Consider the following 57,671-nt stretch of genomic DNA (forward strand, 5'->3'; position numbering starts at 1 on the left):
GGAGAATGGTGATGAGTTTTTTCATATTACAATTTAACGATTATTGTTATGACACAGCAGGCATTTCCTGTTTCGGTTGTTACTGTTGAAAACAAGCCGGCTAACCGAAGCAATCTTTTAAGCATCTATCTTGAAAAAGAGGACCTGTTAAAAGCCATTTCCGCGGTTTACCAGTTAAGGAATTTCTATCTGGAATAGATCCGTATTTTGGAGCCAGGCCTCAAAGCGGGCGCTGTATCTTTTTTCAATCTCGAAGCGTTTGATTTTCAGGGTTGGCGTCAAGAGCCCGTTGTCAATGCTCCAGTCCTCCTGCATGGCAATTATCTTACCTATGCGTTCATGCGCATCGAGTGCCGGGTTCAGTTCTGCCAACATTATTTCAAGATCTGTCCCCAGCATTTTTTTATCCAGTTGCCGGCCGGTAGCAGAAAGTGTCACCAATGCAATCGGCTGGTGCAGTCCCGCCCCCACCACACAACAGTATTCAATATGACTGCAGGCGCCAATTTTCATTTCAATCGGTGAGGGTGCCACATATTTACCCTTACTCGTTTTGAAAAGATCCTTGGTGCGGCCGATGATCCTCAGGTCGCCGTCTTCATCAACAAGCCCCTCATCCCCTGTTTTCAAAAATCCATCCGGAGTAAACATTTCGGAAGTCAATTCAGGTTCTTTGTAATACCCCGGCATTATGGCGGGGTTTTTAACCTGTACTTCATTGTTTTCCCCCAGCCTCCATTCGCTCCCGGGCAAACCGGAACCAAGTGTGCCGAACTTCCTGCTGCCAGGCGATGTTAAATGAGAATAGGCAAGATTCTCTGTCATGCCGTATGCTTCCGAAATAGGAATCCCGATGCGCACATACCAGCGGAATAATTCCACCGGCATGGGAGAAGCCCCGGTCAGTATAATTCTGGCGGATTCCAGCCCCAGGCCCTGCCTGATTTTCTTTTTTATCAAAGAGGATAGCACAGGGATGCGAAGCAGGAAATCCAGTTTATGCTGTGGCAGTTTTTCCAAAATTCCGGACTGGAATTTTTTCCAGATTCTGGGTACACCAAAAAAGACCGTTGGCTTTGCCTCCCTTACATTTTTGGTAAAGGTCTCCAATGACTCTGCGAAGAAAATGGTGGCGCCATAATAAAGGCTGCCCATCTCCACCACCATCCGTTCTGCCACATGAGCCAGGGGGAGATAAGAAAAAAAACGTTCCTCATTACCCAGGCCTGCAAATTTCCCGGCATTCGGTGTCGCAAAAGCGAATCCTGCAAAGGTATGCATCACCCCTTTGGGTTTGCCGGTGGTTCCCGAGGTATACACAATGGTACAAAGCTCATCAATTGGCCGGCTGGAATTTTCACCCATCGGCTCCACGTCCTCAATAAGGTCATACCATTGATCATATTCAGGATGCCCGCAAAAGGGAAAAGAAATGCACTTCATACCTGCGGGAACGCCCGGTTCCATGGATGGCCAGTCATCCAGTTTTCCGACAAACAGCAGCCTTGCCTCACTATGTTCGAGGACCTGCAACATGGTATCATCCGTTGTATTGGGATACAACGGAACCGACACATGGCCCGACATCATGATGGCGAGGTCACAGATCATCCAGTGTGCACAATTTTTTGAAACAAGTGCAATCTTAGATTCGGCAGGCAGGTTCATAGCCTTTATTACAGTGGCCATCCTGCGGGCTTCCTGCCCCGCCTGTTTCCATGTCCAGGTTTTCCACTGGCCGTTGATTGGCTGCCTTAAATAAATTTTATCCGGGATGGTTGCTTCCCAGTGGTAAAACATGTCGAGGGGGGACTTCATCATATGGCAAATTCTCCCTTAAGATAATCCCTTTTCTATAACCTGATAAATTCAACCCTGCGGTTAATTGCCTTATTGGAAGGGTTGTCATTGGGGCCAAACGGCTGGGTTTCTCCCTTGCCATCAGTTTCAATCCTGGAAACATCAATCCCAAAACTTTTCGACAGTTCATTCCTGACCGACAAAGCCCTGCGTTTTGACAAATCGAGGTTGAATGCATCATCACCATCGCTATCGGTATGTCCGACAATCCTGATTTTTAGCCCCGGGTTCTCCGATAATACCTGGGCAATTTCCTTCAGGGTGCCATAAGACAGTGGTTTCAGTTTATCTGAAGCCACATCAAAATAAATACCGTAAGAAACCAGTTTGCCTTCTGTCAGTAATTTATTCCGAAGATCAGGCAAGCCTGCAGCCAACCTGAGGTTGGCAATCATGGGTGCGGATGCACTGCCTACCTCAAATCTCAGGATATTGTAGGTAAACCCGGCCGGCATGGCTCGCGGTGCATCTATTAATTTGGTTTCATTGATGTAAATCCTCAGCCTTTGTTTTTGCACCCAAACAGATATCCTGTACGGCCTGTTCTTATTCAGTTCAAAATCTGCATTTCCTTCCACCTTATATTCCCCGTCAGCATAGGAAGCAAAGTAGGTGGTGTTTTTGGTGAAATTTATTTTATTCCCTGCCACACCGGGAACAGCACCTCCTTCATTCGGATCGGACATAGTGCCAGAAACCAGGTAAAATCCCAATTCCATATCAGAGGATTCCGCATCCTCGTCTTTTCCGGCAGGTATCCAGTCAAATTCAACGGTAAAATTCTCCGGGAAACCACCCCTTGTTTCAGGAATATAATATCCATCCGTTTTTATCTGCAGCCATCTGCCGGGTGCTTTATTGGTAGTTATAATCTCCCCGCTGCCATTGGTATTCCAGCGGGCCGGGAAATCGCCAATGGCTTCAACGCTGAAGTCTTCAAAGAAGATCAATTTTTCACCCGGAATAAAGTCAAATTTTGAATAAACCTTAAATGAATCAACTCCCTGGGCAATCAAACCCGTTGTTGTAAACAGGAGTATGGATAAGGTGAAGGCAATGAATTTCTTTGTCATGACAGGGAATTTTAGCCCCATGAATCTACAAATAGAAAAAACCATCAAACAGGCCATTGGTCATTCATGTGCATGACTTTCATCATGTGTATTTCAAGGCCTATATTCCCATAAATTTTTCCAGGAAAAGGTTCACTACTTCGACAGTGATCAGGATAATGATAATCCACTCGAGGGTTGTACTGTTGCGGTATTGCAGGAGATCCTTGAACAAATCGAGGTTTTCCCTGACTATTGACAATCTTTCTTCAATATTCCGGAATCTTGCCTGCAGGTCAAATGTTTTCTTAAGCCCGAGATCAAGCTTATTCAGGTTTTCATTTTCCCAGGTTTCTTCGGGGGAATCAAAGATGTACAGGTTTTCCGCAATCCTGTTCTTAAGATTCAGGGTCCTGCCGATATAGCGTTTGAGGTTAACTCCGCGAAGATCAAGCGTACCTTTAATTTCCAGTACCTGGGTATGGTGGTAGGTCTCCGTCAGCAATTTGCTGGTCTGGGCTTCAAAATGATCCAGGGCCACCGACTGCGATACATGCAGCATAATCAGCCGGAGCATATCCGGATCCGATTCCGGTATGCCGATTTTATTAAACCCGAAATCGAACTTCGCTGAATCCGTTTCAACCACAAATTCATCACTCAGCCTCGGCGTCAGCAGGGTCCTGCAAAATGGAGTGATCAACTGCAGGAAAGCAGAGCTTTCCACTTCATTGTGGTTCAAAAAAGAAACAACTCCGTATCTGAAAATATAAATGAATTTATCCGCCTCGATCCTGTAGAACAATTCATCAGCGTCCGAATGATAGATTTCACCCGTGAATGCGGCTTTGAAATTTTTGACATCAATGCTGTCAGCAATCTGGAATGCCAATACCTTGTACATGCCGGTAAGTTAACAAAAAAAGGTTTCAGGCATACCTGAAACCCTATAAAGCATTTGCCACTGACGACTTATTATTTGACCTTCTTTACGTTTACCGCGCTGTAACCCTTTGGTCCGGCTACTACTTCGAAAGTCACTTTATCTCCTTCCACGATGCGTTCCGACATCTGGTTGATGTGTACGAATATGCTCTCCTGGCTTTGGAGATCACGGATAAATCCGAAGCCTTTGGTTTCGTTAAAAAATGATACCACCCCATTGCGGATGAGTTCCTCTTCGGTAAGTTCCGCCTGCTTGGGAACCCCTATTTGGATATCCTCCTGCTTGATTTCTATTCTTTTGTTGGGATCCGGCGGGGTAGATGAAATATTACCATATTCATCGATATACGCCATCATATCTTCCAGAGACTTGCCTTTTTTGGCATTGGCCTTGCGCTCGTCTTTCTTTTCCTGCTTTTCCTGGCGCTGCTGCGCTCTTTTCTTTTCCTTTTCCTTCTTACTGAAAGAATCCTGCGATCTGGCCATAGGCAATAATGATGTTGTTGATAGGTAAAGGTCGGATTATTTTACCAGATAACCTGTAAAACCAGCAACCCCTTACCCATGCTGCTCTGCAGCCAGGCTAATTTCCTCGTTTTCACCATTTTGACGGCGTTTCGCCATTTTTTCCCTGAACCTGTCCACCAGGTAATAGACCATGGGAACCAGGTACACCGTTAGTATCAGCGAAGACAGGAGTCCCCCGATTATCACCCAGGCCAGCCCGTTCTTCCATTCACTGGCCGTTCCTTTTGCCAGGGCAATGGGCAGCATGCCGATAACCATGGCCAGAGTGGTCATGAGGATGGGCCGCATCCTTTCCTTGCCCGCTATGATCAGGGCCTCGCGGAAATGTTTTCCCTCCACCTTCAGTTGATTGGTGAAGTCCACAATCAGGATGGCGTTCTTTACCACCAGTCCCATCAGCATAATGAGTCCCAGCAAAGCGAAAAGGCTGAGGTTATTCATCGACAGGTTCAATGCCAGGAAGGCGCCGATGGCCGCCACGGGGATGGAAAACAATACCACCAGCGGGTACACATAGCTGTCATACAGGGCCACCATGATGAGATAGATCAGCAGGAAGGAGATCAGCAACACCGAGCCCAGGGCCCCGAAACTGTCGTTCTGTCTTTTAATATCGCTGCCCCAGGCCATCTGGATGCCGTCGGGCAGCGGGTGTTTTTTGATATAGGCCACTACTTCATCAGCCAGGGTGCCACTGGGTCTTCCCAGGGCATCGGCAGTGATGGTCACCGCCGGCTGCCGGTCTTTCCTTTCCAGCATGGAGGGCGTATTATCCTGTACAATATCCGCAAACTGCGACAGCTCCAATGGAATGCCGGCAGGATTCACGATGGTGAGCCGGCTTAGGTCTTCGTAATTTTTCCGGTTGAAATCATCCAGCCGGATGCGCACCGGATATTCAATGCCATTCTCCGTTAGCGTGGCATCATCGTTACCCGTGATGGCCGTGCGAATATTGATGCCCGCATAGGCTGTACTGAGCCCCAGTCGCTGCAGCCTGTCCCTGTCGGGCACAATGCGGTATTCCGGACTTCCCGTTTCCACCGAAAGCTGCACATTGTCGGCTCCGGGCAGTTTTTCAATAACGGCCACCAGGTCCCGGCCGGATTTCATCACCAGGTCCGGACTGCTGCCGCTAAGGGTCAGTTCGATGGGGGCAGAACGGGGAACCAGTCCTAATGCTGCCATGGAATAATTGATGCCGGGATACTCCTGTTTCAATGTTTCACGTATCTGTTTCATGAAGGACTCGGTGGGCTGGTGATTGCGTTCGGCCGCTAGTTTCAGTTGTATGGTGAGCTCGGTCTTATTGGCTTCACCCACACCCAGACTGCCGATTCCGGTACCTGGACCGCCCACATTGCTGAAAATGGAGGCTACTTCAGGCTGTTGCAGGAGAAAGTTTTCCACCTGTTGGGATATTTGGTTATTCTGCACCACCGGGGTGGATTTATCGAATTCAAGACCAAGCCTGAACTTGCCCTGGTCCCCGGTAGAGATCAGTTCCTTGCCGATGATGCCCTGGCGCATAATGCCCACCGTGAAAACAAAGAGTAGCAGCACGATGCCGGTAAAGGCAAGTTTGTGTCGTAATACCCAGTCCAGTTGCCTGCCATACCATTCAATGAACCGGTTCAACTGGTGTTCAAACCAGAGCAGGAAGCGGTTGAACCAGTTGGTGGGTTGCAGGTTTTCAGCACGACCGATGCGCGATGCAAGCCAGGGCGTAAGGGTGAAACCCACCAACAGACTGGTAAGGGTGGAAGTGATCACCACCACAGAAAATTGTTTGAGCATATCGGCCACGAATAGCTGCAGGAAAAGGATGGGCAGGAAAACCACCACATCCACCAGGGTGATGGAAAGTGCGGAGAAACCTATCTCCATACGACCATCCATAGCTGCAGTTCGCGGATGCTTTTTCATATCGAGGTGCCGCTGGATGTTTTCCAACACCACCGTGGCATCATCCACCAGGATGCCGATAATCAGCGACATGGCCAGCAGGGTCATCAGGTTAAGGGTATAACCCAGTATCCACATCATGGCAAAAGCGGTCACCAGGGAAGTTGGAATGGCCACCAGCACAATGAGGGAATTACGGAAGCTCCTTAAAAACAGCAGCATCACGAGGGCCACGAGCACCACGGCCAGGGCAAGGTCGAATACGACGGAGTTTACAGCCGCAATGGTATTATCTGTGCTGTCATCTGCTATCACAAATTTCAGACCGTTAGCCAGTTCCAGTTTTTCAATTTCTTTTATTTTGGCCCTCACTGCGCGGGACACCTCTACTGCATTGGCATCGCCCTGTTTTTTCAGGAGCAGGCCAATGCCGTTTTTACCGTTGTAGCGACTTACTGATCCGGCGTCGCGGATGCCATCAATAACGGTGGCGATATCTTTTACATACACCGGACTACCACTAACAGGCATGGACACCTGCACGTTGCCTATATCCACAGCATTGGAAAATTTTCCTGCAAGCCGAACGGAATTATTCTCAGAACCGGATTCCATTCTTCCGGCCGGAATATCCAGTCCCGCACGGTTGATGGCTTCACTTACCTGGCCCAGGGAAAGGCGGTAGGACTTCAGTTTATCCTGGTTCACTTTCACCTGGACTTCCCTTTCTTCCCCGCCCAGAAGGGCGATTTCGGCTACCCCTTTCAGTTGCTGGATCTGTGGCAGGTAGTCGTCTTTCATACGCTGGTAGAAAACCGTGGCCGGCTGGTTGCTGGTAACACTGATCGACATAATGGGCAGGTCATTGGGCGATACTTTGGTCATCACCGGGCTGAGGATATCTTCCGGCAGGTCCTTGCGCACGTTGTCGATGTATCGTTGCGCATCCTGCATGGCATTATCGAGATCGGTTCCGTATTTCAGGTTGGCAATGATAACGGAAGCATTGGGCATGGATTTGGTGACCAGGTAGTCTACCCCTTCCAGGTTGGACAGGGCGTCTTCAATTTTCCGCGAAACGGAGGTCTCCACTTCCTGGGGGTCGGCCCCGGGATACATGGTACGGATCACCACTACCGGCTGGTTGAAGTCCGGCATCAGTTCATAACTGAGGTTTTTATAACCGATGATGCCCAGCAGGGTCAGCACGCTGAACAATACGATGATCAGGGAAGGCCGCCGTATGGATATATCTGTAAGGTTCATGGATCAATATTTTATTGTGTACGAACATTGGCCCCTTCGAAGAGGTTGATGAAACCACCTGTTACGAGCAGATCACCCTCCTTCAGTCCGGATGCCACCACGGCCCTGTTTTCTATGCGGCGGGAGACTGTGATGCTGGTAAGGGAGGCTTTGCCGTTACGGATCAGCCAGACCTGCGGTTGCAGGCCTGAACCCGCGATAGCGGAAGACGGAATGAGCAGAGCCTTTTCCTGTCCGGATTCCGCCAGCGACACTTTTCCGAACATGCCTGCCTTAATCGATTGTCCGGCACTGTTAGTAACCAGGAATTGCACCGGGAAGCTGTTGCCCTGGTTGCCCTTGCTGCCAATCAGCGAAATTTTTCCTGCCAGGGGCATATTCGGGTAGGCATCGGCGTGAATAGTGTAGCTGCGGTTAACAGGAAAGCGACTGAGGTCCTGTTCCGGCACCTGTACGGTGAAGCGTAGCTGCCTGATGTCGGTAAGTTGCAGCAGGGGTATTCCCGGCGCCGCGAAAGCGCCCAGCTCTGTCAGTTTCTGTGTGATGATGCCACTGAAAGGCGCATGTATGGTCGTTTTGGCGATCTGTTCCAGGAGGTTGCTGCGCTGGATACGGGCGGCTTTCAGGGCCAGCACTGCCTTCTCCAGTTGAACACCCTGGATGGCGTCGGCGTTGGTCAGTACGGTAAAGCGTTTCACATCTGTTTCCAATCCTTCTATCTGCACATCCACCGACTGCAGCTGCAATTTCAGGAGGGCGTCGTCAAGTTTAACAAGAGTCTGTCCGCGGTTGACCACCGAGCCTGCATCCACAAAAAGGGCCAGGATCTTGCCGGGTGTTTCGGAGCTGATGCGGGTTTCCCGGTCGGGCTCAAAATTGCCGCTGAAAATGGTTTCCCCCTGCAATGGCAGCAATCGGAGGGTATCGGCCTGCACCAGGATCGCCTGTTCCTTGTTATAAGTGTAAACTTTTTCTTCCGTTGTTTTTTTATTGCTTTTGAGCCGGATCACCACGATGGCCAGCAGGGCAATAACAGGAAGTATATAAAGCAGCTTTTTCATGACTGGGGCTTTAGGAGGTTACCGGTTAATTTTTTGTATTCCAGTTCGGCCTTGCGAAGGGCGACCAGGGCGTTGATATAATTTTTCTGTGCATCACGCAGGTCCGTGTCTGCCAGAAGGATATCGGTGAGGGTGGCAAGACCTTCCTTCTGTTGCAGCAGGGTTTTATCATAGATGGATTGCGCTAATTCTATTTGTTGTCGGATCACCGGCAGGTTGCGTGCCGCCAGTTGAAGCTGGTATTGGTTGTTGATGCGATCCACTTCATTTTTTTCCTCCAGCATACGGAGTTGCAGGCGGGCTTTTTCGGCCTCCAGGGATTTGCTTCTAATCCTGGATTTGACGGCATTGCCGCTATAAATGGGAACGGACAATTGCAGTCCGACATAACCCAGCGGATAGAAATTCAGAAAATCATTGGCACCGGTTTTACCGAAGCCGGAAGTGCCATAAAGTCCGTTTAATTGAATCGAGGGCAACCATGATTTTTCGATGGCGGACCTTTCTCGTTCCAGCAGGTGAAGCTGGCTTGATGTAATCTGCATTTCGGCCATGGGTTTCAAGTCGGGAACTATGTCCTGCTGTTCTTCGGTTACACTAAGCAGTTGGATACTGTCTGCCGGACTGGTTCCCATCAGGAACTGCAGCAGGTGTAGTGCCTGGCGGTACTGTACCAAAGCCGATTCGCGTTGCCACTCCTGTTGGGAGAGTTGAAGCCGGACCTTATCCACATCAGAGCCCCTGGCCAGCCGCTGTTCATGGAGCAGGCTCATGAGGGAAAGCAGTTGGCGTGAATTGGCCAGGTTGCTGTCGAGGAAGCTGATCTGGCTGTGGAGGATCTGGGCGTTGTAATACAGATTGGAGACTTCCAGAACGATGTCTTCGCGGGACCTGGTCAGTTGGGCAGCGGACAGGTCGCGTGCTGCCCGGGCTGTTAGTACAGCGGATTTTGCAACGGGATTGTATAGCTGATAACTGGCCTGGATATTGGCATTGATAGTATGTGGCACGCCGAAGCGGGCTTCCTTGTAGGTATCAGCAGGGCCGCCAAAAACACCTGCCGGCAATAACTGGTAGGGCAGGTTGGTATAATAACGGTAATCAGTAGCCGCGAATAGCCGGGGTTTTAACCCGGCGCGGGCTTCCTGCATTTTTTCACCGGCCTGTTGCAGTCCATAGCCGGCCAGTTGAACGCTGTAGGCGTTGCGAAGGGCGGAGTCGATGGCCTGTTCGAGGGTCAGGGGCTGGGCGTAGCCAGCGGGACGGAACAAGCCCAGCAGCAGGAAAAGGAGGGGAATCTGTTTCATTACAAGCATTTAAGTAAGTACTCACTAACTAAATGGATCAAAAAAAGCTATTCAAAATAATGGTCAAAATCTGCCAGGTGTTGCTGCATTTCCTCCAGCAGCCTGGACTCCCCTGCACCTGCCTTCAGGGCATCGAGCTGTGTTTTGAGGGGTTGGAGATAAAGATGCAGCTGGTCATGTGCAGGGCCTTTCATGGTGCATCTTGAAAAGATCTCCGCAAAATTGGCGGACAATGAATCGGACAGTGGTTGACCCTGCAGGGTACCGGTCATACCGGCGGCCACGGTTGCGGTCATTTGCCTGATCCCCCGGATGGTGGCTTCATCAGCTTTCCATTTATTACCATGGTCTGTTTGCAGGGTGGCCGAAAGTCCGGAGTCCGGCACGGAATGGGTGGAATGATCCGAATGGTTGGCGGCATGATCGATGGCATGGCCGGCATCAGCGGAACTGCTTTGGTCTGTGCAGGCGGACAGGGACAGCAGCACTACAAGGGAAATAAAGAGTTGTTGCATATCTTATTATTTATGGTGGGCAAGAATCAGTTGAAGAATCGATTTCATTAGTTTTTTGCCTTTCAGCCGCAGGTCGAATGTATGTCCGCCCATTCTCCACTGCAACATCTGTAACCGGAAACTACCCATGATCACATGGGCCAGGTCTTCTGCCGGAATATCATTCCGGAATACTTTCTGTCGCTGGCCTTCTGCAATGATTTGCAGCAGCCATTTCCTTTTCACCATCATGATTTGCTGGATGGCGCCGTTGATGTTTTTGCTGGCTTCCAGCAGTCCGTCGGAAAAAATCGCCACCAGGAATTGCGGATGCTGCTGGAAGAAGTCAAACTGGTTATTAAAAATTTCCACCAGTTGTTCGTCTGCCGCTTCAATGCCGGTTATCGCTGACTGCAAACGCTGCTCCATATTGGCCGCCAGATAGTTCAGCAGGGTCACAATAATGTCTTCCTTATTCCTGAAATGGCGGTAAAGTGCCGCTTCGGCAAACCCCATCCTTTCCGCCAGTCTTTTGGTAGTGAGTCCGGTCACCCCAAACTCATCCAGTATCTCCCCCGCTGCGGTTATGATCTCCAGTTGACGGTCACGGATCTCTAATTTTTGCATTATCGAGAATTAGTTAGTTAGTATTCACTAACAAATTTATGATTTAAAGGGATTACAACCAAATTTTTCACCAGTAACCCGATGATTCCCCACAGAAAATTCTGATTCTTCCCCGTATTATCTTGCTAAACCTTCTGCAGCCATTAAATTGCAGTACCAAACACTCCCTTCCTTGCCACAGACCATTCATTCACAAATAACCAAAGAGTTACTTCCGATTTACGGGCCAACAGAAGCCTCAATTATAGCGGAAATGGTCCTCGAAAAACTGACCGGACAAAACAGCATGACACAGCGCCACCTGAAGGCTGAAAACCTTTCTTCCCAGCAGCAACTGCAACTCGAAGAATACCTGCAGCAACTGCTGAATCACCGTCCCATTCAGTACGTCCTGAACGAAGCCTGGTTCCAGAATATGCCGTTTTTTGTGGATGAAAGGGTCCTGATTCCCCGGCCGGAAACAGAAGAACTGGTCGAATGGGTGGTTCAGGAGGAAAAAAATCAGGCGGGGATTACGCTCCTGGACATCGGTAGTGGTAGTGGCTGCATCCCCATCAGCCTGGCAAAAAAATTACCCAAAGCCACCATCCATAGCTGTGATATCAGTCCGGATGCACTGACAGTTGCACAGAAAAACGCAGCGACCCTGAATGCCCTGGTGCAATGGCACCAACTTGATTTCCTGAATCCCAACCACTGGCGCCTGCTGCCTGCACCGGATATCATCATCAGCAATCCGCCTTATATTCCGGCAAGCGGTGCAAAGGAGATGAGCAAACATGTGGCAGACTATGAACCGGGTATCGCGCTGTTTGTGCCCGACGACAATGCCCTTGTATTCTACCAGGCCATCGCAGATTTTTGCGTTCATCATGGTCAGCCAGGTGCCAGGATCTATGTAGAAATCCATAAAGACATGGCCAGGAATGTCTGTGATTGTTTTGAAAAAGCCGGACTCACAACCATTGAAGTCCGCCGCGATATGCAGGGTTTGGAAAGAATGGTGAAAGCAAGAAAAAAGTCAGCGTGATTTTTACTGCGCTCCGTTTTTATCTACCGCCAGCACTGATTTGGCGCCCAGTTCCCGTGCCACCCGCATCACTGCCACCACATTCTCAATGGGCACTCCCTTGTCAGCATTGATCACCACTGCCGGCTGATCGGTTTCTTTGGCCAGGATAGGCTGCAATTTTGCTTTCAGCTCATCCAGACTCACTTTGGAAGTACCCACAAAAAACTGGTTGTTGGCGTCAATGGATACCACCACAGTTTGCTTGGATTTGGTATCACTCTTTGCCTTGGGCTGCGACAGCTTGATCACATTCGGATTGGCAAGGGTGGATACAATCAGAAAGAAGAGCAGCAGAATGAAAAGGATATCATTCAGCGCTCCTGTATGGACTTCGGCATGGCCGCGTAAACGTCGTTTTAGATTCATGTCAATGAGTCAATGAGTCAATGGGTCAATGGGTCAATGGGTGCGTCTTACCTTGTGGGTTCCTGGAGGGTATCCAGAAAATCAGAACTTGCCACTTCCATCTTATTAACCGTCTTATCAACCTGTGCATTCAAAAAACTATGTCCCACATACGCCAGCAAACCAATAATCAGACCGGTTGCTGAAGTAATCATTTTTACGTAGATCCCGCTGGCGATTGTGCTTAAAGTGTACTCACCGGTGGAAGAGATGCCATAAAACAACTGCACCATTCCGACAATTGTTCCCAGGAAACCGAACATGGGGGCGATACCGGCAATCAGGGAAAGTACCCCCAGGTTACGCTCCAGTTTATAGGTTTCCAGGCGGCCTACATTTTCCATACTTTTTTCAATGGCATCAATTGGTTTGCCGATTCTCTGCAGCCCTTTGTCGATGATGCGGGCTACCGGATGACCTGTATTCTTTGCCAGGGAACGGGCAGCGGCCACATTGCCACTCAGAATATGGTCCTTAATGATGCTCATAAAGTTTTCGTCAATCTTGCTGGCCTTGTTGATGGCAATCCAACGCTCAAAAAAGAAATAAACCGCCAGCACCAGCAACAGGAATAAGGGGATCATCAATACCCCGCCCTGGAACAGTAAATTGATAAGGCTTAAATCTTTGGGTGCTTCCCCGGTCGTAGCGGCGCTGACAGCATCGACTGCTTTACTGGCTGTATCTGCGATCTGTAATAGGAACAAATTCATTTATGCTGGTTTATCGGATTTGTCAAACGTGAAAGTAAGGCTATTATTTGCTAAGGTTTTCTAAAGATTATCTGCTAACGGCATCATGCACCTGCCTGCTTCACCATGAGGGCCTGGATCTGTTTCATGGTCTTCTCCATCCCATCGGCGCTGCCATCCAGGAAGATCACATTGCCTTTGCCGTATTCCGCAAAGTTCTTCACCGCTTCCGTCCACATACTAAACAGAATGACATTGGTATCGAGATTGGCCTGGCGCATTCTGTCCGCCGCTTCACTCATACCCTTGGCCACTTCTTCCCGGAACAATGCCACACCCTGTCCGCGTAGCCTGGCAGCCTCACGCTCAGCCTCAGCCGCAATTTTGATGGCATTACCTTCCGCCTCCGCACTTTTGGTTTTGGTGATCAGCAATGCCTGTCCCTCGTTCTCCGCCGCCGCCTTCAGGTTATGTGACGCCACTACCCTGCTCATCGAATCCATGATCACCTGGTCAAAAGTGATATCATTGATCTGCAGGTCAAGCAGGTGATATCCCCATTCTTCCAGCAACTGGTCAATCTGATCTTTAACATAATCAACAATCTCCTTGCGCAAAGCCAGTATCTCTGCCTGGCGCTTGGTGGCTACAAAAGAACGGATGGTTCCCTCAATGGTGCGGCTCAGGGCCTGCATCAGGTCGCGCTCACTGATAAACTTAAAGGCCACTTTTTTAATGGTCTCCTCATTTTCGTTCTGAACCGCATACAGCAACATGTTCTTGAAATAAACATTTGCCTGGTCCGCGGTTACAGCCTGGAATTCCAGTTCAATAGAACGGTTCTGGATAGACACTTTCCTGGATATCTGTTCAATGAACGGGATGATGATATTCAATCCGGGATGTAACACCCGCCTGTACTTTCCGAACATGGTTACCACGCCTACCGTTCCCTGGTTAATGGTTTTCAGTCCGGCAAATATCACCGCCAACACTATAATGATCCACAAATTGGAGAAAATCAGATCCGCCATATAGTTGATTTTAGGTCACAATATAATCAAGTATTGCTTAGCTGCCCTGCTCCCAGAGCTGTACGAGTAAAACAAGGGTGTCCACACTTCGCTGCATATCCTGTATGCTCACGAATTCGTGCTTGCTGTGCAGGGCCATTTCGCCGGTGAACAGGTTCGGACAGGGGAGTCCCATAAATGAAAGCCTGGCCCCATCGGTACCACCCCTGATGGGGAGTTTCCTCACAGTACCCACTGTACGACGAATGGCCTCTTCGGCATAGGCAACAATCTGCGGATGATGCTGCAACACTTCTTTCATATTACGGTACTGCTCCCGCACCTGGTATTCGGAACGCGCGCCCGGATAACGCAATACCACTTCATCAGCCAGGTGTTGCAGCAGGAATTCATGCTCGCCTAGCCTGGCCGTATCAAAATCGCGCACAATGAATTCCACAGTGGCTTTTTCCGCGTTACCACTAATGTGAACCGGGTGCACAAACCCCTCCCGTCCTTCGGTAACTTCGGGCGCCAGTTTCTCCTTCGGAAGAAGGGAAAGAAATTCTCCCGCCACCTTCAGCGCATTCACCATTTTGCCTTTGGCAGAACCAGGATGGGCCATGATACCATGGAAATGAATGATCATGCCGTCGGCAGAAAAATTTTCATCTTCCAGACTGCCCGCTTCACCCGCATCCAGGGTATAGGCCACATCTGCCCCCAGTTTTTTCATGTCCAGCTTTTCCACCCCCCGCCCCACTTCCTCATCCGGTGTGAACAGGATGCGGATGGTGCCATGAATTATCTCCGGATGCATGACAAGATAATTGGCCAGATCCATGATGATAGCCACCCCAGCCTTGTCGTCGGCCCCCAGCAAGGTTGTTCCGGATGCGGTAATGATATCATCGCCGATCTTTTCTTTCAGGTAGGGATGGTCTTCCAGCCTTATTACCTGCGCAGGATCATCGGGCAATACGATATCCTTACCATCATAACGGGGATGCACAATCGGTTTTACCCCTGTTCCGCTGCAATCCGGTGCCGTGTCCATGTGCGAGCAGAAACAGATGACAGGAACATCTTTTTCCGTATTCGATGGTATCGTCGCATATACATAACCGTGGTCATCAAGCTCAGCATCACTGATGCCTGCCGCCTGCAACTCTTCCACCAGCAAACGCCCGAGATCCTTCTGCTTTTCCGTACTGGGAAAACTGTTACTGCGAGGATCGCTTTGCGTATCAATCGTAACATATCTCAAAAACCTCGACGCAACGGTATATTGGTATAAACTGCTCATTACCTCACTGATTATTTATTTTTGGACCAAATTAATGTTTTGATGCCAAAGCCCAATATTGTATTGTCCGCTCCAAAATACTCCTGGCTCCGCGTTGTCCTGTTTTTCATCTCCTTCATATTTGTAATGTCAGGGGTTGGCAGACTGGCTGGCAATACCTTTCAAATGGTGTCCCTCTTTACTGCTGCGGGTTTTGTGCTGGTCTGGCTGTTCCGGCGTTTCCTGGACGGACAATCATTCGAAAGCCTGGGCTGGAAATGGAAGGGATACGAAACACACGGTATTGCCGGATTACTGGTTGCCGTATCTCTTTTGGGCATAGGCACAATCCTGCTGGTTGCCCTGGGACAGCTTACCTGGCTGGACTACCAATTCAGTATGGCTGATTTTTTTCTTTCTTTATTCATGATGCTGCTGGTGGGCTTCTATGAAGAACTTGTTTTCCGCGGATATTTCCTTGGAAACCTGCTCCACAGCATGAAACCCGCAATAGCCCTCCCGGTCTCCGCTGCAATATTCGCCGTCCTGCATGGCGCCAATCCCAACACCAGTTGGCTGGCCCTTATCAATGTTTTCCTGGCGGGACTGCTGCTGGGCATCAACTATATTTTCACCCGAAACCTATGGTTTGGAATCGCACTTCACGTTGCATGGAATTTTATCCAGGGTCCGGTATTGGGGTACGAAGTGAGCGGCATGGAACTGCCATCTGTACTGGTACAAAACCTGGGCGACAATAATTTACTCACAGGAGGCAGCTTCGGATTCGAAGGATCCCTGCTGAATTTGATTTTGATCCTGGTAGCCACCACAGCACTGGCACTGGTATATTACCGCATGGAGAAAAAAAACGAAACCTTACCTTTTCCCTAAGCTGATATATGCGCTTTCACTGGTAAGTTCACCGGCAAGACTTTCAATGGTCCGCGAAGTAAACAGATGTATCAATTGCTGCTTGATTGGTTTGTATTCCGCATGCATGGGGCAGGGTTTCACTTCTGAGCATTTTTTCAAGCCAAGTACACAGGTTTCAAAACGATGATCCTCTCCCATCAGGTCAAGAATCAGCCTCACCGGCATTTTTTTGGCATCGTCCGTCATATAAAATCCACCATTGGGCCCCCGAACCGAACTCACCAGTGCATTGTCACGGGTCAGTTGCTGCAATATTTTAGCAGTAAATGACTGCGGAGAATCAATTGCTTTCGCAATCTCTGCGATCCCCAGCTTTTTTTCCGGCGTACTTTTCTGAGCTATGTAAATGGTGGCCCGAAGCGCGTATTCGGTTGCTTTTGAAAACATGTTCTCCCCCTTTGATGTAAATATCACTATAAATACCAAGACAAAATATTTATGGATAATATTATCCTTTATTATTAATTTTGCCCGCTGTACCTGCATTCCTGATTAAATCTCACAGCATGCATCCATTATCTGATCCAACACCCATAGTTTATTCCTGCAGCGGCTGTTCAAGTGCCGCGCATATGGCCAACTGGCTGGCATTGAAACTCGACAGGCATCAACTGGCAGAAATGTCCTGTATTGCGGGAGTTGGAGGCAATGTGAAAAAACTGGTAAACACGGCCAGGTCGGGCAGAAATATTATTGCCATTGACGGCTGCCCGCTTGCCTGTGCCAAAGCCTGCCTGGCAAATCATGGTCTTACACCTGACCTGCACCTGAACCTGGCGGATTTTAATATCCGCAAACGATCTCACGAGGATTTCGACACATCGCAGGCGATGGAAGTCCTGGACATTATCAGTGAAAAATATTTTGACCACAAAACGATGGTGCAACCGGAATACAACATATGAAAGAAATTATTACAGCATTCCTGGAAGCCCAAACCTGTGCCACTGTATGTTGTATTAGCGAAAACAGTACCCCATACTGTTTTAACTGTTATTACGCTTTCAATGCAGCAGATGGTTTGCTTTACTTCAAATCATCCCGGGATACTGAACATGGAAAAATTCTTGAGATCAACCCATTGGTTGCCGGTACCATCCTGCCGGACAAACTGGTTAAAATGACAACAAGGGGAATCCAGTTTACTGGCAAACTGCAGCACGGGGATGCGCTTCAGGTAAAAGATTCTGCCAACCATTATTACAGGAAATTTCCCTTGGCCCATGCCATACCCGGAGAGGTTTACACGATACAACTTGATACAATCAAAATGACAGACAGCACTATTGGCTTTGGCAAAAAAATTCTTTGGGCACGCGGGCAAACAATTCCGACAAACTAATATACAAGCATGACATTCTCCCCAGCTCATCAATTTCATATACCGGTTATGGGATTGGCGTACACCATCGACAGTCCGGTTAAAGTGGCCAGGTTCGGCATCTCCTCCGTTGTTTCAATCGTAGAGGACAGGCTCATCGAAATGATGAGAAAGCATTACTATGAAGCGTATGGACTCAATTATTCACCCATTCCCGAAACCCTTCCAGACTACCGTGCCAAACGCATCACGGATTATTTAAACCTGATGCAATCCATCATTCAACAACAGGTGGAAAAACTCAGGAAAGCAGCTTTCGAAAAGGGATCCGAGATTGTACAATATTTTGAAATGCTTCCTGACGACAGCCGTTTAAAACAATTGTACCTCCAGATGCTCGGCACGGAAAACATCCCTGAAAAAACAAGGCTCGAAAATCAACTCAGGTCGCAGGTACAGCCAGGAAGCATCGATGTAAACATCATGACCAAGGTAGATCGCGACCACATTAATAAAGAGGGCCAACTGGTGGAGAATGGATCAGATGCCATTGCCGCCCTCAGGGGGTATGCCAACAGCAAACTCACCCATTCCTCAGTGGTATTTTCTGCCGGCCTCAATCCACGCCTGTATAATTATATTGAAAAATGCGAGGCCTTTGACCTGGATGAGGAAGGCTACGCACCTAAAAAAATCATCATCAAGGTGAGTGATTACAGGTCGGCACTGATACAGGGAAAATACCTGGCAAAAAAAGGTCGTTGGGTCAGTGAATTCCGGATAGAATCTGGACTCAATTGCGGCGGACATGCATTCGCTACAGACGGCTTCCTGCTGGGACCGATTCTGGAGGAGTTTAAGGAAAAAAAACAGGAACTGGCGGAAACCATGTTTGAGCTGTACACAGCATCGAATAAACAGAAGCAAAAACCGATACCGGCAGTTGTACCGCCCGTTGCCATTACCGTACAGGGTGGGGTGGGCACATCCGCCGAAGCCCGTTTTCTCCAGGACCGGTACAAGGTGAACAGCATCGGTTGGGGAACCCCTTTTCTGCTGGTTCCGGAAGCGACCACGGTGGATGACAATACACTGCAAAAGCTTTCCCGCGCTACCGAAAAAGACATGGTATTAAGCCACAGTTCACCACTGGGTGTACGGTTCCACTACCTGAAAGGCACCACTGCAGAAGAAGAAAGGGTCAGCCGCATCAAGGCAGGAAAGCCCGGAAGTCCGTGCACCGAGAAACACCTTGCATTCAATACAGAGTTTACCAGCGAGCCGATTTGTACCGCATCCCGTAAATACCAGAAATTGAAGATCGCCGACCTGCAATCAAAACATCTTCCGGAAAGGGAATACCGGAAACAGCTGGACGAAGTGCTGGAAAAAGAATGCCTCTGTGTGGGATTGAGCAGTTCAGCGGCGCTGAAGTACAAGGAGGAATTTATCAGAAAGAGGGAAGCCGTAACCATTTGTCCCGGCCCGAATATTGTGAACTTCTCGCGGATTGTTTCACTCCGGACCATGACAGACCATATTTATGGCCGTACCAATATAATGACCAACCCCGGCCGGCCGCATATGTTTATCACGGAGTTGCATTTGTATATCGATTATCTCAGGGAACAACTTGAAGGGGGAGAAAAGGCTGATGACCTTCCGGAAAAGCAGAAAAAATATTGCGCGGCTTTCTATTCGAATCTTCTGGAAGGCATCCAATATTACAGAAACATCGGGGAGTTGGCAGGAAAGGATGATCATTTCAGGAATTCCCTTGAGTATGCCGCCATCGAACTGGATGTACTTAATTTTCGATACCGGTTATCCTGAACCCTTTGAATAAAATAAAAAGCCCCTTGTTTTGAGAGCAAGGGGCTTTTTAACTAAAGTTTTTCGGGATTCACTGAACGATTATGGCATGATGATGCGGGAAGGTTCTCCCACTATATCAACCAGTTCGATATCGAAAACCAGGTCCTCACCAGCCAGCGGATGGTTGGCGTCGAGCATAATAGCGGCTTCAAGGATTTCAGTAATCACTACAGGCACTACCTGCCCCTGACTATTATTCAGGTTGAGACGCATACCCTTTTCAAGGGGCATATCGGCCGGAACCTGGTCGCGGGGAAACTCAATCACCATTTCAGGGTTCTTTGGACCATATGCATCTTCCACAGCAATATGAACGGTTTTTTTGTCGCCCACAATCATTCCCACTACGCCATTGTCGAAGCCGGCAATCACCATACCACTACCCACCTGGAATTCCAGCGGTTCACGTCCCTCGGAACTGTCAAAGGTAGTTCCGTCAGTCAGGCGACCATGATAATGAACCTTAACGGTATCGCCGGATTGTACTTGTTGCATAAAAGTTTGTTTAATTTGATCAAATCAGCGCACAAGTTAAGGGAAAACTGGCAGAGCAGCTGTGCTCTATTGTTATATTTGCGGCATGAAAAAGATATTTCTCTGCCTGTTTATGGCCATATCTCTGTCTGTCAACCTTTCTGCCCAGCCTATTCAACCAGGTGCCGAACAGTTTGACCAATACCTTCCGCTGCTGGCGGGTAAAAGAGTGGGACTCTTTGCCAACCAGACCACCGTTCTCAGCGATAAAACCCACCTGGTCGATGCCCTGTTGAAAAAAGGAATTACCATTACCAGGATATTTTCACCGGAACATGGTTTCCGTGGCACTGCCGATGCAGGGGAGAAGGTTGAAAGTTCAGTAGATCCGGCAACCGGTATCAATGTGGTTTCCCTCTATGGTAAAAACAGGAAACCTTCGGCGGCCGACCTGGCAGAGATAGATATTATGATTTTTGACATACAGGATATTGGCGTTCGTTTTTACACTTTCATCTCCTCGCTGGAGGAATTTATGGAAACTGCCGTGGAGGCCGGCAAACCGCTTCTTGTCCTGGACCGGCCAAACCCTAATGGGTTTTATATTGACGGACCGGTTTTGGAAAAGCCCTACCGGTCATTTGTGGGAATGCAGACCGTACCGGTTGTATATGGTATGACGATAGGTGAGTATGCGAAAATGATCCTGGGAGAAAAATGGCTTGACAGCAGCCTGCATGCAAAACTACCCGCCTTTCAACTCACCGTGATCCCCTGCGCCAACTACACCCATAGCAGTAAATATGTTCTTCCTGTGAAACCTTCGCCCAACCTGCCTGATATGTCGGCCATCTACTGGTACGCGTCTACCTGTTACTTTGAGGGAACCGTATTAAGTGAAGGTCGTGGTACAGATAAACCATTCCAGATATTTGGCCATCCTGAACTGCCCAAACATCTGTACAGCTTTACACCCACCCCGCGTGACGGAGCCAGGGATCCCAAACTGAAAAACCAATTGTGTTACGGCTGGAATATTTCGGGCACTTCTGAACAAACGCTCAAAGCCCTGGACAACAAAATCCAGTTAAAATACCTGCTGGAAGCGTATCGGCTATTCCCCGACAAAAGCAAATTCTTCCTCGGGAAGCCGGATGCCCAACCTACACAGTACTTTTTCAATAAACTCGCCGGCAATGCCGACCTGATGCGCCAGATCAAAGCCGGTGCCACCGAATCGGAGATCCGTTTATCCTGGCAACCAGCACTGAACCGGTTCAAACAAATCCGCAAAAAATACCTCCTCTACGAAGACTTCCACTAATCCATTCACCTATTCACCTATTCCCCAATGACCTTCCGCTCCCTCCGCATCGTCTTCATGGGCACTCCCGAATTCGCCGTGGCTTCACTCGACGCACTGGTGAAAGCCGGGTGTAATATTGTTGGCGTGGTAACCGCACCCGATAAACCCGCCGGCCGCGGCATGCAACTGCAACAAAGTGCCGTAAAGCAATATGCCGTTGAGCATGGACTCAATGTGCTGCAACCGGAAAAGCTTCGTGATCCCTTGTTCCTGGATGCGCTTCGCGCTTTAAAGGCAGACCTGCAGATCGTTGTGGCCTTCAGGATGTTACCTGAACTGGTCTGGAATATGCCTGCCATGGGTACCATCAACGTCCATGGCTCCCTGCTGCCACAATACCGGGGTGCTGCCCCCATCAACTGGGCCGTCATCAATGGGGAAAAGGAAACAGGCGTAACAACTTTCAAACTGCAGCATGCCATTGACACCGGCAATATCCTGATGCAGGCCAGGATGCCAATTGGTGAGGAGGAAAATGCCGGCTCCGTGCACGACCGGATGAAGGAACTGGGCGCCAACACGCTGGTGGAAACGGTTAAAGGCCTGGCTGAGGGCACCCTCCGGGAGACCCCGCAGGAACAGCTGACGGACGAATCTACCGGTCTGCATCATGCGCCAAAAATCTTTACCGAAACCTGCCGGATCAACTGGAAACAACCGATCGACAACATCTACAACCTCATCCGGGGCTTATCCCCCCACCCTGGCGCCTATACCGAACTGGAAGGGAAGACCCTGAAAATTTTCGGCGCCACAAAAGAATATACACACCCGCTAAGCCTGCCGGGAAATTTTGAAACAGACGGAAAAACATGGCTGAAATTCGCCGGCATCAATGGTTATATTCAGGTTACGGATATCCAGTTACAGGGTAAAAAGAGGATGTATGTTGCTGATTTTCTCAGAGGCTACCGGTTTAGCACAAACGAATAATAATATGATCTCCTATAATACCAAAGACTGGCTTTCAGTTCTCTTCAAGTTCAATAAGGCCGACACCATCCGGAAACTTTTCCCGATGATTGTTGTCATATCCCTGTATTCCTGGGGCATTGCCTACCTGGAAGTGGAAGTGCTGAATCTTTCCCAGAACAGCCAGTTGAAGAGCATTTCCATCATGCACAACCTGCTGGGCTTTGCCATCTCCATGTTACTGGTTTTCCGCACCAATACCGCCTATGACCGCTGGTGGGAAGGCCGTAAACTCTGGGGGGCACTCACCAATAACTCGCGTAACCTGGCTATTAAGCTGAATGGAATCCTCCCCGTAGAGGACAAGGTAAACCGCAATTTTTTCAGGAAATCAATCCCCCTGTATTCTGCCATCCTGAGAGACCACCTAAGTTCCGAGAAGACCCGGCTGGCACTTGATGCCATAGACCACCCCGAGCTTGAAATTGACCATACCCGGCATCTTCCAAACCAGGTGGCATCCCTGATGATGAACAGGGCACAGGAACTTTACAGGAAAAACATTATTTCCGGTGACCAGCTCATCACCATCAACGCAGAATTACTTTCTTTCACGGATATCTGCGGTGCCTGCGAAAGAATTAAAAACACCCCCATCCCCTATTCCTACAGTGTATTCATCAAGAAATTCATCTTTATCTACGTTATTACATTACCCATCGGTTTTGTATTCAACCTCGGATACCTCGTAATTCCTGTGGTGGCTTTTATCTTTTATGTACTGGCCAGCCTCGAACTGATTGCAGAGGAAATTGAAGATCCTTTCGGTGGCGACGCGAATGATGTACCAACAGACAAACTGGCCGAAAACATGAAACTGCACGTAAACGAAATCCTGGATTAACAGTAATGACTAACCGAATATTAATTGGATCGGCAATAGTACTGGCAGCATGGCTGTCAGCCTGCAGCAGTTCTAAAAAAATCACCTCATCACCGGCACCTCCGCCCGTTGCAAAATCCCTGCCACCGCTTACGGAATCTGTCCTGAACCTGCCCATCAAGGTTGTCATCACCCCTTTTTTACAGCAGGCAGAAAAAATGGCGCCAAAAGAAATCACTTCCGATGGCTGGCCGGCGTATATGCCAAGTGGGTGCGACTTCCGGTATAAATATCGCTTTGTGCGATCAATGTTCAGGTTTTCCTGCATCAACAACCGCGTAACGGTTAACATGAACGGCAATTACCAGATTGCCGGCAGCAAAACCGTTTGTGTAATGGGGCAATCAGTGTCGCCCTGGATCAATGGCAGTTGCGGTTTTGGCACTGAACCAATGCGCCGCGTAAACATCAGCCTGGTCAGCGATCTTAGTTTCACTCCCGACTACCGGCTTCAAACCCGTACGAGGGTGGATAAGGTACAGGCCATCGACAAATGCCTGGTGACCATCTTCAACAATGATGTTACCCAGGAGGTGATGGACAGTATCGCCGCATCCGTTAATTCCTTTGGTATTAACCTGGATAATTCCATTAACAACATGCGCTTTGATGAAGTGCTGCAACCCGTAGCCGAAAAAGCAGGAAAGAAAATCCCCCTCAGCACCTATGGGTACCTGAAGCTGAATGCCAGCTCCGTCAGAATGGGTTCCATAAATTACACCAAAGACACGCTTGCATTCACCGCCGGTATCAATTGCTTTCCGGAAATCAGTTCCGACAGCACCAATCACAGTGTCTCTCGCCACCTGCCTCCCTTGAGCGGAACGGGCGCCGGATCAGGCTTTTCACTTACTGCCAATGCCGTGTATGATTATACCACCATTGACACACTGCTTACCCGTACGCTGCGGAACCGTGAATTTGATGTCAAGGGTGAAAAGATCAGGATAGCTCAGGTGGAAGTCAGGGGACTGGACAATTACATGGTTGAGTTCAAGATCAGTTTTACCGGAAGCAAGAGAGGCACACTGTTCCTGAAAGGCTCGCCTGAACTGGATGTCGCTTCCCAACAGTTAAGCGTGCCCGATCTTGAATACGACCTCAACTCTTCCAGCATTGTCCTGGTGCTGGGAAAAACATTTTTCAACCGGCAGATCCTTGAAAGCCTGAGATCCCAGGCCAGGATCAACGTCACCGATCTATACCAGAAAAACAAGCAGAAAATTGACAGCCAGTTCAACAGGGTTATCACCGACGGCATCGTCATGCAGGGCGGCACCACGCAACTGCGGCTAAACGGCCTCGTGATCAACAAAGACAATGTACAGGTTCAGGTCAATGTAAGTGGAAACGCCGGCCTGGTGATCAGTAAACTTCCCGCACAATAATCTGGTTTATTTCGCAGCAAACCATAATGGCTTGCTGTCGTTCCAGTCGCCGTTGTAGTTGATAAAAAGTTCTTCGCCGGCAACAATATCCCTGACTGCTGTTACCCTTATCAATTCGGCAGCAAAATCCATTTCATACTCGCAATTACTGGTGTAACTGTGATTATAGAGTGGTACATATCCCAGGGCCATGCAGCACTGCGAAAGGTCATCCCCCCATTCAAAAATATAATCGTGAAGGGTGGTCTGGTCCAGGTGTTTCCGGTCACCGGCATTCATTACGATAACCGGACTGATTTCCACCACGGTTCCCGCAGCAATGGGCGCTGTAGTAAAAACGCCGCGCCCCATAAGGCTGGTTGGTGCCACGGTGAGACATGGTAAAATCATGCTGCAATATAAAACGTATTTTTACAGCATGACGGAAGAACTGGAAACACCACCATCGCTCAGTGAGCAGTTTGAGTCTATCATTCACCTGGAAGACAAACTGCGGATCCGCGAATTCCTGAACAACCAGAACATCAGTGATGTGGCTGACCTGGTAGATGAATTTGATGAATTTGCCAGCCAGATCATTGGCAACATGAGCACACACAGGGCTGCCAGCGTGTTCAAGATCCTGGACATCTCCGTTCAGAAACATATCATACAGGAATTACCGCCCCTGAAGTCCGCGGAATTGCTCAACGAATTACCCGCGGATGACCGTACTGCTTTCCTGGAAGAACTGCCCAGTGAAGTGGTAAAAGAGCTGATCAAAACGCTTGACCCCGAAGAAAGACGCATAACCCTTTCCCTGCTGGGATATCCCGATGGCAGTGTAGGCCGGCTGATGACACCTGATTATATCGCAGTGAACAGCGACTGGACTATGGCGGAAGTACTGGAACATATCCGGGAAGTGGGACGTGAATCGGAAACCATTGATGTGATCTATGTAGTGAACGACAAGGGAGAGTTTGTAGACGATATGCGTATCAGGGATGTAATAATGACGAGTCCCGAAAGGGTCGTAAGTGAAATTATTGACTACCGCTTTATAGCGCTGAATGTAAACGACGACCAGGAAGTTGCAAACCAGACATTCAAAATGAATAATCGGGTAGCCCTTCCCGTTGTAGACGACAACAATTTGCTACTCGGCATAGTAACCATCGATGACGTACTCTGGGTGGCCAATGAAGAATTCAGTGAAGATATCCAGCGTATCGGTGGTACTGAGGCCCTTGATGAGCCCTACCTTGAAATGCCCATATTCAAACTCTTCCGGAAAAGAGTGATCTGGATGGTGGTGCTGTTCATCGGCGAAATGCTAACGGCGACGGCCATGGGATATTTTGAAGATGAAATAGCGAAAGCCGTGGTGCTGGCATTATTTGTACCCCTGATCATTTCCAGCGGCGGCAACAGCGGATCACAGGCATCCACCCTGATAATACAGGCAATGGCTGTGGGCGAAATCACCATCAGCGACTGGTGGCGGGTTTTAAGGCGGGAAATCATTTCCGGCCTCCTGCTCGGCTCGGTATTGGGTATTATCGGATTCGCAAGGGTAGCGGTATGGTCACAGTTTTTTCCGGATGTTTACGGTGAACACTACCTGGCTCTTGGCACAGTAGTTGGAATATCCCTGATGGGCGTGGTTCTCTGGGGAACGCTCAGCGGTTCCATGTTACCCATTTTCCTCAAGAGGGCAGGCGCAGACCCGGCTGTATCTTCCGCCCCCTTTGTAGCAACAATGGTGGATGTTACAGGGCTGATCATATATTTCAGCGTAGCCTATCTTTTTCTCCGCGGGCTGCTCCTTTAAATATGGCTTTTCTTACCAGTCAGGTTGAATACGCCGGGATGCACCCGTACTTACGCAATCGATTGACTAAAAAATATTTTAGTTATTATTGCGTTTTCTAATCTGAACCTTTTTAATCAAAAAGAACCTATTAACTATGTGTGGAATTGTTGCGTATATAGGACATAGAGAAGCTTATCCTGTAATCCTTAAAGGTTTAAAACGCCTGGAATACCGCGGCTATGACAGTGCGGGGGTGGCTTTACTGAACGAAGGACTGAAAGTTTATAAAAAGCAGGGCAAAGTGGCCGACCTGGAAGAAACCCTGGTTGGCAAAGACCTGCATTCCAATATCGGTATAGGACATACCCGCTGGGCTACACACGGGGAGCCCTGTGACCGGAATGCCCATCCCCATGTTTCCAGTAATGGCAAACTGGCCATGATCCACAATGGAATCATTGAGAACTATGCCCAGATCAAACAGGAACTCATCAAAAAGGGTTACCAGTTCACCAGTGACACCGACACAGAGGTGCTGCTGAAATTCATTGAAGACATTCATACCAATAATGGCGGTCCCCTGGAAGAATCCATTCGTATTGCCCTGAAACGGGTGGTGGGCGCCTATGTAATTGTGGTGCTGGATGAGAACAATCCCGATACCCTCATCGCTGCCCGCAAGGGGTCGCCCCTGGTGATCGGCATTGGTAAAGGAGAACATTTCCTGGCCTCTGATGCCTCCCCGATTATTGAATACACCAAGGAAGTAGTGTATGTAAATGACTATGAACTCGCCATTATCAAAGCCGACGAGCTGATCCTTAAAAACCTCGGCAATGAAAGGGTCACCCCCTTTATTACCAAGCTCGATATGGAACTTGCGGCAATTGAAAAAGGCGGCTACGATCATTTCATGCTCAAAGAGATTTTTGAACAGCCGCACACCATATTTGATTGCCTCAGGGGAAGGCTCGATGCAGAAACCGGCACCATTACCATGAGCGGTATCCAGCAATATGCAGAACAACTGATGACCGCCAACCGCATCATCATGATCGCCTGCGGAACAAGCTGGCACGCCGGTCTGGTAGCAGAATATATTTTTGAGGAACTGACAAGGATTCCAGTGGAAGTGGAATACGCATCTGAATTCAGGTACCGCAACCCGGTTGTAAACAAAGGGGATGTCATCATAGCTATTTCGCAGAGCGGTGAAACCGCCGACACCCTGGTGGCCATAGAAAGCGCTAAGGAAAAAGGCGCCATCATCCTGGGGGTGGTAAATGTTGTGGGATCTTCTATTGCGCGTACTTCCCATGCCGGTGCATATTCACATGCCGGTCCGGAAATCGGCGTGGCCAGCACCAAAGCATTTACCGGACAACTGGCTGTTTTAACCATGATCGCTTTAAAGCTTGGCTACATGAAGGGCTGTATCACTGAAAAACGATACATGCACCTGATGAATGAACTGAATGATGTTCCTGAAAAAGTGGCTACAGCCCTGCTGCAGAAGGACCATATCCGCGAGATCGCGCACAAATACAAGGATGCCACCGACGCCCTCTACCTTGGCAGGGGGTATAATTTCCCGATTGCACTGGAAGGAGCCCTGAAGCTGAAGGAAATATCCTATATCCATGCAGAGGGCTATCCTGCCGCAGAAATGAAACATGGCCCGATCGCCCTGGTAGACGACAAACTTCCAGTTTTCTTTGTTGCCACCAAGGACAGCTTTCATGAAAAAGTCCTCAGCAACATGCAGGAGATAAAAGCGAGAAAAGGAAAAGTGATCGCCGTGGTAAGTGAGGGGGATGATGCCGCCAGCAGCCTTGCCGACGACATCATCGTAGTGCCCTACGCTGATGAGTTGATTGCCCCGATTATAAATGTTATTCCCATGCAATTGCTCGCCTACTACATTGGTGTAGCAAAAGGATTTGATGTAGACAAGCCGAGAAACCTGGCCAAGAGTGTAACGGTAGAATAAAAATCTTTTATGAACATTATCCGGAAGAGCCCCTTGCAGGCACTGGGTTATGGCTTTATTGAAGCCGGCTATCAACCTGAAGGAAAAGATGAATATTACCTGCGAAACCACCAGAACAACAGTGGCATCAGGTACAGGCAGCTGACTGCTTATGAAATCGAGGTACTGGTACGTAACCGCAACCAGAGTGATGACTGGAACAAAATCCTTGTCTCGGATGCATTCAACCCTGAGCTGGTAAAAAACTGTAAATTCTTCGGTCTTGTAAGGATCGGCAAGCTGGAGCCATATTGCCTTGAATTCAAGAACCTCCGCATGCCGGTAGGGTTATACAACAGCACCATCATCAGTTGTGATTTCGGTAATAACGTGGTAGTGGACAATGTCAACTATATATCGCATTACATCGTAGGTAATGACGTAATGCTGGTAAACATAAATGAGCTGGCCACCACCAGCCATGCCAAATTCGGAAATGGCATAGTAAAGGACGGAGAAGACGAAAAACTAAGGATCTGGCTGGAAGTGTGCAATGAGAACGGAGGCCGGAGTATTCTTCCGTTTGATGGCATGTTACCCGGTGACGCCTTTTTGTGGAGCAGGCACCGTCAGGACAAACAATTACAGGAAAAATTCATTTCGTTTACTAATAACCGTTACGACACCCTTCGTGGACACTATGGTATGATCGGCGACCGCACTGTCATCAAAAACAGCCGGATCATTAAAGATGTTCTGATTGGCAGCGATGCTTATATCAAAGGCGCCAATAAAATAAAAAATGTAACTATCAACTCCATTCCGGAGGCCCGCACCCAGATAGGTGAGGGCTGCGAACTGGTTAATGGAATCATTGGGGTAGGCTGCCGCATTTTCTATGGGGTGAAAGCTGTACGCTTCTTCATGGCCAGCCATTCGCAACTGAAATACGGCGCTCGTCTGATCAACTCCTACCTTGGCAACAACGCCACGATATCCTGTTGTGAAGTATTGAATTCCCTGATATTTCCCGCCCATGAACAGCACCACAACAATTCTTTCCTGTGTGCGGCGCTGGTGATGGGACAAAGCAATATGGCTGCCGGTGCAACCATCGGTTCCAACCATAATTCCAGGAGCGCCGACGGAGAACTGATCGCTGGCCGTGGCTTCTGGCCCGGACTCTGCGTCAGCCTGAAGCACAATTCCAGGTTTGCCTCTTTCTGTATTATTGCCAAAGGCGATTTCCCGGCAGAACTCAATATTGAACTTCCATTCTCCCTCATAAGCAATGATGTTTCAAATGACCGACTTGTTATAATGCCTGCATACTGGTTCGAACACAATATGTATGCACTCGCCCGCAACTCCTGGAAATATGTGGCAAGGGATCAGCGGCTTGAAAAAATCCAGCATATTGAATACGACTACCTGGCACCTGACACTGTCAATGAAATGCTGCAGGGGCTTGGATTGCTGGAAAAAGCAACAGGGGAAGCCTGGTACCGGAAAGAAGGAAAATCCGCAAATGCCGGCCAGCTAAGAAAAAAAGGAGCGGCATTATTACAGGCCGGAGAAGATGCCGTCAGGGATCTGGTAATTTTGCTGGATGGCGCTGAAAACAGCCACAGGCCTGCCGAAATACGGAAGGCTGCTACTGCCTACCACTGGTACAGAAGGATGCTCAACTATTACGCAGCCCGTGAAATCCTGGATTTCTTTGCAAGGAAACCTTTAAGCACACTAAATAGGATGGCAGCCAAACTACCTGCTGCCGGCAAACCCGGAAAGTGGGAAAATATCGGCGGACAGCTGATAGAATCTGATACTGTTCAAGGCTGGCTGCAACAGGTCAGGAAAGGGCAACTGACTGACTGGGACCAGCTACATTCGCTTTACGCCAACCAGTCTGTCTTGTATCCGGACCAGAAACTGGCTCATGCCCTGGCTATTTACAAGTCCTTACATGGAATTGACCTGTCATCCAATGCAGCAGAACTGAGATCCTTGCTTGAAAGCAGTATCGGATTCAGAAAGGAACTGGCAGACCGCATTTATGAATCAAGGGCCAAGGATTACCAGAATCCGTTCCGCCGGATGGTTTACGACAATGACGATGAGATGGGCATAGTCGTAGGCAAACTGGAGGACAACGGTTTCATCCATGAAGAACAAAAGGCCTTCAGGAATTTTAAAAAGCGGGTCAGCGGCCTGCTGAAACAAACCACCTAAAAAACCAGTTTTTGAACACCCAGGATCCTCCCCGGTGCTGAGATCCTGATAGTATAGATTCCGGCAGGAAAATTTGTCGCTCGAAGCTCCAGGTGGTTTTGGCCTTTATGCAGATAGTCAGTCTTTCTTGTTATTAGGCTTCCTTTAGCATCAAAAACTTCTATAGTAACGGCCATATTTCCAGGTGAATTTACCAGAACAAAATCCGTTCCTGCTGGTCTCAAAATCTGAAATCCGTCAGTAAGGGACTGATGTCTGCTAAATCTTATCACCCGGCTTGAATAGCGGTGTCCATTCTTATCCGTGCCGATGATCCGGCAAAATCCCGACTTCCAGCCGGCTGGTATTTCTAACCGGTAATCAGTTTTATACCGGCTTGCAGAGACTTTTCCTGCACCCGCAAACGTTCGACCATTGTCTGACAATTCCAGTTCAAACGTTTCCGTATCGGCGAGGTCAGTTACCTTCCAGTAACAATAGATGCTGTTAAAGACTTTATCGACCCTGATACTTTCAAATAATACCGGTAAAGTATTGGACCCTGCCGCTGCACTGGCCAGGGTAAAATACGTAACCCGCGAGCCCAGTCCCTCAACAACAGTACTTGTAACAGAGCCCTTGTCAAAAGCGGCTCCGGAAGTGGCACTATTACCCATATCTGACCAGAGGCCATTATTAAATGCAGCCACGCGCAGGTCGGGCAGGTATGAAACCCCTCCACTGAAGGCATCATCAAAAGACAGTTCAATGACGGCATTCGCATCTGGCAACTGCCCTCCCCTGATCTTGGTGACAACCCAGTATTCCAGTTGTGAAACATGGTCAATCCCTTCACCCAGTCCCTCTCCGATGGAAAAGGCGCTTTCACGTTGATACATAGCCGACACATCTCCATGAATACCCCGCAATGATATCCAGCGTTGTTTTCCACTGGAACCCAATGGCAAAAAAGAATACCCTCCTTCCAATCCTTCAAGTACCAGGTCGCCTTCGATATAGGAAGCCCTGCTGATACTGTCTGCCCTGATGGTTGCTCCGGGTGCGAGACTGAGCCTGGATTCGGTTCCTGAATATAATACCCCCCTGACTAAATCAAGCCCGTAACTCAGGCGCAACGGAGCGGCCAGGGTAACGCCAAACGAATTACCAATACTGACAATAATACTGTCGGTCAGGAGACCCGTACAACTGACGGACTGCATGGTGTTGCCTCCGAGCAGGATAGTACCGGTTCTTCCCGATGCATTTGTTTCAGTGATTCCACCCCCCTTTTGTATCCAGTCTTTTTTCAGGAGGATGACCGATGATCTGTTACCGCTTGACAAATTGAACAAGGCCGAATCAATCAGGAGATTGCCGTCAACCTGGATGGTATCATCAAAATGAAGCGAATAAGTCACCCCCGGTTCCAGTTCCAGGTTGCCCCTGATCTGTGCTTTATTGGTGCCGGCAGAAGAATAGGAAATCTTACCTGAGGGTCCGGCAACTGCCGACAGTTGCAAGGTTCCGAAAGTTCTGCCACTCATTGAAATAGTGGATGCCGCATCTGTATTTTCAAACCTGAAAATCCCCTTTTCCGTACCGGACTGCCGGCTCAATTGTTGCACCAGTTCTGCATGCCCGGTTCGGGTTCTATGAATATAACGGCCGCCAGCAAGGATGCTGATGGAATCATTGATTCGCAGTGAATAACCACTGCTGCTGCCGGAAGCATTCAGGAAGGTACCGCCCGCCCCTATCTGTATCGTGTATCCATTTCCGCTGGTTTCGAAAGCCCTTGGATCCAGACTGCCTGATACGCTGGCGACCAAATTGGTTATCGGCAATTCCAATACAATTGAATAGGAAGATACCGGTTGTATCCGGAGCGTTCTGATCTTTACAGCAGAATCCGGTAAGACCACCCGGTAAGCTGACAATAACAGGCTGTTATCAAGCAGAACGTCATCCTGAAGCCCGGGAACCTTTGCCTGTTCCCAGTTGGCCGGATCAGCCCATAAATTATTCAGGGCGGAACCCGTCCACCTGCTCTGTGCACCCGCCTGCATGGTAAGCAGCAGCAATACCCAACACCTCATTATCATATCTCACAATTTTGCTACGGGAAAATTACAATGAAGTGAAGGTCGCCGCAATAGTTTCGGCTAAACAGGGTGAAAAAACGGTATACAAAAAGCCCCTTTCAAATGAAAGGGGCCCTACAAATAGTTATGATTGCCAGAAGTAATTACTTCTTCAGGCTATCTACCTGAGCAGCTGCAGAGTCAGTAGCAGCTTTAACAGTAGAGTCGATAGCAGCGGCAGCTGAATCAACGGTAGCAACTGCAGAATCAACAGTAGCGGTTACTGCAGAATCAACAGTAGCTTCAGTAGTTTCAGCAGCATTGTTACAAGCGGCGAAAGCGGCAGCGATAGCCAGAACAGCAAATACTTTTTTCATTGTTTGTTTACGTTTTGTGGATGTTTTTTAAAACAGGCGCAAATTTACGCCTTTGCCGCATATAATCAAATTTCGAACCAACTTTTTCACCTTCCTTTCACGATTCATCCGGGCCCATACCTGGTTTCTTACTTTTTCCTGAAGAATATCCGCACCGGAACCCCTTTGAAATTGAACTGTTCGCGCAGTTTATTTTCAAGGTAATTCCTGTAGGGCGCTTTGATATCATCGGGATAATTACAGAAAAAGGCAAAGGAAGGAACCACCGTTGGCAATTGTGTCACATATTTGATACTCACCGGGTTACCACGAACAACAGGCGGATGATACGCTGCAATTGCCTTGAGCATGGTATCATTTAACTGTGAAGTCGTCACTTTCCGCTTACGGTTTTCCACCACTTCCAGGCCAATCTCAATGGCTTTGAAAATCCTGGTTTTCTCCTTCGCGGAAATGAATAAAACGGGAACATCCGTGAATGGAGCCAGCCTTTCCTTCAGGAGTTTTTCATAATCACGTGCCGTATTGGTTTGCTTTTCCACAAGATCCCATTTGTTTACCAGTATCACAATCCCCTTTCCCTTGCGGGCTGCCAGACTGAAGATACTAAGGTCCTGGGCTGTTATTCCTTTCTGCGCATCCAGCACCAGCAGGCAGACATCCGCCTCATCCAACGCCTTGATAGCCCTGATAACGGAATAAAACTCCAGGTCCTCCTCCACTTTCTGTTTCCTTCGGATACCTGCTGTGTCTATCAGGATGAATTCCTTCTGGAACATGTTGTAATGGGTATGAATCGTATCCCTTGTGGTACCGGCAATATCACTTACGATGGTACGCTCCTGGCCCACCAAAGCATTCAAAAGGGAAGATTTGCCTACGTTAGGCTGGCCGATGATGGCGAACTTTGGAACTCCTTCCCCTTCGTCCTCGGCATACCTGTCTTCCGAAATTTTTTCGGTGATGGCATCCAGCACTTCTCCTGTGCCGCTTCCGCTGATGGCTGACAGGAAAAAAATATTCTCAAACCCGAGGCCATAAAATTCAGTGGCTTCCAGTAATCGCTGGTTGTTATCTACCTTGTTAACGACCAGGTAAACCGGCTTGGTAGTGCGCCGGAGCACATCTGCCATGGCTTCATCAAGATCTGTGATACCGGTGGCAGTATCGGTCATAAATACCAGGGCATCTGCTTCTTCCAGGGCAATCAGCACCTGCTTCTTGATTTCCTGCTCAAATACGTCATTGCTTTTGGGAACGAAACCACCTGTATCGATGACGTTGAATGTTTTACCATTCCACTCGGCAATACCATACTGGCGGTCACGCGTCACACCACTTACATCATCCACAATCGCTTTCCGTTGTTCCAGCAGACGATTGAAAAAAGTGCTCTTTCCTACATTTGGTCTGCCAACAATTGCCACAGTATATCCGGCCATAATCAAAAATTTAGATCTTAGTTATTTAATCAGCCTTACCGGCTAATGGTTGTTTCTTTATAAACTCATCATAGGCTTTCAGTAAAACCAGGACATCATTTTCCTTTTTCAGTGAAAGACCTTGTTCTTTTATGTAGGGCCTGAGACCAGATGACCGTGGCAAAGCCGTCAGTACATATTCTGCTGAAAGCTTTTTCAGGTGTACGACCCTGTTATTGCCACTGATAAAATAGTCCAGCCTGTCTCTTAATTCATACCGCTTTTCCGTTCCGAAGCGGGCATCCATTACCACCAACTCTCTCCTGTTCAACTTCATCAACCTGAAAGTATCCCGGTTCAGTTCCTCCAGGTATCCCTGAACAGGTTTGTTGTTTATATAAACATCGGGCAGGTCATTCCTGAATACTGTTAAAATTCCTGATGTATCCTCACCTGGATGCAACACGGCCATTTTAAGAATTTCCGGTGACGCCACCTGCTCCTTCCCTTCCAGGTCCTTAAAATGAACTTCCTGGCTCAACAGATTGTACCGCACAAACAAACGGGCAATTACATTTTTATTCGATCCGTAAAGTGAAGCCAGTTTCCAGTCCTCACTCCAATATCTTGACCCATTTACCTTTTCGTCGGGTATGCTCTTATTCAGGTTCTCCGTTCCGTAAACGGTCCAATCACCTTTGTAATCCTGTCCTTTAGGATTCATTTCTATGAACACCTGGCCTTTGCCCAGGGTGCTGACCAGTATAAGGACAAAAAATAGTGGATACCTTTTCATCACATAATGATTTATGTTAATATACCACAATTAATTGTATCCATATTCCCGCAGGTGCAAATCATTATCCCTCCATTTCGGCCTTACTTTCACGAACAATTCCAGGAACACTTTCTGGCCCAGGAATTTTTCTATTTCCTGCCTGGAGCGGGTTCCCAACTCCCGGATCATCTTCCCCTTCTCTCCTAAAATAATTCCTTTCTGGGTATCCCTTTGTACGATGATATCGGCCATAATCTTGACCAGGGTTGACTTTTCCTTGAACTCCTGCACCAGGATGGCCGTATGATATGGGATCTCATCCTGGTAAAGCTGGTAAATCTGTTCCCTGATCAGCTCCCCTACAAAAAAACGGGTAGGCAGGTCCGTGAGGTTGTCTTCGTCAAAGAACGGCTCCCCTTCCGGAAGGAAGGAAAGGATTTTCTGTAACAGTTCATCAACTCCCTGTTTCCGGAGAGCCGAAACCATCTCAATCTCTTTTACATATGGCTTTCCGCTGAAGAACTGTTTGGCCTGCTCCAGTTTTTCGGCAGATGCGCCATCAATTTTGTTAAGGACCAGGAGGGCCGGCACCCTCAGCCTTAATGCAGAAAAAATGGCATCACTTTCTGCCCAGTCATCCCACACATCAACCAGTAACAAAGCCAGGTCGGCATCTTCCAGGGCGCTTTTTACGGCCTGCATCATGCGCTCGTGCAACTTGTATTTGGGTTCAATGATCCCGGGAGTATCGGAAAAAATGATCTGGTAACCCGGTTCAGACAGTATTCCCTTGATCCTGTGACGGGTTGTTTGCACTTTGGGAGACACAATAGCCAGCTTCTCACCCATAAAGGCGTTCAGTAAGGTGCTCTTGCCCGCATTGGGCTTTCCAAAAATATTTACGAATCCTGCTTTCATCTTTAGCGGTTTGCAGGCAACAGTTTATACGCTAAAGAAAGCGGGAGGTAGTCAGATTCTCTGCGTGAAATGTTGCCGCATAGAATAAAAAAAGAGCACAAAGGTAGTCCAATACAGGCAATCCCCCAACCCATTACCAAATTTTCACAATTCATACAAGCAGACCTTGAAAAGATTTTGCATTATAGGTTTATTACATTTGACCAGGAAAACCCACCAGCCTTGACCCATTTTTACACCTGCCTGACGGCCCTGATTGTTTTCACGACCTGCCTGAGGGCACAGCCGCCATCTTACCTGTATTCGCACCTGGGCAAGCAGGACGGACTGGTTTCAGATCAGTTGATGATCGTTCAGCAGGATAAAAAAGGCTATATATGGATTGCCAGTCACCACGGCATCCAGCGCTTTGACGGTCACAGATTTCTTGACATCCGGCATCGTCCGGGAGTTCCGGGCTCCATCCCCCCCGGTATTGTTTACCTGATGGCAATGGATAAAAAAGACAGGCTATGGCTTGTTTTCGGCGACTTCAAAGTCGGTTACCTGGATGTGTCAGACCTCAGTTTCCATGAAGTGAATATTAAATTTCCAGACAAAAATTTTGACAGGGGGATAGGCAATATTTACATTGATGAGGAAAACAATATATTCCTGTTCGGGTATAAAAGAACTGTTTTTACCTTCCGGGAAAAAGACTCCATCTTCCTTCGCAGCAACTCATTATTCAGGGTTCCAAAGGGCTGGAACATAATCCATTTATGGCAGGACAAGCAATACAACTACTGGCTTGGCTGCGATTCCGGCCTGGCAAAATTCAATAAAAAGACCCAGATGCTTTCTTACGCGGGGCATAACCCCGAAAAGGAACCAGTAATTGAAAAATTCAGCAAACTGAAGGTAATCAACCTGCTGTATAAAGAGCCCGGCGGAAGGTTCTGGATCAGTTCCTGGCCGGAAACGGGCCTCACTATCCAATCCTATGATCCTGCCACCGGAATGGTCTCCTCCTGGGAGCATGTGATTGGTGCCAAATTAAAATACAAATATTTTGAATTAAGGGGAATAACCACCCTGCAGGATGGCAGTACATGGCTGGCAGGCCACAACCTGTTTGCCAGGTTCAACCCGGCCGGCAGCACAATTGATCCTGTGCCCAATAGCAGTCCGGGTGAAAACAGCATTCTATTCGATGGCGTCAATCAACTGTATGAAGACAGGGAAAAAAATGTATGGATCTGCACCGATAAAGGCTTGTACAGATTTAATCCTTCTGCACAAAAATTTTCAGTGATCCATAACCGGAGGTTCGGCCGGGACACCCTCTTCAGTCCCGATGTCACCGACCTGCTTCATTCCTCTTCGGGTAATATTTACGTGAGCACCTGGGGTTCCGGGGTGTTTGCCTATGACCAGAAATTCAATCCTGTCAACTCCCTCCTGGTGAAGCAGGGTATCAATATGGGAGAATTGATGACCTGGTGTATTCTCGAACGTAATAATGGTGAAATCTGGCGTGGCCAGCAGGGAGGAACACTGGTTATATACGATCCTGCCAGCCAGAAAACCCGGATAATCAGGGACCCGGTGTTTGAAAACAGCACCATCCGGCAGATCGCAGAAGACAGGGATGGCAATGTCTGGTGCGGAACCCAGCGAGGCTACCTGATCAAATGGAATGCTGCAACAGGGCAGTTCACCGTCCAGCACAAACTGGAAGGAATCATATCCCGGTTATACCTCGACAAAACGGGTTATCTCTGGGTTTGCAACGCTATTAATGGCGTGTACAGGATCAGGCCCCAAACTGGTGAAATCGTGATGAACATCAACACCCTGGGGCCGGATGATAAAAAACTATTGGCCAATGCCACCTCAGACATCCTTCAATATGATGACAGCCTTTTTGCAATAGCGGCAAACGGCCTGAATATTCTCAATCTGCATACCGGCAAAATCAAACACCATAACACCAACAACGGATTTCCTTCCAATGAGATCGCCAATTTTTCTTTGGACCCGAAAGGTTACCTGTGGATGTCCAGCGGATCGGGAATCATCAGCTTCAATATCCGGAAAAACAAGATCAGCAATTATTCTGCGATGGATGGCATCCATACCAACAGCTTCAGTACCGCTTCGGTTGGTCTTTTACGTGATGGGCGCATAGTAATAGGAACCAGCCACGACATGCTGGTGTTTGATCCATTGCAGGTAACTGTGGAAGACTATACCCCGCCAAAAGTTGAAATCAGTGGCATCAGTCTCATGAATAAAGCCCTGCCGGTTGATTCTGTCCGCAAAAGCGGGAAGCTCGAACTCAGGCATGACCAGAATTCACTGATCCTGGAGTTCACCACCTTAACCTACCAGAATGATTATGGCATTTATTACAAACTGGTGGGACTGGATAAAGAATGGAAGGAATCAGGGAAATTGAAACAGGCCTTGTTCAATTATCTGGCTCCCGGCGATTATACGCTGAATGTTGCCAGCAGGAAAGCTGATGGCCAGATCGGCCAAATCACAAGCCTTACCATATCTGTCAGCGCCCCATTCTGGCGATCCACCTGGTTTTATTCCCTGCTGGCCCTTGCCTTCGCTGCTGTCTTGTTTTGGCTTGACAAACAAAGGACCTCCCGCCTGGAGAATGAAGCCCGAATGCGCAGCGCCATCGCGGGAAACCTGCATGACGAGGTGAACACCACGCTTTTGAACATCAACGTACTGAGTGAAATAGCGGGCATGAAAGCGAGTACAGACCCTGAAAAATCAAAGGAATTTATTTACGAGATCCAGAAGAAAAGCCGCAATATGGTGATTGCCATGAAGGATGTTTTATGGAGCATAGACCCGGCAAATGACAGCATGCCCAAAACTATTGAACGGTTTCACGAAGTGGCGGAAGCGATGCGGAACCGGCACGGGGCAGAGGTTTTCATTTCCACAGGAACATCCATCGGCCACCTGCAGTTAAGTATGAAATTCAGGCATGAATTCATCATAATTTTCAAAACAGCCATTACCTGCCTGGTGGAAACAATGCAGGGAAAACTTGTCAGGGTTGAACTGGATTATCTTAAAGGATGTTTGCAAATGAAAATAACCGCACCCGGACTAAAACCTGACATGGATAATGAAATGGTTTCAAGATGTATTTCCGATATAAAGGCGAGAGCGAGGACATTGGGAACCGTTGCCGACACCTACAGCAATGAGGAAGGAGTGGTATTCTCTTTCAAAGCAAGAACCGGACACAATGGCATTCAGAAAATATAGTAAAACAGAACCGATTATTTTCCTTTGGTTCATGTTCCCATTCGTGGGAATACTGAACGCCCTGCTATTTGGTTCCTGTGTGTACGGCTCATTAAATATCTTCCTGTATTCATTCGGACTGTCTGCCATTTTTATTTTCTGCTGCTATTTTATCTTCCGCACAGTTGCCATCCTTATCAGAAAAAGGTTCCCTTCCAATGCTGATATCTTCAGGCGAATTTCAGCCATGATTCCTGTTTTTGCTGTTATTAACATCCTCATGATCACAAGTATTTACGCTTATTACAAGCTGATCAGTTTTGAAGCCTGCCCGGCAAAACAACAAAATTTCTGGTGGGCAGTTTTATTTGCGTGCATCTCCAGCACAACTATAATACTGATCAATGAAGCGGTGGTCAACTTCCAGGGATGGAAACGCTCCATTACAGAAACGGAACAATTAAAGAATGCTTACCAGAAAACTAAATTGCTGGGACTGAAGGGACAGGTAAATCCACATTTTCTTTTCAACTGCTTTAATTCTTTATCCAGTCTTATCAGCGAAGACGAACAGGCTGCCGAACGTTTTCTGAATGAAATGAGCAAAGTGCACAGGTATATGCTCAGGGGAGATGACGAACTACTTGTTACGGTTGAGGAAGAACTCCGCTTTGTCCAATCCTACCTGCACCTGATCGAAGCCCGTTTTGGCAAAGCCATACAGGCTGCTATTGAAGTACCGGAAATATGCCGCAATCAGTTTATTCCACCCCTAAGCATACACGTAATGCTGGAGAACATCATCTATACAAACACTGCCAGTGCGGAAACCCCGCTGAGAATAAAAATAACAAGTGAATCAACGTGTACACTGGTTATAAATAACAACATACATCCAAGGATCAGCAAGGACTCTTTTGATTATGAAGAGGGAATTGACAACCTCCTGAAAAAATATAAACTCCTGAATAGTCCGGGTATTGAAATCAGGGAAACAAAATCAGACCGCACCATTTACCTGCCACTGATCAAAGACAAGGAGGTAGCATTTTGAAATTCCATTCACCACCAAAGTACCAATGGATCGGGTTCCTGGCATCTATGCCCTTTATTTCAGTAACCCTGAATGTCATTTTGTTTGATGACCGGTTTTACCAGGAACCTATCATCTGGTTTATTTCTGTTCCGCTGATATTCCTGCTGGGATTGGGATCATGGTACCTGCATTACCAATATGACCACTTTATACGTGCAAAATATCCTGAATTCAACCAGACCTGGAAAAGATCAGCTCTGAAATTACTGGTCAACCTCTTTATAATGTCGCCCTCCGTACTTGCAATCATCTTCCTGTATCATCAATTGCATTTATTCGGATACGATTTCAGGCCTGAGGATGCCAGGTGGTGCTTATTGGTGGGGCTCATTATAAACCTGCTGTTTGAAACATTATGGGAAGTAATTTACCTGATTGACAAGTATAAAGAAAGTTTATCCGAGCAGGAATTGCTGGTACAGATGAGTATCGGACAGGAATTTGAGAACCTTAAAAGCCAGGTAAACCCGCATTTCCTTTTTAATTGTTTCAATACATTATCCGGCCTGATCAGTGAAGACAAGAAACAGGCAGAAAAATTCCTGGATGAGCTCAGCAAAGTATACCGCTATTTACTGCGCAACAATGAATTTGGAGTGGCTACACTCGAATCAGAACTGGCATTTATAGAAAGTTATTCCCAGTTGCTGAAAACGAGGCATGGAGAAGGGCTGCAGATCAATATGGAAATAGACAGGAAATACCTTCCATACCTGCTGCCTTCGCTTAGCCTTCAGATGGCGGTTGAAAATGCGGTAAAACATAATATCGTCAGCAGGCAACAGCCGCTGGTTCTTGAGATCTTCACGACCTCAGCCAACCAACTGGTCATAAATAACAATCTGCAGAGAAAACAAAAAAGGGAATATTCTACCAGGATCGGGCTTCAGAATATCAGCAACAAGTACAAACTAATGAAGCAGGATGGCTTTCAGGTTATTGAAGGGGATAAATATTTCATGGTGGTATTGCCCCTGGTATGGAATCAATAAGCCCACAAAATAAAGAAGACCTCTTTATGAGGTCTTCTTTGTTGCGAAGGGAGGGATCGAACCTCCGACCTTCGGGTTATGAGCCCGACGAGCTACCGCTGCTCTACTTCGCGATTTGGATTGCAAATGTACAGCGTAGACCCTTCCCTTCCAAAACTTTTTTAAAAAATATGTTTTGTCCTGCAGAAAGCAGCATTTTCCTTAACCATCCTTCCGACTGATGCTGCTTGCTCCACTTGACTTCATTTCCCTGATCAGGCCAGTACCCTTATAATTAATATCACTCGCACCGCTTGCCTTGAGGTTCAGTTCTTTGTTCACAACCACATTAATGGATGATGCACCACTGGCATCCACCTCACAATAATCTGTGACGAGATCCCACCCCTTTACAGAACTGGCTCCGCTAAGTTTTACAGACACTTTTCCGATGCTGCCTTTCAGTTTTGTATCACTGGCCCCGCTAAGATTCATATCCAGTTGCCGGCATTCCAACTCACCGGAAATATCGCTGGCACCTCCCATATCCACATTCAGCCGATCCGCCTTCAGCTTTCCCATCAACTTCACATCACAGGCACCGTCGGCCTTGATCATATTGATTTCCTTTACAGAAACATAAGCCTTCATATGTTTGTTTCCCCGCCAGTCGCTCCATCCCTTTCCGTCAAACCATATATTGAGGACACCGTCTTTTACTTCAGTCTTTATCCGGTCCTTCACTTTCTGCTCCGTGGCACTTACGGCCACCCCAGTTTCATCTCCCTGTGAAATATAAATATCTATGGCACTGGAAGCTTTGATGCCGGTAAAGCTACCGACAGAGCGCAGTTCTGCATCGCGATCGTTGATGATGAATTTCTGGGCTTTCGCATTTACAACCACTGCCAGAACCAGCATTGCTAGAAGGATTCTTTTCATATAATTGTTTATTTCTGATTTATTTCCTGATGTATCAACCATTGGATTTAACACTGCCGCCGCTACCTGTTCTGATATTACGGATCATTCCGCCACCTTTATAATTTACCACACCGCCACTGCTTGCTTCGGCGCTCAATTCTTTGGTAACAGTAATATTAATGATACCGCCACTGCTTGCGTCAGCATTGCAATTAACTGTTGATATGCCATACCCTTTGAACATGGCTCCGCTGCTGGCTTCAACGGTGATACTTTCAGCAGATCCTTTCAAAGTGGTAATGGCACCACTGCTGTTGTCTGATTTAATCTGCCTGCCTTTGAACTCGCCTTCAATGATTGCACCGGAATTGGCGTCAAGATCCAGGTCGCCAACATTGATAACACTACCGGTTCTTGCGATTGCTCCTGAAGACACATGCAGCAAAGTCAGTTCACGAATGGACACATAGGCTTTGAATTTTACATTTTTACGCCACTTCCAATCAAATCCATCGTTATCAATATATATTTTCAATACACCATTTTCCACTACCGTCTTGATGCGTTCCATGTATTCGGGTTTGCTGGAACTGACCGCAACGGCGTTCTGGTCGCCCTGCTGTAATAAGAGTTCAATGCCTGTAGACACCTTCACACCCGTAAAAGCTCCCACATTCCTGGGGCGGGCATTATTATCCGTAATTGTGGTTGTCTGGGCAAATATTCCCGTACTCAGCAGCAACAGGAAGGCAAGGTTTAATAAACTTTTCATGTAGTTCTATTTAAAATTGGTATCAGCATTTAGAGTAGGACGGACAGTCATTCCGGAATGTTACAATTATTTGAAAAAAATGCCTTTACCTTTGCACTTCGATTACGGCCGTAATCAAAACAGATTCCTCGGGGTGCTACCGGATTGGCCAAAAGCCTGCCGGATGCTGAGAAAATACCCGTAGAACCTGGACAGGGTAATGCCTGCGCAGGGAAGGTGGTCATCTATTTCATTCCTCCTTTTGCTTTCGCAGCATTTCTCTCAAATCATTTTTTCAAACCAATCATTAACAATGAAAAAATTGCTTTTGGGGATTTGCGCTTTAATTCTAGTAATCCCCGTTTTCGCGCAACAACGTAAACTCACAGTGATCGACGCTTCCAGCCGGCAACCGGTTCCGGGTGCAACCATCAGCCTACCAAACGGGAAAAGCATCTTAACAGACCAGGAAGGAAATTTTGAACTGCCTGAAGCTATCAAAAACGCAATATTCAGCAGCATTGGCTATAAAACAGCCAGCCTGAACATTGCCATGGGACAGGATACCATTTTACTGGAACGGTATAACCTCTTTTTACAACCGGTGGAAGTAAAGGCCATCAGGGCGGATGACAAAGCCCCGTTTGCCCGTACCAATATTTCTGCCCAGGAAATCGGGAAGCAGAACCTGGGGCAGGACCTCCCCTTCCTGTTGAACCACACACCATCAGTGGTAGTCAATTCCGATGCAGGAAACGGGGTTGGATATACCGGAATCCGTATCAGGGGTACAGATGCCACCCGCATCAACATGACCCTCAACGGCATTCCCTACAATGACGCCGAAAGCCAGGGACTTTTCCTGGTCAACCTGCCAGACTTTGCCTCCTCGGTCAGCAGCATCCAGATCCAGCGGGGCGTTGGCACTTCCAGCAATGGAGCCGGAGCTTTTGGCGCGACCCTGAATGTGAGTACCAATGAATTTCACGAAAATGCCTATGGCGAGGCCAGCAATAGCTTCGGATCATTCAACACATGGAAAAACACCGTAAAAGCAGGAAGCGGCCTTATCGGCGACCATTTCACCATCGATGCCAGGCTTTCCCGTATTTCCAGTGACGGATATGTTGACCGTGCAAGCAGCAACCTAAGCTCATTTTATGTTTCTGCGGCATACCTCTCGGAAAAATCAAGTCTCCGTTTTAATGCTTTTTCAGGTAAGGAAAAAACCTACCAGGCCTGGAACGGCATCCCACAGTCCGAGGCAAATACCAACCGTACCTATAACAGCGCCGGCACCGAAAAGCCCGATGGACCATATGAAAACGAGACCGACAACTACCAGCAGGACCACTACCAGCTGTTCTTTAACCATTCTTTTTCAGAAAAACTCTCCTTCAATACCGCTGCATTCCTGACAAGGGGAAGGGGATATTATGAACAGTATAAAGCAGATGAGGATTATTCAAAATACGGTCTCAGCAACCCGGTGATCGGCGGTGAAACCATAGAAAATACAGACCTGATCAGGCAACTCTGGCTAGACAACCATTTCTATGGCGGAGTTTATTCCCTGCTTTACAAGCATAAGGGCACCCAACTAACTCTCGGTGGCGCCTACACGCAGTATGACGGAAAACATTATGGAAAGATTATATGGGCAGAGACGGGTATCGCCAACGGATATAAATGGTATGACAACAACGCAGACAAATCGGACTTTAACTTCTATGGTAAATGGCAACAAAAATTAAACGCCCACTGGCAGAGTTTTGCAGACCTGCAGTTCAGGACCGTAAACTACGCCATTGATGGTTTCCGTGATAACCCCGGCCTCACCACGGACAGCCGTTTTAACTTCTTTAATCCCAAAGCAGGTATCACCTACACCAGGAATAACTGGAATGCTTTTGCCTCCATATCGGTGGCAAACAAGGAACCTAACAGGGATGACTTTGAAGCCGGTGTCAACCAGCAACCAAAAGCAGAGCGCCTGTACGACCTGGAACTGGGTCTGGAAAGGAAAACAAGCAGGTATTCATGGAGTGCCAATTTCTATTACATGAGTTACCGCGACCAGCTGGTTCTCACGGGCAAGATAAATGATGTTGGTTCGTACACCCGTACCAATATTGACCAGAGCTATCGTATGGGAATAGAGTTGCAGGGCGGAGTAAAACCAGCTTCATGGATCAGCCTTCTTGGTAATATTACATTAAGCGAAAACAAAGTCAGGGATTTTACCGAGTATATTGACGATTATGATGCAGGAATTCAACTCGAACGGAAATACAAAAAGTCCGACATCTCTTTTTCTCCCTCACTGATCGGATCAGCTACAGCATTGATCACTCCTTTTGCCAATGCCGAACTTGCTTTTATCGGAAAATATGTTGGCCGGCAATATCTCGACAACACTTCCAACCGGAACAGGAGCCTGGCGCCATACTATACGCAGGATCTTCGGCTACGCTATACTGTGAGGGGTAAATTTTTCAATGAAACCGGGTTTGTTTTCCAGGTAAACAACCTGTTCAACAAAAGGTATGAACCCAATGGATATACCTTCAGTTATATCTACGACAAGATATTTTATACGGAAAATTACGTATACCCAATGGCGGGAATTAACTGGATGGCAGGAGTAAATATCAGGTTGTAACAAATACGAGGTAGATATACCGGTAATATTCCTATGTGGAAAACCGGCGATTGGCATCATTTAGGATAACAGATATCCTGTTAATCCGTCATCGATGAAAAAAACCATCGCCCTTAATGTCTTCATCATCCTTGCGTTCTACCTGATCATGGTAGTTGCAGGCGGGAAATGAAAAAACTTCTGATGTGGAGGTTTGGAGATGCAAAGTTTACATCTCCTGATCTTCACATCATTTAATCATATCCTGCCAGGCAAGCATCCCGCCTTCAAGATTTTTGGTATTCTCAAAACCCATTGTTTCCAGGAACAAACAGGCTGTGGCACTGCGTTTCCCGCTGCGGCAGTGAATAATCAGTTCTTCACTTTTAAGATCCTCGATCTCATCGATCTGCATCGCCTGTATTTTGCCAAGGGGAATCAGTCTGGCGCCGATATTGAATTCGGCATATTCATCAGGTTCCCGAACATCTATGATATTCAGTTTCTCACCGGCATCAATTCGCGATTTCAATTCTGCAACAGTAATAATTTCCATTTCATTTATTTAAAGGGAATTAATAATTATTCTCAACAGGTGCAGCAATGCGATTGCTTGTATCACGCACCGGTCGTTGTGTACTTAACCAAATATCTATCATTTGTCCCTGCCGGATCCTGTTTACACGGTTATCGGCGGTAGTTCTCTCCGGGCTCTGGCGGTAAATAAAAGCACTTGCGGTGTCTTTTACATCCGGATCCAACACCCTGGCACCAAAGCTGATTCCACTGGTGGCCAAGATATCCTTAGCCTCCACATAGGTTAAAGCAAACAGGTCGGGAACCGACATATCAATATCAGACAACCCGCTTCCCAGTATCAGTGAAACGGAGGTGCCCATAGGCAATTTGGTGCCGGGTTTGATATCTTTACCATCCTTCAACTGAACCAGTACTGAATTCTTGGCAAAATCCGGCCGATAGGATGTATCTCCCATTTTAAGTCCGAATTGTTTCAGTACGATCGCTGCATTCCTGACACTCATTCCAACCAGGTTCGGCATTACAACATCGGGAGGTACTGCCCTGTTTACTGTCAGGTACACGGTCCGGTTAACCTTCACTTTTGCCTCCGCTTCGGGAAATTGCTTTACAACAGCCATTGGCTGAACCGTATCGCGGTAAACGGAATCCTGGATAACCACATCGAACCCCTGGGCTTCCAGTTCGTCTTTTGCTGCCTCGTAGGATTTACCGGTTACGGTGGGAACCTCCATCACTTCCCCATGCCGGGTAAAAAAGTCGAGCGAACTGAAAAAAGCCAGTACAAGGACTGTTACCAGCAACAAAGCCAATAACAGGTTAAACCAGAGAGGTTTTTTTGAGAGGTATGAGAACACAGGTTCAATTTTTAATAAGGAATGGATTCAAAGAAAATAAAAATTATTTAAGTGCCAGGGCATCTTCAATCAGGGCAGAATAGAATTCCTTCAGGGTCCAGCCCATAGCCTTTACCTGTTGCGGTACGATACTGGCCTCACTTTGTCCGGGTACAGTATTAATTTCCAGCATGCAGGGCTCCCCTTTTGCCTCACTGTAAATAAAGTCAATTCGGATAATCCCCCTGCAATTAAATACCTGGTAAACCTGGCGGGCAGTATCCCTCACTTTTTCAGCGATTTCCTCATCCACCACAGCGGGTGTGATTTCTTCGCTCAGGCCCTGGTATTTGGCTTCAAAATCAAAAAATTCATTTTTAGCAATCACTTCGGTAAATGGAAGGGTGATGATTTCACCCTTATGGCGAAAAACCCCAATGGTAAACTCCCTGCCTGCGATGAATTCTTCCACCAGCACCTGGTCATCTTCCTTAAAAGCTTTTACCAGTGCCGCATTCAATTCACCGGCGTGATTAACCTTGCTCATTCCGATGCTGCTGCCACCGTTATTGGGTTTTACGAAAACCGGGAACTGCAGTTGTGCTGCAATAGCTGCCGCGTCGACCGTCCTTTCCCTGAAAAGATGGAGTGATTTTGCCACATGGATACCTGCAAATGCAGCCACTGCTACTGTATAACGCTTGTTGAAGGTGAGGGCTGAAGTGGCGGCATCGCAACTGGTATAGGGAATGCCCAGCATATCAAAATAGCCCTGCAATTTCCCGTCTTCACCTGGTGTACCATGTATTCCAATCAGTACCGCATCAAATTTAATTTTAGCGTCCAGGAAACTGATACTGAAATCATTCCTGTCGACTTCAATCACATCTCCTCCTCCTGTGGTATGAAACCAGCCATCCTTCCTGATATCTATCTTATAGATTTCATACTTTTCTGTATCAACATTTTTTTCAATGGTAATGGCACTTTTGTAGGAAATCTCAGACTCGCCGGAATAGCCACCGGTAACAAAGGCGATAACAGGTCTCGCGCGCATATTGATCAGATTGTTTTTAATAAAAAGGTGAAGGAGCTGATCCTTCACCCGTTACCTGGCGGGAAATATCACCCACCTATACGAAGTAGCCTGCGCTACTTTTAAAAAACTTTAATTCCAATACAAGGTACTGCTTTCAATGTAAAAAGTCAAAACTTACAGGTGCAGTTTCTCCTTTTTTGCAAGCAGTGAGTCAACAGTTTCCTGGTACATTTCATCCGGCACACAACAGTCAACCGGACAAACGGCAGCACACTGGGGCTCTTCATGGAAACCCTGGCATTCGGTACACTTGTTAGGCACAATGTAGTAAGTATCTACACTGATGGGCGAATTACGCTGGTCTGCATCCAGTACAGATCCGTCAAGCAGGGTGAAACTGCCCTTTACGGTAGTGCCATCACTCAGCGCCCATTCTACGCCGCCTTCATAAATAGCGTTATTCGGACATTCGGGCTCACAGGCTCCGCAATTAATACATTCTTCAGTGATTTTAATAGCCATTATTTCTGGTTTTTAATGGGTTCCTAATAAGTTAACTTTGCACAAATTTATAGGTACATGTTGAATTTACAACATAGGATTGATTTATTGGTTCAACTCGGAAAATATATCCGTCATAACGAGGCCGGCTGGCAGGAAGCCAAACTAAAAGCGGCCCTGGCCAATGCCTGGTTTACTCCCGAATTTATAGACATTGCAGCAGAAAATATAACTGAAAATTTCCTCGGCGCCGAATCCCTGAAGGAGGTGGCCAGCCGGTATGATATTCCGGAAACCACAACTACCCCCAAAACAGTAGGCATCGTTATGGCGGGTAATATCCCGATGGTAGGCTTTCATGACTGGCTTTGCGTTTTCCTGAGTGGTCATCACTCCCTGCTTAAGTTTTCCTCAAAAGACGATGTCCTGATCAAACACCTGCTGGGTAAACTGTATGAGTGGGAACCAGCTGTAAGGCATAACACCGGTTTTGCAGAAATCCTGAAAGGCTGCGATGCTTATATCGCCACGGGAAGCGATAACAGCGCCAGGTATTTCGATTATTATTTTTCCAGGTACCCCCATATTATCCGGCACAACCGGACCTCAGTTGCCATCCTGGATGGAACCGAGAAACCGGAAGAACTCGTGAGCCTTGCCGATGACACCCACCAATACTTTGGCCTGGGCTGCCGGAATGTCACGAAATTGTATGTACCCCGACAATACGACTTTGTGCCGCTGCTCGATGCCATGAAAAAATACAGTCACTTTTTCGAGCATCACAAATACAAAAACAATTACGACTACCAATTGGCCATCCTCCTGCTGAACAACCAGTTTTACATGACCAATGGTTCGGTAATCCTGGCCGAAAATACGGCCCTTTTTTCGCCGATAAGCCAGCTGTATTATGAATTTTACGAAGATAAAGATGCCGTTGTATCTGCACTTTCCCGCAATAATTCTGTTCAGTGCATCGTTGGACACGGGCACACACCGTTCGGCCAGGCCCAGAGTCCGGCCTGGGAGGAATACGCGGACGGTGTGAACACAATGGCATTTTTGCTAACTTTAGAACAGCATCTACGAAGACCTTAGTAAAACTATTGTTAAACTGGCCGGGGGCCGAACTGAAAAGATGTCTGCATCGTTAATTTGTGTAAAGTCAGGCATATGCTTTGACTAAGTAAAAAAACTAAAAAAGGAACAATCATATGAAACTGCAGCAAATTGTACCCATTATTCTTGTAAGCGCGGTTACATCGGTTGGTAGCATGTGGGCCTACAACAAATATGTAGGTAAGGAAACCTATATCTATAGCAACTCAGACAGCAACCGCATTCCTTCAAACTATGCCGGTTTTTTTGATGGAGCCCCCGGGGCACCATCCGATTTTAGTGAAGCGGCCGGCACAGCCATACCAGCTACGGTACATATAAAAACCAAGGCAACCCGTACCGCCAGCAATAACCTTCCTAAAAGAAGTCCGCTCTTTGATTTGTTTGGCTTCGACTGGGATGAAGGCATGGCGCCCCGCAGCCAGCCCCAGATGGCCTCCGGTTCTGGCGCCATCATCAGCGAAGACGGCTTTATCGTAACCAATAATCACGTGGTGGATGGTGCTGATGAAATCACCGTTACCATGAGTGATAAAAAGACATTCAAGGCAAGACTGATCGGATCCGATCCTAGCAGCGACCTTGCAGTGCTGAAAATTGAAGCCAAGGGACTGCCCTTCCTGTTGTATGGAAACTCGGATGATGTGAAGGTTGGCCAGTGGGTCCTGGCCATCGGCTATCCGCTTAACCTGGAAACCACGGTTACGGCCGGTATAGTCAGCGCCAAAAGCAGGACCCTGGAAATCAATCGCCGCCAGAGCCGCACTCCAATTGAATCTTTCATCCAGACAGACGCAGCCGTTAACCCCGGAAACAGTGGTGGTCCGCTGGTGAACACAGCCGGGCACATGATTGGCATCAACTCTGCCATCGCATCGCCCACAGGATCATACGCCGGCTATTCTTTTACCATTCCGGTTAATATGGTTAAAAAAATCGTTGCCGACCTGATGAAATTCGGAACTGTTCAGAGAGCCTATCTGGGTATTAATTATGCCCCGGACAACCTGAGCGAAGAAGTGAAAAAACAGGAAGGAATCAAAGTCGGTGATGGGGTGTATGTGATGGATGTAACCAAAGATGGCGCAGCCGCAGCATCCGGAATCAAAAAGGGTGACTTTATTACCCGTATTAATAATGTTCCTGTAAAATCGGGCGCGGAGATGGTTGGACAAATCGCCACTTATCGTCCCGGCGACAAAGTGAAGATTGGTTACCGCCGTGAGGGAAAGGAACTGGTAAGCGAGGTAACCCTTCGTAACAGCAGCGGTACAACAGAAATCGTAAAAACAAGTGTGCTGGATAAACTGGGTGCGGACCTTGCTACTATTGATACAAAACTTGCCAAGGAAATGGGCATCCGCGGTGGCGTGATCGTCAAGAGTATCGACGAGAATGGTATTTTTAGCAAAACCAGGATGGAAGAAGGTTTTGTGATCATGAAAGTAAACGGAAGGGATGTAACAACCGTTGAGCAATTCCGCAGTGAAATGGAAAAAGCCGGCACTTCGGTTACCCTTGATGGTATGTACCCCGGATACGAGGGTGTATTCAGGTACCCGATGAAAATTGCAGAATAATTAAAACCCTCTTCATATAAAAAGAGCCCCCGGATACGAGGGCTCTTTTTTATTTATCATGCAGTGTGTTTAACGAAAACCCTGTAATCCCAGGCATTCAGCGTATAGTGCCTGTCGTGGAAATGATGTATCTGGCCGCCAAAAGCATCCTGGTAGGCGCCGTGAACGATATCGTCAGAAATTGTAAAACCAACTCCATCGTAGGGAGACAGGTTCAGCAAAACGAGCACTTCATTCTCTCCGCACTTTCTCAAAAAGCCAAAGATATGGTGATCAGCATTGGTCCTGATTCGGAGGGTACTCACAGAGTTGTCTCCGGCCCTGAGCGCCGGATGATTCTTTCGAAGGGTCAATAGTGCCTTATAGAAATCATGGTACACGCAATGACCATTCCACTCAATGGTATCCTTGTCAAAAAACATGAGCCTTTTTCTGTTTGGAAGTTCCTGCCCGCTGTAGATCAGCGGTATCCCATTCCAGGTAGCGGAAAATACTGCCAGCGCCTTATGAGCTTCCCCATATTTTTCAAATTCGGTACCATTCCAGCTGTTTTCATCGTGGTTGCTGGTGAAAAACATCCTCATGGCGCCGGTTGGAAAATCATGGTTGTACCGCCATAACAAATGATCAAGGTGATGGATATCCTGGTGGTGCTTAACGAATTCAACCGTTTTATGCATCCACTCCCAGGTATAGGTCACATCAAAAGCCTGGTGGTAGTTGGCCTCTTCGCACTCGGCCAGCCAGAAAAGTTTCTTTTCTTCGTCCAGGGCTGTCCGTGCCTCCATCCAGAAATCAAGTGGCACCAGCATTGCCATATCACATCGGAAGCCATCTATTCCGCATTCTTTGATCCAGAACCGCATAGCTTCAATCAAATCCTTCCTCATTTCCCTGTTGCTGAAATCAAGATCGATTACATCATCCCAGCCGTGACTGTCATAAAATTCACCGAATTCATTTTTTTTGAAATAATCGGGATTGGTTTTTGTCCAGCTATGCCCCCAACCGGTATGATTGGCCACCCAGTCAATGATAACCTTAAAACCCAGGAGCTGGGCCTCCGAAACCAGGGATTTAAAATCCTCCAGCGTTCCGTATTCCGGGTTGGTGGAAGTAAAATCTGAGCAGGCATAATAACTACCCAGTGAACCTTTTCGTTTTTCAGTTGCGATCGGGGTAATCGGCATAAACCATAAAATCTCTATTCCCATATCCCTTAATCGTGGGAGTTCCCTGGCAAATGCGCGAAATGAACCTTCGGGAGTATATTGACGCAGGTTAACTTCATAGATATTGGTGGAATGGCACCATTCAACTGGTGTAAAACGACGATTGCTCATTAATCCGGTTTTGTTTAAGTAATACAGGCAGTTAAAATAAGACAATTTTACCTTGTATGGCTTCATCGGCAAACTAAGTACATTTGCAGTATGAAGCAATTTGAAGTGCCGGTAAAGTACCGCAGCCCATTGATTTCAGCCATCAAGCAGAAAAGGAAACAGGAAGATCGGCTAAAAAAGGATTTTTCCCCTACACATCTTGATTTGGGCGGGATGCAGATTTTCCTTGCCAGGCATTTCGGTTTTTGTTACGGTGTGGAAAATGCCATTGAAATTGCTTTCAGAACGGTGGCAGAGAATCCCGGAAAAAGGATTTTTTTATTAAGTGAGATGATCCATAATCCCCAGGTGAATGCGGATCTTCAATCCTACGGTGTAATGTTCCTTCAGGACACTTATGGAAAACAATTAATCCCCTTCAGCGAAATTACCAGCGAGGACATTGTTTTAATTCCGGCATTCGGCACAACGCTTGACATAGAAATGATGCTAAATGAAAAAGGTATCCGCACGGAGAAATACAATACTACCTGTCCTTTTGTGGAGAAGGTATGGAACCGGAGCGAACAGATTGCCAGGAGAGGATATAGCATTGTGATACATGGGAAGCCAAAACATGAAGAGACAAGGGCTACTTTTTCCCATGCCGCCGCTAATGCCCCGGCCGTCATTGTAAACGACATGAAGGATGCAGAATTGCTGGCGGAATTCATTAAAGGGAAGCGCGAAGCCGGGCAGTTTTATGAAGCGTTCAAGGGACGTTATTCTGAAGGATTTGACATCACTACAGATCTGCAGCGGTTTGGTGTGGTAAACCAGACAACCCAGCTTGCAAGCGACACGCAGGCCATTGCTGAATATCTGAAAATGGAAGTCATGGTTCATTATGGCCTGAGCCCGGAAAATGTCGGAGAAAGGTTTGCGGATACGCGCGATACCTTGTGCTATGCAACCAATGATAACCAGACTGCCGTAACGGGCATGCTGGAAGTTACTGCGGATCTGGGGATAGTGGTGGGTGGATACAATTCCTCCAATACGACTCACCTGGTGGAATTATGTGAATCCAGGTTGCCGACCTATTTCATCAACGATTCAGCAAACATAGTTTCGTCAGCCGAAATCAGACATTTTGATTATCACAGCAGGCAGGAACTGATTACCAGGGAGTTTTTACCTTCAGCAGCCCCCCTAAAGATTCTGATTACCAGTGGGGCATCCTGTCCGGATGCTGTTGTCGAAGAAGTAATTACCCGGTTGGCTGAGATTACTGGAACATCGGACAATTTATTAGCCCTTACGGCACAGTTTCAGGAGCAGGAATAGGTGTTTTCACCCTTTTTATTGATTGGATAGCTTGTTATATTGCAGGAAATACCTGTCATGGAATTATATCAGAAATTTCAGGTAGTGCAATTCCTGGTCATCCTGTGTGCCTGTATTATAGGCACCATAAAACTGCGCAAGACACCCTCCCCTGAGCGCAAGTACATTCTTACGTTTTGTTATATTGATTTGGTAGTGTTGGGGATAGGGATATTTAATTATTTAATTCACGAATATCCAACCTATCTTTTTTTACTTGTTTACATATATACTTGTTGTGAGGTATTTTTTCTTTCCTATTATATTAGCACAATAATTAATAAAAAAGTACACTTTGCCATCCCTCTACTTCTTTGCATTACAAGCCTAATATTTTCTCTTGCATTTTTTAAAAGCCCTACAATTCTACCCTTATTAACAACTGAATTATATCTTACATTTTTTGCATTTCTCTATATCCGTTGGCTCTTTACTAAAAGGAATTTTTTCATCTTACAACAAACAAGGCACTACTGGATTGTCATGGGCATTATTCTTAGCTATACAGCATCTATTCCTTATTGGATTGGAGATGTTCTTATCAAATCAAGTGGAATTTGGCAATTACATATTGATGTTACATTGATTTTATTCATCTTTTATGTTATCATGAATACTTTAATGTTTGTCTCATTCATCAAAGCATTTTTATGCAAGCAACAACAACATACATCCTATTTTGGAGTATTGGAGGTTCATTAATCATACTAATAGGTTTCTTATTCTTTATAAATTATATATTAAAACTATATAATAAGAAAGAAATTGAATATAATACAACTTTAAAATTAAAAAGTATTGAAAAAGAGAAAGAAATATTAATTAATAGAGTTGAAGCGCAAGAGGAAACAATTCAGAAAATTTCTAGAGAAATTCACGACAACGTGAACCAATTATTAACTCTATCTAAATTGAATTTAAATAACCTGAAATGCAATAAAGATGCTGAATTTGACAATAAAATTGAATTATCAAATTCACTAATTTCCTCAGCAATAAAAGAGCTCACAAATATTTCCAGAAGTCTCAGTGCAGAAACAGTTAATGAGTTCGGTTTGGCAAAATCACTAGAATCTGAGATCAGCAGATTAACACAGATTGAGGACATAAAAATCAACCTTGAGGTAATAGAAAAAGCGGAAATTTTAAACCCAGAAGTACAACTTGATTTATATAGAATATTTCAAGAAGCAACTAGAAATGCAATTATACATGGCAACCCTAAAAACATAAATGTTTCATTACAAATAGATGAGAAAATTATAAAACTTTTAATTATTGACGATGGGATTGGATTTGATTTGGAAATGACGAATTCAAAAAACACCAATAAAAGTCAAGGACTTTTAAATATGCAGAAAAGAACAAAACTAATTAATGGTTCACTTGAAATTAATACCAATCCAAACAATGGAACAAAAATTACACTCATAATACCACAGCAACTAATTCCGATATCAATCAATAATCTTGTTTCTCATACCATACATTATTAAACCAGCAATTGTTTTAGCCCCAACCTTTGATTTCATGTTCTGACGAATAGTTTCAATTGTCCTTGGACTCAAAAAGACCTCCTTTGATATTTCTTCAGTTGTTTTATCTTCAGCAAGAAGTTTTAATATACGAACCTCCTTTTCTGAAAATTTTATTGGATTGGGATAGAATTGGCGAACTGCTTTTTTGGATTGCAGTTTGGATAAAACCGCTTTATTAACCAAATCATTGAAATAAAAGTCATCATTCATGCAAGTCAGGATAGCCTGGTAGATTTCTTCCGGATCTGTGGTTTTAGTCAAATATGCATTTGCCCCCATTTCCATCATTTTGGAAATCATCTCCTGATCATCATACATCGTCAATACGATAATCCTTACATCATCATACTCTTTTCGTAGAAGTCCGATAGCATTAACCCCATCCATTTCAGGCATGCGTATATCCATCAGTAATACATCGGGCTTTTTTAATTGCATCTTGTGCATTAAATCACGCCCATCCTCTGCTTCCCATAAAATCTTAAGATATTCCTTCCCCTTCAGAGCCATTTTAATACCATCCCTAAAAATCTTATGATCATCAGCTATACTAACCTTAATACTTAACTCGGTACTCATAGGTTTGGGTAGTTTTTATTAGGATTGTTTGTTTTGGTTTTGAGTAAACGTCAAAAAGAAGACTAATCGTATTTTCCCGCAATCTTTTCCGTAATTATATATCAATTAACATTCCATAATTCGAAAAAAAACAAAGTACCAAATAGGAAAACAACTATTTAGCGAACAAAAGAAAGTTATTTTACTAAAATTTATATTTTTTATTTTTTATATATATAAAACAAAAAACTAAGAACAAAATTTTCAATCATCATTCACTTTACCGTAATCTTCCTATCTTAGATTGGGTTTTTTACTATTTTAGTAGCGTATTTTTACGCTTTTTAAGATAGTAACATTACGATTTTGAAACTAGTAAATACACTACCAGATTGAATTTGAGCCAATTTAGGACAAAAAACGGAGGATTTGGCCCATTGTCATTGGTTTTTTTTTGAGTGTTATTCACAGTCTCAAATCAACCCTTCACAACAAAAAACTTACTACTATGATGCAAAATGAAATTTTGAACACCTCCCTGGCAGCGGTTGGCGAGGATATTGGCCAAGAGCTGGGTGCCAAAATGGTCAAGGACTTCCAGGATTCATTTCCGACTGAAAATCAATGGCATTTCGTAGGCAGAAATATAATTGAGCAGATTTTGAACCAACCTAATTGCTCAGGTATCCGTTTTTATAATGGACTTGACGAAGTTGGACAAAAAACATTGGTATTAGTGGGACTTGATTGTGAAGGTCAGGTTATTTCAGAATATTCTGCAATTGATACAAATGGCGAATACAATAAAATTCAAGGAATTGTTGCCGATAGAGTAGGTCGCCCAGGAACAAAAACAACTGAAACGTCCACTACATTTGATTGGTGGTCAGCGATTTAATTTAAAATATCATTCGAATTAGTCTTCGGGATCATTATATTTGAGGAAATAATGCCATTTGGTGAATTATTTCCTATACATAACTCACATTACAGGATTTTTACCCTTATTGGTATTTCTATTTAATTTAAAAGAAAATAGGAATAAGTCAATAAGGGTAATTATTTATTATATAGTTTATTCACTAATTAATGAAGGTATTTTAGCCTTTTTAAGAAGTGAAGTTTATAAAGGAGGCAAAGAAATAGAAGCCATAATAGTTGCTTCATTCACAATTCTTGAATATTTCTTTTTCGCTTTTTTTCTTTATTCAAGCCTAAATAATAAAAGAAACAAAAAAGCACTTCAAATAGGCTCAATAATATTTGGAATTTCTTCTATTCTAAATCTTTATTCTAATTTACATTCATCACCAAAGATTGAGGTATTT

Annotated in this window: 53 protein-coding genes, 1 tRNA gene and 1 riboswitch (2 of these 55 cut by a window edge); of the genes, 23 read left to right on the forward strand and 31 right to left on the reverse strand. The window is 46.6% G+C overall.

From position 1 onward, the window contains the following. On the reverse strand, positions 1-25 hold the start of the coding sequence (locus BC349_RS16550) for a hypothetical protein (RefSeq protein ID WP_187257897.1). It extends 260 nt beyond the left edge of the window; 25 of the gene's 285 nt are visible here — the first part of the coding sequence; it begins with the start codon at positions 23-25; the stop codon falls past the left edge of the window. 23 nt (positions 26-48) lie between these two features. Here BC349_RS16550 and BC349_RS16555 point away from each other — a divergent pair, with 23 nt between their 5' ends. Further along, positions 49-198, forward strand: coding sequence for a hypothetical protein (locus tag BC349_RS16555; protein WP_187257898.1), 150 nt, complete (start codon positions 49-51; stop codon positions 196-198). On the opposite strand, the gene BC349_RS16560 is transcribed toward BC349_RS16555, so the two are convergent. The 9 genes from BC349_RS16560 to BC349_RS16600 all read right to left on the reverse strand — a co-directional run bounded on the left by BC349_RS16560 (position 175) and on the right by BC349_RS16600 (position 11,045). After that, on the reverse strand, positions 175-1,821 hold the full coding sequence (locus BC349_RS16560) for an AMP-binding protein (RefSeq protein WP_222840210.1): 1,647 nt from the start codon (positions 1,819-1,821) through the stop codon (positions 175-177). The two genes, BC349_RS16555 and BC349_RS16560, sit on opposite strands and share 24 nt — an antisense overlap. Before the next feature lie 32 nt (positions 1,822-1,853). Next, the gene (locus BC349_RS16565) at positions 1,854-2,933 is read right to left on the reverse strand and encodes an OmpA family protein (RefSeq protein WP_187257899.1); all 1,080 of its coding nucleotides are present in this window, start codon (positions 2,931-2,933) and stop codon (positions 1,854-1,856) included. Between the two features lie 100 nt (positions 2,934-3,033). After that, positions 3,034-3,816: an RMD1 family protein gene (locus BC349_RS16570; RefSeq protein ID WP_187257900.1), complete on the reverse strand. Its 783-nt coding sequence runs from the start codon at positions 3,814-3,816 to the stop codon at positions 3,034-3,036. Positions 3,817-3,887: 71 nt separating this feature from the next. Next, positions 3,888-4,343, reverse strand: a complete 456-nt coding sequence (locus BC349_RS16575; protein WP_187257901.1) for a cold-shock protein — start codon at positions 4,341-4,343, stop codon at positions 3,888-3,890. Positions 4,344-4,415: 72 nt separating this feature from the next. Then, on the reverse strand, positions 4,416-7,556 hold the full coding sequence (locus tag BC349_RS16580; protein ID WP_187257902.1) for an efflux RND transporter permease subunit: 3,141 nt from the start codon (positions 7,554-7,556) through the stop codon (positions 4,416-4,418). A gap of 11 nt (positions 7,557-7,567) precedes the next feature. Then, entirely contained in the window at positions 7,568-8,617 is a 1,050-nt protein-coding gene (locus BC349_RS16585) for an efflux RND transporter periplasmic adaptor subunit (protein WP_187257903.1), read from the reverse strand. Continuing rightward, positions 8,614-9,924, reverse strand: coding sequence for a TolC family protein (locus BC349_RS16590; RefSeq protein WP_187257904.1), 1,311 nt, complete (start codon positions 9,922-9,924; stop codon positions 8,614-8,616). Before BC349_RS16590 ends, BC349_RS16585 begins: the two co-directional genes overlap by 4 nt. Before the next feature lie 47 nt (positions 9,925-9,971). Next, positions 9,972-10,439, reverse strand: coding sequence for a hypothetical protein (locus BC349_RS16595; protein WP_187257905.1), 468 nt, complete (start codon positions 10,437-10,439; stop codon positions 9,972-9,974). Between the two features lie 6 nt (positions 10,440-10,445). Next, a complete protein-coding gene (locus tag BC349_RS16600) occupies positions 10,446-11,045 on the reverse strand; it encodes a TetR/AcrR family transcriptional regulator (RefSeq protein WP_187257906.1) in 600 nt (199 codons plus the stop codon). A gap of 172 nt (positions 11,046-11,217) precedes the next feature. Between BC349_RS16600 and prmC the strand changes: the two genes are divergently transcribed. Further along, positions 11,218-12,075, forward strand: a complete 858-nt coding sequence (prmC, locus tag BC349_RS16605; protein ID WP_281384578.1) for a peptide chain release factor N(5)-glutamine methyltransferase — start codon at positions 11,218-11,220, stop codon at positions 12,073-12,075. Positions 12,076-12,078: 3 nt separating this feature from the next. Here the strand turns inward: prmC and BC349_RS16610 are convergent, their stop codons facing one another. The 4 genes from BC349_RS16610 to pepT form a co-directional block, all read right to left on the reverse strand. Further along, complete coding sequence (locus tag BC349_RS16610) at positions 12,079-12,483, reverse strand: ExbD/TolR family protein (RefSeq protein ID WP_187257908.1); 405 nt, start codon at positions 12,481-12,483, stop codon at positions 12,079-12,081. 47 nt (positions 12,484-12,530) lie between these two features. Then, complete coding sequence (locus BC349_RS16615) at positions 12,531-13,235, reverse strand: MotA/TolQ/ExbB proton channel family protein (RefSeq protein WP_187257909.1); 705 nt, start codon at positions 13,233-13,235, stop codon at positions 12,531-12,533. An 83-nt stretch (positions 13,236-13,318) separates the two neighbouring features. Further along, on the reverse strand, positions 13,319-14,248 hold the full coding sequence (locus BC349_RS16620) for an SPFH domain-containing protein (RefSeq protein WP_187257910.1): 930 nt from the start codon (positions 14,246-14,248) through the stop codon (positions 13,319-13,321). 37 nt (positions 14,249-14,285) lie between these two features. Further along, positions 14,286-15,533 carry a peptidase T gene (gene pepT, locus BC349_RS16625; protein ID WP_187257911.1) on the reverse strand — a complete coding sequence of 416 codons (1,248 nt, stop codon included), beginning with the start codon at positions 15,531-15,533 and terminating at the stop codon, positions 14,286-14,288. A 42-nt stretch (positions 15,534-15,575) separates the two neighbouring features. Between pepT and BC349_RS16630 the strand changes: the two genes are divergently transcribed. After that, positions 15,576-16,406: a CPBP family intramembrane glutamic endopeptidase gene (locus BC349_RS16630; RefSeq protein ID WP_187257912.1), complete on the forward strand. Its 831-nt coding sequence runs from the start codon at positions 15,576-15,578 to the stop codon at positions 16,404-16,406. On the opposite strand, the gene BC349_RS16635 is transcribed toward BC349_RS16630, so the two are convergent. Next, entirely contained in the window at positions 16,392-16,874 is a 483-nt protein-coding gene (locus BC349_RS16635) for an RrF2 family transcriptional regulator (RefSeq protein ID WP_222840211.1), read from the reverse strand. The two genes, BC349_RS16630 and BC349_RS16635, sit on opposite strands and share 15 nt — an antisense overlap. Before the next feature lie 80 nt (positions 16,875-16,954). Between BC349_RS16635 and BC349_RS16640 the strand changes: the two genes are divergently transcribed. From BC349_RS16640 to BC349_RS16650, 3 genes are read left to right on the forward strand one after another with little or no spacing between them, the layout of a single operon-like run. Then, positions 16,955-17,353: a putative zinc-binding protein gene (locus tag BC349_RS16640; protein ID WP_187257913.1), complete on the forward strand. Its 399-nt coding sequence runs from the start codon at positions 16,955-16,957 to the stop codon at positions 17,351-17,353. Continuing rightward, positions 17,350-17,790 (forward strand): PNPOx family protein, encoded by a 441-nt coding sequence (locus tag BC349_RS16645; protein WP_187257914.1) that lies wholly within the window; start codon positions 17,350-17,352, stop codon positions 17,788-17,790. Before BC349_RS16640 ends, BC349_RS16645 begins: the two co-directional genes overlap by 4 nt. A 9-nt stretch (positions 17,791-17,799) precedes the next feature. Further along, positions 17,800-19,602, forward strand: coding sequence for a hypothetical protein (locus BC349_RS16650; protein ID WP_187257915.1), 1,803 nt, complete (start codon positions 17,800-17,802; stop codon positions 19,600-19,602). A gap of 81 nt (positions 19,603-19,683) precedes the next feature. Here the strand turns inward: BC349_RS16650 and BC349_RS16655 are convergent, their stop codons facing one another. Further along, positions 19,684-20,139: an FKBP-type peptidyl-prolyl cis-trans isomerase gene (locus BC349_RS16655; RefSeq protein ID WP_187257916.1), complete on the reverse strand. Its 456-nt coding sequence runs from the start codon at positions 20,137-20,139 to the stop codon at positions 19,684-19,686. Positions 20,140-20,224: 85 nt separating this feature from the next. On the opposite strand from BC349_RS16655, the gene BC349_RS16660 reads away from it, so the two are divergent. The 4 genes from BC349_RS16660 to BC349_RS16675 are packed head-to-tail and all read left to right on the forward strand — an operon-like array spanning position 20,225 to position 24,727. Then, positions 20,225-21,442, forward strand: a complete 1,218-nt coding sequence (locus tag BC349_RS16660) for an exo-beta-N-acetylmuramidase NamZ family protein (RefSeq protein WP_187257917.1) — start codon at positions 20,225-20,227, stop codon at positions 21,440-21,442. A 27-nt stretch (positions 21,443-21,469) separates the two neighbouring features. After that, positions 21,470-22,417: a methionyl-tRNA formyltransferase gene (fmt, locus tag BC349_RS16665; RefSeq protein ID WP_246457010.1), complete on the forward strand. Its 948-nt coding sequence runs from the start codon at positions 21,470-21,472 to the stop codon at positions 22,415-22,417. After that, positions 22,371-23,300: a bestrophin family protein gene (locus BC349_RS16670; protein ID WP_246457011.1), complete on the forward strand. Its 930-nt coding sequence runs from the start codon at positions 22,371-22,373 to the stop codon at positions 23,298-23,300. The genes fmt and BC349_RS16670 overlap by 47 nt, the downstream gene beginning before the upstream one ends. 5 nt (positions 23,301-23,305) lie before the next feature. Continuing rightward, positions 23,306-24,727: a DUF4403 family protein gene (locus BC349_RS16675; RefSeq protein ID WP_187257918.1), complete on the forward strand. Its 1,422-nt coding sequence runs from the start codon at positions 23,306-23,308 to the stop codon at positions 24,725-24,727. A gap of 6 nt (positions 24,728-24,733) precedes the next feature. Here the strand turns inward: BC349_RS16675 and BC349_RS16680 are convergent, their stop codons facing one another. Then, on the reverse strand, positions 24,734-25,117 hold the full coding sequence (locus BC349_RS16680) for an SET domain-containing protein (protein ID WP_187257919.1): 384 nt from the start codon (positions 25,115-25,117) through the stop codon (positions 24,734-24,736). On the opposite strand from BC349_RS16680, the gene mgtE reads away from it, so the two are divergent. The 3 genes from mgtE (at position 25,116) to BC349_RS16695 (ending at position 30,723) form a co-directional block, all read left to right on the forward strand. Next, the gene (mgtE, locus tag BC349_RS16685; RefSeq protein WP_246457013.1) at positions 25,116-26,540 is read left to right on the forward strand and encodes a magnesium transporter; all 1,425 of its coding nucleotides are present in this window, start codon (positions 25,116-25,118) and stop codon (positions 26,538-26,540) included. The genes BC349_RS16680 and mgtE overlap by 2 nt on opposite strands. Positions 26,541-26,676: 136 nt before the next feature. After that, positions 26,677-28,512, forward strand: a complete 1,836-nt coding sequence (gene glmS, locus BC349_RS16690; protein ID WP_187257920.1) for a glutamine--fructose-6-phosphate transaminase (isomerizing) — start codon at positions 26,677-26,679, stop codon at positions 28,510-28,512. 9 nt (positions 28,513-28,521) lie between these two features. Beyond that, positions 28,522-30,723, forward strand: a complete 2,202-nt coding sequence (locus BC349_RS16695) for a DUF4954 family protein (protein WP_187257921.1) — start codon at positions 28,522-28,524, stop codon at positions 30,721-30,723. On the opposite strand, the gene BC349_RS16700 is transcribed toward BC349_RS16695, so the two are convergent. The 5 genes from BC349_RS16700 to era all read right to left on the reverse strand — a co-directional run bounded on the left by BC349_RS16700 (position 30,720) and on the right by era (position 36,280). Further along, entirely contained in the window at positions 30,720-32,807 is a 2,088-nt protein-coding gene (locus tag BC349_RS16700; protein ID WP_187257922.1) for a T9SS type A sorting domain-containing protein, read from the reverse strand. The genes BC349_RS16695 and BC349_RS16700 overlap by 4 nt on opposite strands. Before the next feature lie 143 nt (positions 32,808-32,950). Next, positions 32,951-33,163, reverse strand: a complete 213-nt coding sequence (locus tag BC349_RS16705) for a hypothetical protein (protein WP_187257923.1) — start codon at positions 33,161-33,163, stop codon at positions 32,951-32,953. A 128-nt stretch (positions 33,164-33,291) separates the two neighbouring features. Further along, positions 33,292-34,605 carry a ribosome biogenesis GTPase Der gene (gene der / locus BC349_RS16710; protein ID WP_187257924.1) on the reverse strand — a complete coding sequence of 438 codons (1,314 nt, stop codon included), beginning with the start codon at positions 34,603-34,605 and terminating at the stop codon, positions 33,292-33,294. Between the two features lie 25 nt (positions 34,606-34,630). Next, positions 34,631-35,380: a hypothetical protein gene (locus BC349_RS16715; protein ID WP_187257925.1), complete on the reverse strand. Its 750-nt coding sequence runs from the start codon at positions 35,378-35,380 to the stop codon at positions 34,631-34,633. 30 nt (positions 35,381-35,410) lie between these two features. Then, on the reverse strand, positions 35,411-36,280 hold the full coding sequence (gene era, locus BC349_RS16720) for a GTPase Era (protein ID WP_187257926.1): 870 nt from the start codon (positions 36,278-36,280) through the stop codon (positions 35,411-35,413). A 222-nt stretch (positions 36,281-36,502) separates the two neighbouring features. On the opposite strand from era, the gene BC349_RS16725 reads away from it, so the two are divergent. From BC349_RS16725 to BC349_RS16735, 3 genes are read left to right on the forward strand one after another with little or no spacing between them, the layout of a single operon-like run. Further along, on the forward strand, positions 36,503-39,559 hold the full coding sequence (locus tag BC349_RS16725) for a ligand-binding sensor domain-containing protein (protein WP_187257927.1): 3,057 nt from the start codon (positions 36,503-36,505) through the stop codon (positions 39,557-39,559). Further along, positions 39,540-40,592, forward strand: a complete 1,053-nt coding sequence (locus tag BC349_RS16730) for a sensor histidine kinase (RefSeq protein ID WP_187257928.1) — start codon at positions 39,540-39,542, stop codon at positions 40,590-40,592. The genes BC349_RS16725 and BC349_RS16730 overlap by 20 nt, the downstream gene beginning before the upstream one ends. Further along, positions 40,589-41,626: a sensor histidine kinase gene (locus BC349_RS16735; protein ID WP_187257929.1), complete on the forward strand. Its 1,038-nt coding sequence runs from the start codon at positions 40,589-40,591 to the stop codon at positions 41,624-41,626. The genes BC349_RS16730 and BC349_RS16735 overlap by 4 nt, the downstream gene beginning before the upstream one ends. Positions 41,627-41,667: 41 nt before the next feature. On the opposite strand, the gene BC349_RS16740 is transcribed toward BC349_RS16735, so the two are convergent. From BC349_RS16740 to BC349_RS16750, 3 genes are all read right to left on the reverse strand, one after another. Next, a tRNA-Met gene (locus BC349_RS16740) sits at positions 41,668-41,739 on the reverse strand. A gap of 88 nt (positions 41,740-41,827) precedes the next feature. Continuing rightward, entirely contained in the window at positions 41,828-42,547 is a 720-nt protein-coding gene (locus tag BC349_RS16745; RefSeq protein ID WP_187257930.1) for a head GIN domain-containing protein, read from the reverse strand. Positions 42,548-42,581: 34 nt separating this feature from the next. Further along, positions 42,582-43,301, reverse strand: a complete 720-nt coding sequence (locus tag BC349_RS16750) for a head GIN domain-containing protein (RefSeq protein WP_187257931.1) — start codon at positions 43,299-43,301, stop codon at positions 42,582-42,584. 119 nt (positions 43,302-43,420) lie between these two features. Next, a riboswitch (TPP riboswitch) is annotated at positions 43,421-43,532 on the forward strand. Positions 43,533-43,593: 61 nt separating this feature from the next. Between BC349_RS16750 and BC349_RS16755 the strand changes: the two genes are divergently transcribed. Further along, positions 43,594-45,942: a TonB-dependent receptor gene (locus BC349_RS16755; protein ID WP_187257932.1), complete on the forward strand. Its 2,349-nt coding sequence runs from the start codon at positions 43,594-43,596 to the stop codon at positions 45,940-45,942. Between the two features lie 229 nt (positions 45,943-46,171). Here BC349_RS16755 and BC349_RS16760 read toward each other — a convergent pair whose 3' ends face one another. The 4 genes from BC349_RS16760 to BC349_RS16775 all read right to left on the reverse strand — a co-directional run bounded on the left by BC349_RS16760 (position 46,172) and on the right by BC349_RS16775 (position 48,858). Beyond that, on the reverse strand, positions 46,172-46,477 hold the full coding sequence (locus tag BC349_RS16760; protein WP_187257933.1) for a rhodanese-like domain-containing protein: 306 nt from the start codon (positions 46,475-46,477) through the stop codon (positions 46,172-46,174). Positions 46,478-46,496: 19 nt separating this feature from the next. After that, positions 46,497-47,318: a PASTA domain-containing protein gene (locus BC349_RS16765; protein ID WP_187257934.1), complete on the reverse strand. Its 822-nt coding sequence runs from the start codon at positions 47,316-47,318 to the stop codon at positions 46,497-46,499. Positions 47,319-47,361: 43 nt separating this feature from the next. Then, the gene (locus tag BC349_RS16770) at positions 47,362-48,354 is read right to left on the reverse strand and encodes a D-alanine--D-alanine ligase (protein WP_187257935.1); all 993 of its coding nucleotides are present in this window, start codon (positions 48,352-48,354) and stop codon (positions 47,362-47,364) included. Between the two features lie 156 nt (positions 48,355-48,510). Then, the gene (locus BC349_RS16775) at positions 48,511-48,858 is read right to left on the reverse strand and encodes a 4Fe-4S dicluster domain-containing protein (protein WP_187257936.1); all 348 of its coding nucleotides are present in this window, start codon (positions 48,856-48,858) and stop codon (positions 48,511-48,513) included. A 57-nt stretch (positions 48,859-48,915) separates the two neighbouring features. Between BC349_RS16775 and BC349_RS16780 the strand changes: the two genes are divergently transcribed. Both BC349_RS16780 and BC349_RS16785 read left to right on the forward strand, forming a co-directional pair. Then, a complete protein-coding gene (locus tag BC349_RS16780; RefSeq protein WP_246457014.1) occupies positions 48,916-49,938 on the forward strand; it encodes an acyl-CoA reductase in 1,023 nt (340 codons plus the stop codon). 116 nt (positions 49,939-50,054) lie between these two features. Further along, entirely contained in the window at positions 50,055-51,539 is a 1,485-nt protein-coding gene (locus tag BC349_RS16785; RefSeq protein WP_187257937.1) for a trypsin-like peptidase domain-containing protein, read from the forward strand. A 56-nt stretch (positions 51,540-51,595) separates the two neighbouring features. Here the strand turns inward: BC349_RS16785 and BC349_RS16790 are convergent, their stop codons facing one another. After that, the gene (locus BC349_RS16790; protein ID WP_187257938.1) at positions 51,596-52,882 is read right to left on the reverse strand and encodes an alpha-amylase family glycosyl hydrolase; all 1,287 of its coding nucleotides are present in this window, start codon (positions 52,880-52,882) and stop codon (positions 51,596-51,598) included. Between the two features lie 90 nt (positions 52,883-52,972). Between BC349_RS16790 and BC349_RS16795 the strand changes: the two genes are divergently transcribed. Together BC349_RS16795 and BC349_RS16800 are read left to right on the forward strand one after the other, a co-directional pair. Further along, positions 52,973-54,208, forward strand: coding sequence for a 4-hydroxy-3-methylbut-2-enyl diphosphate reductase (locus tag BC349_RS16795; RefSeq protein WP_187257939.1), 1,236 nt, complete (start codon positions 52,973-52,975; stop codon positions 54,206-54,208). 689 nt (positions 54,209-54,897) lie between these two features. Then, complete coding sequence (locus BC349_RS16800; RefSeq protein WP_187257940.1) at positions 54,898-55,743, forward strand: sensor histidine kinase; 846 nt, start codon at positions 54,898-54,900, stop codon at positions 55,741-55,743. Here the strand turns inward: BC349_RS16800 and BC349_RS16805 are convergent. After that, positions 55,705-56,364 (reverse strand): response regulator transcription factor, encoded by a 660-nt coding sequence (locus tag BC349_RS16805; RefSeq protein ID WP_187257941.1) that lies wholly within the window; start codon positions 56,362-56,364, stop codon positions 55,705-55,707. The two genes, BC349_RS16800 and BC349_RS16805, sit on opposite strands and share 39 nt — an antisense overlap. Positions 56,365-56,851: 487 nt before the next feature. Here BC349_RS16805 and BC349_RS16810 point away from each other — a divergent pair, with 487 nt between their 5' ends. Both BC349_RS16810 and BC349_RS16815 read left to right on the forward strand, forming a co-directional pair. Continuing rightward, positions 56,852-57,241 (forward strand): hypothetical protein, encoded by a 390-nt coding sequence (locus tag BC349_RS16810; protein ID WP_187257942.1) that lies wholly within the window; start codon positions 56,852-56,854, stop codon positions 57,239-57,241. Positions 57,242-57,299: 58 nt separating this feature from the next. Beyond that, positions 57,300-57,671, forward strand: partial view of a hypothetical protein gene (locus BC349_RS16815; RefSeq protein ID WP_187257943.1) — the 5' portion only. The gene runs 339 nt beyond the window's last position; 372 of the gene's 711 nt are visible here — the first part of the coding sequence; it begins with the start codon at positions 57,300-57,302; its stop codon lies beyond the right edge, outside the window.

Origin of the sequence: Flavihumibacter stibioxidans, from assembly GCF_014332695.1 — a bacterium.
Classification (GTDB): domain Bacteria; phylum Bacteroidota; class Bacteroidia; order Chitinophagales; family Chitinophagaceae; genus Flavihumibacter; species Flavihumibacter stibioxidans.

Coding starts and splice junctions, on each gene's coding strand:
- BC349_RS16555 (WP_187257898.1), top strand. CDS start 49: ATGACACAGCAGGCATTTCCTGTTTCGGTTGTTACTGTTGAAAACAAG.
- BC349_RS16560 (WP_222840210.1), bottom strand. CDS start 1,821: ATGATGAAGTCCCCCCTCGACATGTTTTACCACTGGGAAGCAACCATC.
- BC349_RS16565 (WP_187257899.1), bottom strand. CDS start 2,933: ATGACAAAGAAATTCATTGCCTTCACCTTATCCATACTCCTGTTTACA.
- BC349_RS16570 (WP_187257900.1), bottom strand. CDS start 3,816: ATGTACAAGGTATTGGCATTCCAGATTGCTGACAGCATTGATGTCAAA.
- BC349_RS16575 (WP_187257901.1), bottom strand. CDS start 4,343: ATGGCCAGATCGCAGGATTCTTTCAGTAAGAAGGAAAAGGAAAAGAAA.
- BC349_RS16580 (WP_187257902.1), bottom strand. CDS start 7,556: ATGAACCTTACAGATATATCCATACGGCGGCCTTCCCTGATCATCGTA.
- BC349_RS16585 (WP_187257903.1), bottom strand. CDS start 8,617: ATGAAAAAGCTGCTTTATATACTTCCTGTTATTGCCCTGCTGGCCATC.
- BC349_RS16590 (WP_187257904.1), bottom strand. CDS start 9,924: ATGAAACAGATTCCCCTCCTTTTCCTGCTGCTGGGCTTGTTCCGTCCC.
- BC349_RS16595 (WP_187257905.1), bottom strand. CDS start 10,439: ATGCAACAACTCTTTATTTCCCTTGTAGTGCTGCTGTCCCTGTCCGCC.
- BC349_RS16600 (WP_187257906.1), bottom strand. CDS start 11,045: ATGCAAAAATTAGAGATCCGTGACCGTCAACTGGAGATCATAACCGCA.
- BC349_RS16610 (WP_187257908.1), bottom strand. CDS start 12,483: ATGAATCTAAAACGACGTTTACGCGGCCATGCCGAAGTCCATACAGGA.
- BC349_RS16615 (WP_187257909.1), bottom strand. CDS start 13,235: ATGAATTTGTTCCTATTACAGATCGCAGATACAGCCAGTAAAGCAGTC.
- BC349_RS16620 (WP_187257910.1), bottom strand. CDS start 14,248: ATGGCGGATCTGATTTTCTCCAATTTGTGGATCATTATAGTGTTGGCG.
- pepT (WP_187257911.1), bottom strand. CDS start 15,533: ATGAGCAGTTTATACCAATATACCGTTGCGTCGAGGTTTTTGAGATAT.
- BC349_RS16630 (WP_187257912.1), top strand. CDS start 15,576: ATGCCAAAGCCCAATATTGTATTGTCCGCTCCAAAATACTCCTGGCTC.
- BC349_RS16640 (WP_187257913.1), top strand. CDS start 16,955: ATGCATCCATTATCTGATCCAACACCCATAGTTTATTCCTGCAGCGGC.
- BC349_RS16645 (WP_187257914.1), top strand. CDS start 17,350: ATGAAAGAAATTATTACAGCATTCCTGGAAGCCCAAACCTGTGCCACT.
- BC349_RS16650 (WP_187257915.1), top strand. CDS start 17,800: ATGACATTCTCCCCAGCTCATCAATTTCATATACCGGTTATGGGATTG.
- BC349_RS16655 (WP_187257916.1), bottom strand. CDS start 20,139: ATGCAACAAGTACAATCCGGCGATACCGTTAAGGTTCATTATCATGGT.
- BC349_RS16660 (WP_187257917.1), top strand. CDS start 20,225: ATGAAAAAGATATTTCTCTGCCTGTTTATGGCCATATCTCTGTCTGTC.
- fmt (WP_246457010.1), top strand. CDS start 21,470: ATGACCTTCCGCTCCCTCCGCATCGTCTTCATGGGCACTCCCGAATTC.
- BC349_RS16670 (WP_246457011.1), top strand. CDS start 22,371: ATGTTGCTGATTTTCTCAGAGGCTACCGGTTTAGCACAAACGAATAAT.
- BC349_RS16675 (WP_187257918.1), top strand. CDS start 23,306: ATGACTAACCGAATATTAATTGGATCGGCAATAGTACTGGCAGCATGG.
- mgtE (WP_246457013.1), top strand. CDS start 25,116: ATGCTGCAATATAAAACGTATTTTTACAGCATGACGGAAGAACTGGAA.
- BC349_RS16680 (WP_187257919.1), bottom strand. CDS start 25,117: ATGATTTTACCATGTCTCACCGTGGCACCAACCAGCCTTATGGGGCGC.
- glmS (WP_187257920.1), top strand. CDS start 26,677: ATGTGTGGAATTGTTGCGTATATAGGACATAGAGAAGCTTATCCTGTA.
- BC349_RS16695 (WP_187257921.1), top strand. CDS start 28,522: ATGAACATTATCCGGAAGAGCCCCTTGCAGGCACTGGGTTATGGCTTT.
- BC349_RS16700 (WP_187257922.1), bottom strand. CDS start 32,807: ATGATAATGAGGTGTTGGGTATTGCTGCTGCTTACCATGCAGGCGGGT.
- BC349_RS16705 (WP_187257923.1), bottom strand. CDS start 33,163: ATGAAAAAAGTATTTGCTGTTCTGGCTATCGCTGCCGCTTTCGCCGCT.
- der (WP_187257924.1), bottom strand. CDS start 34,605: ATGGCCGGATATACTGTGGCAATTGTTGGCAGACCAAATGTAGGAAAG.
- BC349_RS16715 (WP_187257925.1), bottom strand. CDS start 35,380: ATGAAAAGGTATCCACTATTTTTTGTCCTTATACTGGTCAGCACCCTG.
- era (WP_187257926.1), bottom strand. CDS start 36,280: ATGAAAGCAGGATTCGTAAATATTTTTGGAAAGCCCAATGCGGGCAAG.
- BC349_RS16730 (WP_187257928.1), top strand. CDS start 39,540: ATGGCATTCAGAAAATATAGTAAAACAGAACCGATTATTTTCCTTTGG.
- BC349_RS16745 (WP_187257930.1), bottom strand. CDS start 42,547: ATGAAAAGAATCCTTCTAGCAATGCTGGTTCTGGCAGTGGTTGTAAAT.
- BC349_RS16750 (WP_187257931.1), bottom strand. CDS start 43,301: ATGAAAAGTTTATTAAACCTTGCCTTCCTGTTGCTGCTGAGTACGGGA.
- BC349_RS16755 (WP_187257932.1), top strand. CDS start 43,594: ATGAAAAAATTGCTTTTGGGGATTTGCGCTTTAATTCTAGTAATCCCC.
- BC349_RS16760 (WP_187257933.1), bottom strand. CDS start 46,477: ATGGAAATTATTACTGTTGCAGAATTGAAATCGCGAATTGATGCCGGT.
- BC349_RS16770 (WP_187257935.1), bottom strand. CDS start 48,354: ATGCGCGCGAGACCTGTTATCGCCTTTGTTACCGGTGGCTATTCCGGC.
- BC349_RS16775 (WP_187257936.1), bottom strand. CDS start 48,858: ATGGCTATTAAAATCACTGAAGAATGTATTAATTGCGGAGCCTGTGAG.
- BC349_RS16780 (WP_246457014.1), top strand. CDS start 48,916: ATGTTGAATTTACAACATAGGATTGATTTATTGGTTCAACTCGGAAAA.
- BC349_RS16785 (WP_187257937.1), top strand. CDS start 50,055: ATGAAACTGCAGCAAATTGTACCCATTATTCTTGTAAGCGCGGTTACA.
- BC349_RS16790 (WP_187257938.1), bottom strand. CDS start 52,882: ATGAGCAATCGTCGTTTTACACCAGTTGAATGGTGCCATTCCACCAAT.
- BC349_RS16795 (WP_187257939.1), top strand. CDS start 52,973: ATGAAGCAATTTGAAGTGCCGGTAAAGTACCGCAGCCCATTGATTTCA.
- BC349_RS16800 (WP_187257940.1), top strand. CDS start 54,898: ATGCAAGCAACAACAACATACATCCTATTTTGGAGTATTGGAGGTTCA.
- BC349_RS16805 (WP_187257941.1), bottom strand. CDS start 56,364: ATGAGTACCGAGTTAAGTATTAAGGTTAGTATAGCTGATGATCATAAG.
- BC349_RS16810 (WP_187257942.1), top strand. CDS start 56,852: ATGATGCAAAATGAAATTTTGAACACCTCCCTGGCAGCGGTTGGCGAG.